This is a genomic window from Streptomyces sp. CC208A, from assembly GCF_030010625.1.
In the GTDB taxonomy this organism is placed as follows: Bacteria; Actinomycetota; Actinomycetes; order Streptomycetales; family Streptomycetaceae; genus Streptomyces.
Genome location: NZ_JASCXN010000002.1, coordinates 342,582 through 398,320 on the forward strand (window position 1 = coordinate 342,582; position 55,739 = coordinate 398,320).

Consider the following 55,739-nt stretch of genomic DNA (forward strand, 5'->3'; position numbering starts at 1 on the left):
CGGCAGCTCGACCGTCACGTCGACGACGCCGGTGCGGCCGAACAGGTTCGCCTTGGGCGTCCGGACGGTCAGCGTGCCGTTCGCGTACGAGACCTCGGTCTGGTCGGCGGTCCGCACGTCCAGGTCCTTCTTGGTGTTGCGCGGCAGCACCTGGACGGTCGTGTCCGTGCGGTCGCCGGCGATGAACTGGATGGAGCCGGCCTCGACGCGGGCCGTGGCGGAGATCGGTGCGGGGGTGTCGAAAGAAGGCATGGCTGTCCCGTCCTCTTGAGTCTCTGGAGCGTCCCCGCAGGTGGGACGTGGTGTGGGTGAACCAGTGGCGGTGCGGGTGAACCGGTGGTGCGGGCGGGGGCCGGGTTACCGCACCCAGCCCGTGATGCTCTGTCCGATGGTCCGGGGCTTCTCCGCCGTACGCGGCCGGGCGCCGCCGCCGTCGAGCGCCGCCGACACCGCCCGTACCAGCCAGGCGTTGACCGACAGTCCCTCGCGGCTCGCGGCCTCCTCGGCCCGGGCCTTGAGGTGGGCCGGAAGGCGCAGGTTGACGCGGGCGACGGCGCCTTCGTCCCCCTCGGGGACGACGGTCGGCGTCACGGGCGGCTCGGCGGGCCCCGGCGGCTCCACGGGGGCGCCGCTGTCGGCGGGCGGCCGCGTCACCACGAAGTCCGGGTCGAGACCGCGGAGCCGTACGTCGACCGATCCCGGGGCGAGTTCACGGGTGATCTCGTCCGTGGCGGCGGAGAGCACGTTGAGCATGGTCAGGCGGGCCGCCGACTCCAGGGGGGCGGTGAGCCGCTCGGCCAGCTCGCGGGCCGCGTCGCCACCGGCTTCGGCGGCCACCGCGAGTTCGCGGCGGAGGCTGTCGACATACGGGGTGAGGTCCATGACGCCATCATGGCATCATCATGGCGCCATATGCAACCCGCGGTGGCGCCATGTGGCATCAAGTGGCATCGGGTGGTGCCATCCGTGGTGCTGGATGGCGCCAGGCGGTGCCAGGTGGTGCCAGGTGGTGCCAGGTGGTGCCGGAGCGGTGCCGGAGCGGTGCCCCCGTGACGGAGTCCGGCACTCCAGGGGGTCGTACATTGCCGTGGGCCGGTAGGGCGGCCCGTGGTCCGACCTGCCTACCTTGTCCCGACTCCCCGGTACCGGGGGCGTGGGTGAGGGACAGCAGGAAAGCGGGGCGGGATGTTCGAGGTCTTCTGGGGAGTGCTCGCCACGGCCTTCGGGGTGGTCATCGCCTCGGACTTCCGGGGCGCGGCCCACCGCTTCCACGCGATCACCCAGGCGGCCACCCCCTTCGCCGGGTCGCGGACGCCGGTCCTGGGCGTCGGCTTCCTCCGGGCCGTGGCGGGTGCGTTCGCGGTGATCGGCCCCATCGTCCTGGCCCTCGGGCTTCTCGGCCTGTGGCGCGGAGAGGCGGGTCCCGTCGGTCCGCAGGGGCCGCCCATGGCGCCCGCCTGGATCGCGGTGCCCCTGGTGCTGTTCGTCGGGGTCATCCTCTGGTGGACCTGGCGGAGCTCCGGACCGCTGCGCCGCGAGTGGGACACCGGTACGCGTGTGCGGCGGGTCGCCGCCGTCGGTCTGACCCTGTCGGTCGTCGCGTTCCTCGTGCTGATGGCCGCAGGTCAGGGCGCCTGGGCGGTGACGAGTCACCTCGTCGGCGGCCTGTGCGGCCTGCTCCTGCTGGTGAGCGGCGACCGGGTCGGCCGGTGACGCCCTCCGGGCCGTCGGGGCGGCCCGCTCAGCCGGCCAGGCATTCCGCGAGCAGGAGGGCGCCGATGAGGAGCATCATGGCGCCGCTGACGCGGGTGACGGCCCGGGCGGCCGAGGGGCGGGTGCTCAGGAGCGTGCGGGCCAGGACGCCGACGGTGAGGTAGACGACGGCGCACGCGGTCAGGTGCACCGTGCTGAGCAGCCCGGTCTGAGCGGCGACCGGCCAGCCCGTGGCGGGCTCGATGAACTGCGGGAACAGTGAGAAGTACAGCAGCAGTGCCTTCGGGTTCAGGCCGCTGGTCCCGGCCCCCTTGAGCATGACCTGGACCCGGGAGGCCGCCGCGCTTCCTCCGGCGGCCGCGCTCTCGCCGGCGGCCGCCGGTACGGTCGGCTGTCGCAGGACGCCCCAGCCCAGCCACAGCAGATAGCCGGCGCCGGCGGCGGTCAGGACGGTGAGCGCCGTCGGGGAGCTCGCCATGATCACCGCCAGGCCCGCGACGGCCGCCAGGGCGTAGGCCGTGTGGCCGACGAGCAGCCCCGTGACGGCCGGGACGACGGAGCGGCCCCGCAGACCTGCGGAGATCGCGTAGGCCCAGTCCGCGCCGGGGGTGACCACCAGGAGCAGGTCCACCGCCAGGAAGGCCGCCAGCGTCGTCGTATCCATCGATCGTTCGTTCCCTCTCGCACTTTCTTGTTGCGAAGGGGAGGCTAGGCCGGATACGTCCGAAGGTGTTTGCGTATTTACCCAGTGGTCCCGCGATGTGAGGGAAAATCTTCTCCATGGACGCCCTGGACCGGAAGATTCTTACCGAACTGCAGCTCGACGGCCGTCTGACCGTCACCGAACTGGCCGCGCGTGTGCGGCTCAGCGTCTCGCCCTGCCACCGGCGGCTGCGCGACCTCGAACGCGGCGGCGCCATCCTCGGCTACCGCGCCGTGGTCGACCCGGCCGCCGTCGGCCTGAACTTCGAGGCGCTCGTCTTCGTCACCCTGCGCTGGGAGACCCCCGACACCGTCACCGCCTTCGAGGAGGCCGTGGCCGCCGTCCCGCACGTCCTCCAGGCCCAGCGCCTGTTCGGTGAGCCCGACTACCTGCTCCGGGTCGCCACCACCGACCTGGCCGCCTTCCAGCAGCTCTACGACCAGCGGCTCGCCCGGCTGCCCGGAGTCCAGCGGCTGACCTCCACCCTCGTGATGAAGAACGTCGTCCACGACCGCCCCCTGCCCGAGTAACGGCGTGGCCGGTCTCGCGTGTTACCCGCGGGTACGCCATGATGGCGGCATCCGTACACGACCGACCCGGGGGCTGAGACAGCGGTGACTTTCGAGAAGCGGACCACGGTGCACGCGTTCCGGGACGACTCCCTCGGGGAGCACGACGCCGTCGGCCTGGCCGAGGCCATCCGGCGGCGCGAGGTCAGCCCCGCCGAGGCCGCCCGGGACGCGGCCGCCCGCCTCCGGGCGGTCGAGGAGCTCCATGCGGTGCAGACCCCGCTCGACCCCCCGGCACTCGGCGGCTCCACGGGCGGGGCCTTCGCCGGCGTCCCCACCCTCGTCAAGGACAACACCGACTACGCGGGCCTGCCCACCGGCCACGGCAGCGCCGCCTTCACCCCCCGGCCCGCCCGCCGGCACGCGCCCTTCGTCCGGCAGCTCCTCAGCACCGGCGTCACCGTCCTCGGCAAGACCCGGCTGCCCGAGTTCGGCTTCAGCCCGGCCACCGAGTACGAGAACGCCGAACCGGTCCGCAACCCGTGGCACACCGGCCACTCAGCGGGCGGCTCCTCCGGCGGCGCCGCCGCGCTCGTCGCCGCCGGAGCCGTCCCCCTCGCCCACGCCAACGACGGCGGCGGCTCCATCCGGATCCCCGCCGCCTGCTGCGGACTCGTCGGCCTCAAGCCCACCCGGGGCCGGCTCGTCGGCAACGACCAGAGCCGCCGGCTGCCCGTCGACATCGTCGCCGACGGCGTCGTCACCCGCACGGTCCGGGACTCCGCCGCCTTCCTCGCCGCCGCCGAACGCCACCACCGCAACCCGAAACTGCCGCCGGTCGGCCTCGTCGAGGGCCCCTCCGACCGCCGGCTGCGCATCGGCTTCCTGCTCGACTCGCCCAACGGCGTCCGCTGCGACGACGACACCCGCGCCGCCGTCACCGGCACCGCCGACACCCTCCGCGGCCTCGGCCACACCGTCGAACCGGTCGGGATGGACCTCGACCCGCGCTTCACGGAGGACTTCCTCACCTACTGGGGCATGCTCTCCTTCCTCCTCGGCGCCACGGGCCGCACCCTCGGCGCCGACTTCGACCGCCACCGCATGGACGGCCTCAGCCGGGGGCTGCGCGAGGAGTACCTGAAGCGCTGGCGGGACACCCCGGGCGTGGTGCGCCGGCTCAAGCGGACCAAGGAGGCGTACGCGGCCGCCTTCCGCGGTCTCGACCTCGTCCTCACCCCCGTCCTCGCCCACACCACACCCCCGATCGGCCACCTCAGCCCGGTCGTCCCGTACCCCGTCCTGGTCGGGCGGATCCTGGAGTACGTCGCCTACACCCCCGTCGACAACGTGGTCGGCACCCCGTCGCTCTCGCTGCCCAGCGCCCGCACCACCGCCGACGGCCTGCCCGTCGGCGTCCTCCTCTCCGGCCGCCCCGGCAGCGAACGCACCCTCCTGGAAACCGCCTTCGCCCTGGAGGCCGAGCGGCCCTTCCGCCGCCTCCAGGACGCCTGACGGCGCCCCCGGGCTCCCCCCCCCGGGGGGACGGTCGGCCCCCCTCGGGCCGGTCAGTCCTGCTCAGGGAAGTGGCAGGCCACCTCCCGGGGTTCGCCTTCGGCGAGCGTCCGCAGGGGCGGTGCCTCGGTGCGGCAGATCGCCTGGGCCTTCGGGCAGCGCGGGTGGAAGGTGCAGCCCGGCGGGGGAGCGGCCGGGCTCGGCGGGTCACCGAGGAGGGTGATGCGCTCGCGGGCCCGCTCGGCCGCCGGGTCCGGGAGCGGCACGGCGGAGAGCAGCGCCCGGGTGTAGGGGTGGGCGGGGGACTCGTACACCTGCTGCTTGGCACCGATCTCGACGATCCGGCCGAGGTACATCACCGCGACCCGGTCGCAGACCCGCTTGACCACCGACAGGTCGTGGGCGATGAACAGGTAGGCGAGGCCCAGTTCGGCCTGGAGCCGTTCCATCAGGTTGACGATCTGCGCCTGCACGGAGACGTCGAGGGCGGAGACCGGTTCGTCGGCGACGACGAGCCGGGGGCCCGTCGCCAGCGCGCGGGCGATGCCGATGCGCTGGGCCTGGCCGCCGGAGAACTCGTGCGGGTGGCGGTCGGCGTGCTCGGGGATGAGCCCGACCAGCTCCATCAGCTCCAGCGCCCGCTTGCGGGCGTCCGCCGCCGAACTCCCCTGCACCAGCAGCGGATCGGCGATGATCCGGGCCACCGACTGCCGGGGGTTGAGCGAGGAGTGCGGGTCCTGGAAGACCATCTGGATCTCGCGGCGGAGCGGTTTGAGGGCCCGCTGGGAGAGGTGGGCGATGGACCGGCCGTCGTACTCGACGGAGCCGGCGGTCGGTTCCAGGAGCCGGACGATCATCCGGCCGGTGGTCGACTTGCCGCAGCCGGACTCGCCGACCAGACCGAGGGTCTCGCCCGCCGCCAGGTCGAAGCCGACCCCGTCGACGGCCCGCACGGGCGCCGAGCGGCGGCGCCCCGGGAAGGTCATGGCGAGGTCCCGTACCCGCAGCAGCGGCGGCGGTTCGGACTCCGTACGGGGAAGGGGGACGGTCGTGCTCACGGGGCTACCCCTTCGTGCGCGGGAGAGGTGGGAGAGGTGGGGAGGGCGGCGAAGTGGCAGGCGGCGAGATGGCCTTCGGGGCCGCCGAGGGCGGGCCGTTCGGTCGCGCACCGCTCCCGCTCCTCGGGCGTGCCGGCCGCCGCGCGGGCGCAGCGGGGCGCGAAGGCGCAGCCGGGCGCGGGGGCGAGGAGGGACGGTGGACTGCCGGGGATGGCCCGCAGCGGTACGTCGTCGGGGTCGTCGAGCCGCGGCAGCGAGTCGAGCAGCCCCCGGGTGTACGGGTGCGCGGGAGCGCCGAACAGGGTGTCCACCGGGGCCTGTTCGGCGGCCCGACCGCCGTACATCACGAGCACCTCGTGGGCGACCCGGGCCACCACGCCCAGATCGTGGGTGATCATGACGACGGAGAGGCGGCGCTCCTCCTGGAGCCGGGCGAGCAGATCGAGGATCTGGGCCTGCACGGTGACGTCGAGCGCGGTGGTCGGCTCGTCGGCGATGAGCAGGTCCGGTTCGCAGACGAGCGCCATCGCGATCATGACCCGCTGCCGCATGCCGCCGGAGAACTGGTGCGGGTACTCGCCCGCCCTGCGCTTCGGCTCGGGGATGCCGACCTCGGCCAGGGCCTCGACGGCCCGGGCGCGGGCGGCGGCCCGCCGGGTGCCGAAGTGGACCCGGTGGTGCTCGGCGATCTGCTCGCCGACCGTGTAGTACGGGTGGAGACTGGACAGCGGGTCCTGGAAGATCATCGCCATCCGCCGGCCGCGCAGCCGGTTCAGCTCCCGGTCGGGCAGGCCGACGAGTTCGCGTCCGTCGAGGACGACGGAGCCGGTGACCTCGGCGCCGGTGTGCAGGCCCATGACGGCGAGCGAGGTCACGGACTTGCCGGAGCCGGACTCGCCGACGATGCCGAGGGTGCGGCCGTGCGGCACGTCGAAGGAGAGGGAGTCCACGGCCCGGACGGGGCCGCGCGGGGTCGGGAAGGTGACGCTGAGGTCCCGGACCGTCAGGAGCGGTGCGGTGTCGGCCATCAGTACCTCACTCGCGGGTCGACGACGGCGTACAGCAGGTCCACGACCAGGTTGGCGACGACGATGAAGGTGGCGGCGAGCAGCGTCACCCCGAGGATGACGGGCTGGTCGCCGGTGGTGAGCGCCCCGTAGAAGAGGCGTCCGACGCCGGGCAGTCCGAAGAGGGACTCGGTGATGACGGCGCCGGCGAGGAGCCCGCCGAGGTCCATGCCGAAGATGGTGAGGATCGGGGTCATCCCGGCCCGCAGGCCGTGCTTGACGACGACCGTGCGGCGCGGCAGGCCCTTGGCGCGGGCGGTGCGGATGTACGGCTCCGCCATGGACTCGATCATGGCGCCGCGGCTCTGCCGGGCGTACATCGCGGCGTACAGGATCGCGAGCGCCAGCCACGGCAGCAGCAGGTTGGAGGCCCAGGCCAGCGGGTCGGAGGCGAAGGGGACGTACTGCGGGTAGGGGAGCAGTCCGGTGAGCCGGATCATCCCGTAGATGAGGAGGACGGAGGTGAAGTAGACGGGCAGGGAGGCGGCGGCGACCGCGCCGACCATGAGGGCCCGGTCGGTGAGGGTGTCCTTGCGGAGCGCCGCCGTGACCCCGGCGGTGAGGCCGAGGGCCAGCCAGAGCACGGCGGCACCGGTGGCGAGCGAGGCGGAGACCGGGAGCCGGTCGACGAGCAGGTCCCAGACGCCCTCGCTGTTCTCGTACGAGTAGCCGAGGCAGGGGAAGTCGCAGGTCAGGGTGTACTGCCCGGATCCCATGGTCCGGCCGGTGAAGACCCCGGTGACGAAGTCGGCGAACTGGCGCCACAGCGGGGCGTCGAGGCCCATGCTGGCGCGGATCGCCTCCAGACGCTCGTCGCTGCACGCCTTGCCGCAGGCGGCGGCGGCCGGGTCGGACGGCAGGACGTAGAAGATGGTGAAGGTGACGGCGGCGATGGCGAGGAGGACGCCGAGCATCCCGAGGAGCCGGCGGCCGAGGTAGAGGATCACGTACGGCTCCCCCGGGGATCGAGGACGTCGCGCAGCGCGTCGCCGAGGAGGGTGAACGCCAGCACGGTGAGGAAGAGGCAGAGGCTCGGGACGAGGAAGTACATGGGGTCCGTGTCGTAGTAGGCGACGCTCTCCGCGATCATCTGGCCCCAGGACGGGGTCGGCGGGCGGACTCCGACGCCGAGGTAGCTGAGCGCGGCCTCGGTGGCGATCATCCCGGGGATCATCAGCGTGGTGTACGCGATGACGGGCCCCGCGACGCCCGGGAGGATGTCGCGGGCGAGGATCCGCCAGGGGCCGGAGCCGCCGACGCGGGCCGCGTCGACGTACTCGCGGTGCTTGAGCGAGAGGGTCTGGCCGCGGACGACCCGGGCGACGCCGGGCCAGCCGAAGAGGCCGATGACGAGGACCATCAGGAGGATCCGGTTGACGTCCCGGGCCACCGACATCATCGCGATCATGAAGATGAGGGAGGGGAAGGACATCGTGAGGTCCATCAGCCGGGACAGCACGGTGTCGGTGCGGCCGCCGAAGTAGCCGGCGGCGATCCCGGCCGTGGTGCCGGCCAGGACGACGATCGCGGTGGCGGCGAAGGCGATGAGCAGCGAGACCTGGGCGCCGTGCACGACCCGGGCGAACAGGTCGCGGCCGGTGACGGGTTCGACGCCGAGCCAGTGCTCGGCGGAGACCCCGCCGAACGACCCGAGCGGCAGTCCGCCGAGGTACGGGTCGACGGCGGACTTGTCGAACTCCTCCGGGCCCCAGCCGCCCAGCGCGGAGATCAGCGGGGCGGCCGCGGCCATCACCGCGAAGAGGACGACGACGGCGAGCGAGACCTTGAGGGAGGCGCGGCGGCGCAGTTCGGCGAGGACGAGCCGCCAGGCCCCGCCGCCCTCACCCGCGGGCGGGGAGGCGGTGGCCGTGACGGTCGTGGTCGGGGTGGTCATGGAGGGGCGTCCTTCAGTTCGCGCTCTTCGACGGGTCCTTGAGGCCGACCGTCGCGTAGTCGAGCTGGCCGCCGTACGAGGCGTGGCCGAAGGCGCCGGCGATGTTGGTGCCGACGAGGAGGGTGCGGCGCTTCGTGGCGACGGGGACGACCGGGGCCTTGGCGAGGATCTGCCCGTCGAGCTCCTGCCACGCCTTGTTCGCCTGGGCGGCGTCGGTCATGGTGGCGATCTCGTCCATGCGCTTCATGGTGGCGTCGTCGCGGAAGAGCGAGTGGTTGCCGGAGTTGCCCTTCTCCTTGATGTAGCGGCCGTCGAAGACGAAGGGCAGGAAGGTGGAGCCGGAGGGGTAGTCCGGGCACCAGCCGGTGTAGACGAGGTCGGTGCGGTTCTTGGTGTCGCCGATGGTGTCGTAGAAGGCGGACGGGTCGACGGTCTCGATGGTCACCTTGATGCCGGCCCGGCCCAGGGACTGCTGGACGGCCTCGCCGACGGCCTTGTCGCCGGTGGAGACGATGATGCTGGTGGAGAAGCCGTCGGCCTTCCCGGCCTCCTTGAGCAGCTGCTTGGCCTTCTCGACGTCACCGGTGAGCGGGATCTTCAGGGTGTCGGGCTGCTTGCCGCCGTCGAAGAGGGAGCCGGGCATGGTGGCGGTGGAGGCGTCGTTGAGGGCCGGGCCGCCGACGGCGGTGATGACGGCCTCGCGGTCGAGGGCGTGCTGTACGGCCTGCCGGACCTTCACGTTGTCGAAGGGGGCCCGGCCGGTGTGCATCTGGAGCATGTCGGTGCAGCTGCTGGACTCGGCGAGCAGCCGGGCCTTCACGTCGGGCTTGGTGAGCACCTTCGGGGTGGACTCGGGGCGGAGGGAGGCCCACGGGACGGCGGAGGCGTCGGCGCCGGAGGAGGCGATGAGCCGGTCGTCGACCTGGCCGCCCTTCAGGCCCATGGTGACGACGATCCGGTCCGGGTACGCCTTGCGGACCTGGTCCGTCGCCGGGTCCCAGTGGGTGTTGCGGGCCAGGACGATCTGCTTGCCCCGGGAGTACGTCTCGATCTTGTACGGCCCCGAGGAGAACGGCCGGTTGTCGTACTGGGGTCCCTTGTCCTGCGCCTTGGGCACCGGCGAGAAGGTCGGCAGGGTCGCGGCGAAGGGGAACTCGGCGAAGGGCGTGCGGAGTTCGAAGACGATCGTGCGGGCGTCGGGGGTCTTCACCGAGTCGAGGTGCTTGCCCTGCGCGGGGCCCTGGTAGCCCTCGGCGCCGGCGAGGTAGCGGGCCGCGTAGTCGGGGCCGCCGGGCAGGTCGGGGGAGAAGGACCGCTCGACGTTGTACTTGACGTCCTGGGCGGTGATCGGGGTGCCGTCCTCGTACTTCAGGCCGGGCTTGAGGCGGAAGGTCCAGGTCTTCGCCCCGTTGGAGGGGGTGCCGAGGTCCTCGGCGAGGTCGGGGACGAGCTCGGTGCCCTTGGCGCCGGGCTCGGCCTTGTAGGTGACGAGGGTGCGGTAGAGCAGCCGGGTGCCGAAGTCCATGTCGGGCATGACCCAGTTGCGGGCCGGGTCGAGGTGGGTGAAGTCCTGGTTGGACAGGACGGTGAGGGTGCCGCCCTTCTGCGGGGTGCCGCCGAGGACCGCGCCGGCGTTGGCCGCGGCGGGGTTCTTCCGTTCCCGGTCACCGGTGGAGTCGCCGGACGAGCCGTCGGAGCAGGCCGAGAGGCCGAGGGCGAGGGCGGACACCAGGGCGGTGGCCAGGGTGCGGGTGCGCTTGTTCATGAAGGTCACTCCGAGGAAGAGCTGCAGGGCGTGCAGAGTGGTCGGACAGCCAGAGCGGCCGGAATGTGACCCGTAACATAGTAATGTGAAATTGTACTGACAAGCCATTGGACCGCCCCGGACCCGTCCGTTATGCATCCGTGTCCGGCGGGCCGCCCAGGGAGGAGCCCTCATGCACCCCGCGTACGCCACCACCGACCACACCTTCACCCTCCCCCTCGACCACGCCCGCCCCGACGGCCCCACCCTGGAGGTCTTCGCCCGCGAGGTCGCCGACCCCGCCCGCGCCGGCGAGGAACTGCCCTGGCTGCTCTTCCTCCAGGGCGGCCCCGGCGGCAAGTCCCCGCGCCCCACCGCCGGTTCGCCCGGCTGGCTGCCGCACGCCCTGAAGACCCACCGGGTCCTCCTGCTCGACCAGCGCGGCACCGGCCGCTCCACCCCCGTCACCGCCCGCGCCGCCGCCCGCTTCGACAGCCCGGAACGGCTCGCCGCCCACCTCGGCCACTTCCGGGCGGACGCCATCGTCGACGACGCCGAGCTGATACGCCGCCGCCTCTGCGGCGACACCCCCTGGGAGACCCTCGGCCAGAGCTACGGCGGCTTCCTCACCCTCACCTACCTCTCCCGCGCGCCCCGGGGCCTGCGCGCCTGCTACGTCGCCGGCGGCCTGCCCGGCCTCACCGCCACCGCCGACGACGTCTACGCCCGCACCTACCCGCGCGTCCGCGACCGGGTCCTCGACTTCTACGCCCGCTACCCCGAGGACGCCGGCCGCCTGCGCGGGCTGCTCGACCACCTCGCCGCCGCCGACGTCCGCCTGCCGGACGGCGACCGGCTCACCCCACACCGCCTGCGCACCCTCGGCCTCATGCTCGGCATGGGGGACGGGTTCGAGCGCCTGCACTGGCTGCTCGACGAGGCCCTGGACCCGGACGGCACCCCCACGGACACCTTCCTCCACCAGGTCATGACCCTGACCGGCTTCACCGACAACCCGCTCTTCGCCGTCCTCCAGGAGAGCCTGTACGGACAGGGCGCCGGGCCCACCGGCTGGGCCGCCCACCGCGCCCTCGCCGACCACCCCGACTTCGCCAAGGAGGAAGAGGGCGCCGGGGACGCCGAACTCCCGCTGCTCACCGGCGAGATGATGTACCCCTGGATGTTCCGGGAGATCGCCGGGCTTCGCCCCTTCGCCGAGGCCGCCGACCTGCTCGCCGCCCGCGCCGACTGGCCCCCGCTGTACGACCTCGGGCGCCTCGCCGCCAACGAGGTGCCGCTCGCCGCCGTCGTCTACCACGACGACATGTACGTGGACGCCGGTCTCTCCCTCGACACCGCCCGCCGGATCGGCGCCGCCCGCGCCTGGGTCACCAACGAGTGGGAGCACGACGGCCTCAACGCCTCAGGCGGCCGAGTGCTCGCCCGGCTCATGGACATGGCGGCCGGCCGGGTCTGACGCCCTCCCGGCGACCAGCGCGAAGGTGACGGTGATGAGGAGCGCCCAGGCGCCGAACTTGGCGACGGAGACCGGCTGCCAGCCGTCGAGCTGGTCCGGATAGCTCCAGGCGCCGACGTAGGTGGCGGCGTTCTCCGCGATCCAGAGGAAGAAGCCGATGAGGACGAAGGAGAGCGCGAGCGGCATCCGGTGGTCCTCCTCGCCGACCCGGAACCGGACCCAGGTGCCGGCGGTGGCGAGGAGCAGCAGCGCCGCCAGCACCCAGCGGGCGTCGGGCAGCCAGTGGTGGCTGAAGAAGTTGAGGTAGACCGCCCCGGCGAGGACCGCCATGACCCGGGGCCGGTAGCCGGTCAGACGCAGGTCGAACAGGCGCCAGGCGCGGCAGACGTAACTGCCGACGGCCGCGTACAGGAAGCCGCCGTAGAGCGGGACGCCGCCGAACTTGGTGACCGCGTCCTCCGGATAGCTCCAGGACCCCATGCGGACCTTGACCAGTTCGAAGAGCAGGCCGATCAGATGGCAGACCGCGATGACCGCGACGTCCCGCCCGCTGTCCCAGCCGAGCCGCCAGGCCAGGACGGTGAGCGCGATCCCGTAGCCGAGGAGCAGGTCGTAGCGGGCGACGGGCAGGTCGGGCAGGAGCGCCGACACCGCGATGCCGCCGACGAGCGCGACGGCGAAGGCGCAGCAGCGCGCTTCGAGCAGCGCGAAGCGCAGGAGCTGGCGGAGGGCGTGCGGGAGCCGGGTCCGGCGGAGGCCGTGTGCGATCGGGGCGGTCGGGGAGTCCATGGGAGAGGGGACGCGCCCGCACCCGTGTGCGGTTTCCCCGGGTCAGTGGTGGCCGTGGTGGCGGGCGCAGCGCGGGCCGGTGAGCAGGCGGCGGACCATGTCGCCGGCCGTGGCGGCGTCGCGGGCCTCGGCGGGGAAGAGGAGACGGAGGTCGCAGTGGCCCTCGCCGTACTCGCAGCGCAGCGAGACCGCGTGTCGGTCCATGGCGAGCGGGAGGGTGCGGAGGACGCCGTGCGGGAGACGGGAACCGGCGAGGACGACCAGGTCCGAGACGAGGTCGGCGTGGGCGTCGGCGAGGTGGGTGAGGAGCGCGGCCTCGTCGAGCGCGAGCGGGTCGGGGGCGGCGAGGGCGTACGCGACGGGGGAGACGTCCTCGGTCCCGGTGCCGGTGCGGAGGGTGATCCGGGCGAGGTCGAGGCGGAGCGCGCCGAGCTCGCCGGGGACGGCGGGGGCGAGTCGGCCGGTGAGCGCGACCCGGGCGCGGACCCGGTCGCGCAGCGCGGTGGGGGCGATGTCGGTGAGGTCGACACGGGCGTCGAGCGCGCCGAGCGGGGCACGGGCGAGGTGCCCGGAGAGCGGGGTGTCGGCGGGCGGGTGGAGGGTGATCCGGCCGCGGGCGCCGACGGTGTGCGCGCCGAGCAGGTCGTAGGTCTGTCCGTCGAGGGTGAGCGAGAGGGAGACGGCCCGGGCCAGGACGGAGCGGACCTGTTCCGCGGCGGTCTGCCGGGGCGGGGCGGGGGAGGGGGCGACGCTCACGGTGACTCTCCTCGATCGGATTTTAGGTAAGGCTAACCTAACCATCCCTGGGGTGGGGTGTCCAGAACCCCCGGCCCGTCGGTGAGCGGGGGTCAGGGGCCGACCGAGCGCCAGATGCGGTCGGGGAGGAGGCGGGCGGCCTCTTCGAGATCGACGTCGCCCAGAGTGAGCCAGCGGCGGGCCATGCCGACGACCGGGCCCAGGACGAGGCTCTCGATGACCGGGGTGGGCAGGTCGGCGAGCTCGCCGACCCTGCGGTGGCCGTCGAGCCAGTGCTCGATCGGGGTGAGCCGCGCCTCCTGGTTGTCGCGGATCTCGGTGGCGCGGGCCATCCCCTCCTGGTCCGCGAAGGGGGAGTGCAGCAGGCGGGCGGCGGCCGGCTGGGTGCGGACGAAGTCCAGATAGGCGTGGACGACCGCCTCGATGCCGGAACGGGCGTCCTGATGGGAGGTCAGGGCGGTGGCCAGTTCGCCGAGGAGGCGGCCGAGCCAGCGCAGGGCGAGGGCGCTGATCACCCCGTGGAGGTTGCCGAAGTGGTGGTAGACGCTGCCGGTGCTGACCCCGCTCACCCGGGTCAGGGCGGAGACGGTGAGGCCCGCCTCCCCCTCGCGCGCGTAGAGGTCGAGCGCGGCGTCGAGGACGCGTTCGACGGTGACTTCTCCGCGCTGCTGCTTCCGGCTCATCGAGCGGGGTGCCCCTTCGGTCCGTGCCGTCCCCGGCCTGCTTCTTCCGTACCTGGTCAGCATAGGAGGCGTGGGCGCGGTCGGATCCCCGCGCGTGGGGCGGCCGGATCCCCTTGCCTGGGCGCGGCCGGATCCCCGTGTGTGGGTGCTGCGCCGGTCTCGGGCCGGGGCCGGGAGTCTCAGGCCAGGGCCAGGAAGAGCTTCTCCAGCTCCTCCTCCGTCATCGGGGGTGCGTCCGCCGCGTCGTCGGCGAGGCACTGCCGCATCCCGCTCGCCACGATCTTGAACCCGGCCCGGTCCAGCGCCCGCGAGACGGCGGCCAGCTGTGTCACCACGTCCTTGCAGTCGCGGCCCGCCTCGACCATCGCGATCACCCCGGCCAGCTGCCCCTGGGCGCGCCGCAGGCGGTTCAGCACCGGCGTCACCGCCTCCTCGTCGACCTGCACGGCGATCCTCCTTCGCTCGCCCCCTCCTGTGCATGATACCCCTAGGGGTATCAATCCAGCTGATCTCGCGGATGTCGGAACCAGCCGCACGGGGCTGCGCGTGGTGCACTGCGGAAACGATCACCGTCGAAAGGACGTCCGTGCACTCCCAGAGCCCCGGCGCCTCCCGCCGGACCGCCCTCGCCCTCGGCGCCGGTACGGCGCTGACCGCCGCCCTCGGCCTCGCCGGCGCCGGAACCGCCCACGCCTCGACGGCCGGCACCCCCGCCGGCGAGCGGGTCACCGCCCGTCTCCGCGCCCTGGAGGAGCGGTACGGCGCCCGCCTCGGCGTCTACGCCCACGACGTGCGCACCGGCCGCACGATCGCCCACCGGGAGCGCGAACGCTTCCCGATGTGCTCGGTCTTCAAGACCCTCGCCGTCGCGGCCGTCCTGCGCGACCTCGACCACGACGGCACCTTCCTCGCCCGCCGCATCCGCTACACGGCGACCGACGTCGAGCGCTCCGGCTACTCGCCGCGGACCGAACTGGCGGAGAACCTCGCCCACGGCATGACCGTCGCCGAACTCTGCGACGCCGCCATCCGGTTCAGCGACAACACCGCCGCCAACCTGCTCCTGCGCGAGCTGGGCGGACCCACCGCCGTCACCCGCTTCGCCCGCTCGACCGGCGACCCCGTCACCCGGCTGGACCGCTGGGAGCCCGAGCTGAACTCCGCCGAACCCTGGCGGACCACCGACACCACCACTCCGCGCGCCATCGCCCGCACCTACGGCCGGCTCGTCCTCGGCCGCGTCCTGGAGCCCGCCGACCGCGCCCTCCTCACCGACTGGCTGCTCCGCAACACCACCAGCGACACCCGGTTCCGCAAGGGCCTCCCGCCGGAGTGGACGGTCGCCGACAAGACCGGTGGCGGTGCCCACGGCACCAACAACGACGTCGGCGTCACCTGGCCGCCGGACGGCGGCCCGATCCTCCTCGCCGTCCTCACCACCCGCCCGGACCCGGAGGCCGAGGGCCTCCCCGAACTGGTGGCCGCCGCCGCGGAGATCGTCGCCGACGAGCTGCGCTGACGGCATCCCGCCGTGAGCCGCGGGGCCGCGCGGCGGAGTGCACCGGGAGCGGGCGGGGCACGCTCCCGGTGCCGACGGAAGAAGCCGGCCCCGTCCGCCCCGGGGTCCTCCGGTCCGTCGGCCGTGCGTCCGCGCACGTCACGGACACCGAGGAACCGAGGTGAGGACCCGCGTTGGCGACCGACCGCTACGGCAACACCCTGCACGCCTGCACCCCCGAAGGGGCCGGGCATCTGGACCGGGCCGTGGAGGCCCTGCTCTTCTTCCGGCCCGAGGTGACCCCGGCCGTCGAGGACGCCCTCGCGGCGAGCCCCGACTCGCCCGACGCCCAGGCGTTCGCCGTCTACCTGGGGGTGCTGGGCACCGAGCACACCGCCGCCGCCACGGCCCGGGCGCGCTTCGCACGCTGGTCGGCCGGCCGTGACACCCGCTCGCTGCCCGCCCGCGAGCGGCTCCACCTGGCCGCCGCCGGGGCCTGTCTCGCCGGCGACCTGCACGGGGCCGGCGACCTCCTGGAGGAGCTGTCCCTCGCGTATCCGAGGGACGCGCTCGCGCTCTTCGCCGGGCACCAGCTGGACTTCCTCACCGGTGACGCCGTCCGGCTGCGGGACCGGATCGGCGGCGCCCTGTCGGCGTGGGGGAGGGCCGACGAGCACCGGGGGCCGCTGCTCGGCATGTACGCCTTCGGCCTGGAGGAGTCGGGGCACTACCGGCGCGCGGAGGAGGCCGGCGCGGCGGCCCTGGAGCGGCACCCGAGGGACGTGTGGGCCGTGCACGCCGTCACCCACACGTACGAGATGCAGGGCAGGATCGCCGAGGGCGTCGCCTTCCTCGACGCCCGCGCGGCGGACTGGACCCGCGGCAACTACCTGACCGTGCACAACTGGTGGCACTACGCCCTGTACGCCCTGGAGGCGGGCGCGGAGGAGACCGCGCTGCGCGTCTACGACGCGGCCGTCCACCACGAGGAGTCGGCGGGGCTCGCCATGGAACTCCTCGACGCCGCCGCACTGTTGTGGCGGCTCCACCTGGCCGGCCGGGAGGAGCCGGAGCGCTGGGCGCGGCTCGCCGACGCCTGGGCCGAGCGGGCCGACCCGCCGTTCTACGCCTTCAACGACGCCCACGCGGTGATGGCGTACGTGGGGGCCGGCCGGATCGCGCGAGCCGAGGCGCTGGTGGCCGACCGGCGGCGGTGGCTGGCCGACGACGGGAGCCCCCGGGACCGGTCCAACCGCGTCATGACGGCGGAGATCGGGCTCCCGGTCTGCGAGGCGCTGGTGGCGCAGGGCCGCGGCGACCACGCCACCGTGGTGGAGCTGCTGTGGCCGGTACGGCGCCGGCTCCAGGTCTTCGGCGGCAGCCACGCCCAACGGGACGCCGTCCAGCGGACCTTGCTGGAGTCGGCGCTCGCCGCGGGGGACCACGACCGGGCCCGGCTGCTGCTGAGCGAGCGGGACGGGCTGCGGCCGGACAGCCCGTACAACTGGCTGGGCCGGGCCCGGCTGGCCGACGCGATCGGCGACGCGGCCCTCGCGGCGGTGGCGCGCGAGCGGGCGGAGGACGCGAGGAAGGGGCTGAGGCCGACCGCACCCGGTCTCACCGGCGTACCGGAGGCCGATCCCGCCGGCGTACCGGAGGCCAGGCCCACCGGCGTGCCCGGGACCGGTTCCGCCGACGTGTCCGAGACCGGTCTCTGACACCGGGTCCGACCTGGGGCTTCGGCGTTCGGCCCCCCGACCGGACGCCGAAGCCCGTCAACTGGTGCGTGCACAGGGCTTGTCAGTGCAATTTCACATTACTATGTTACAGCTTGCGCGGCGGACGGATGTCTCTCCGTCAACTCGCGTTCAGATTCCTCTGATTCGGCCGCGCCAACCCCCCTCATCCCCACCTTCAGGAGACCTCGTGTCCCAGTACAGAGTCGCGCGCTCCTCCCTCCTCGCCACCGCGATAGCGGTGACCCTCGTCGCATCCGCGGGGCAGGCCGCGACCCAGGCGGCGGAGGCCCCCGCCCCCCGCGCCGCCACGTCCGCCGTTCCCGGCGCCTTCGCACCCACCGCCGCCGCCGAGCCGAACCCCTTCGACGAGGTGGAGCGTTTCGCCAAGGCCCGTACGGTCACGCCCGCCCCGGCCCCCGCCCCCGGCGGCACCGGCGACACCAGGGCCCGCGTCCCCGGTCCGGCGAAGAAGAGCGCGAAGAGCACGGCCGCGCACGAGAAGGCGCAGGCCACGGCCGCCGCCACCCTCGCGGTCGGGGTCCCCTGCACCCTCGACGGGATCACCGGCCTCTCCCCGGCGGCCTTCGCCGACTTCCTCGCCGACCCCGCCGTCACCGCCGACGGCTGTCTGCGCGGCCTGATCTGGACCTGGGACGCCCGCCTCGCCCCGGTGATGTCCGACGCCCACGTCCAGGCCGTCGCCCACCGGATATCCGGCCTGGCCGCCGCCCACGACGGCCGGAACTCCTCCCACCTGGAGGAGATGTTCACCTACCTCCACGCGGTCGCCTACCACGACTTCTCGCGCTCCGAGATCGACATCACCGACGCCCCGACCGTCGACGCGATCCGCCGCGCCATCGCCGCCTTCGGCTCCGCCGCCCGCACCTTCGACGTCACGGCGAGCAACGCCCGCACCCTCCGCGAGGCCCTCTACATCGGCAGCGCCCCCGGCCTGCGCCAGCACCAGCTCGGTCTGATCACCAAGGTCCTCGCCACCATGGACCCGGCGCACCCCGCCACGAACCAGGACCCGACCTGGGCGGGCGCCGCACTCGCCGCCCTCTCCGTCAACTACCTGGGCGTCTACCCCGGCAACCAGGACACGGCCTTCCACTCCGCCGTCGCCGCCGACCCCGCCTACCGCGCCGTCTTCAAGGCCTTCGCCGGATACACCCACCTCAAGGGCGGCGCCAACGCCTGGGTCGCCCGCGACGCGCTCAGCGAGTACGGGCGCTTCGGCCAGATCGCCGGTCTGCGCGACGGCGTCGTCGCCGACCTCGGCGCCATGATCGGCCCCGTCGAGTCCGCCTGGGGCTCCGGCAGCCAGCCCTGGGCCAAGATCGTCAACTGGCTGAACTTCTACGACGCCTGCGCCCCGTACGGCGTCTGCAAGGCAGACATCGAGGCCCGGATCCTCCCGTACACCTACACCTACGACACCGGGACCGGCGCCGCCCTCAAGGTCCGCACCGGCCTCGACCGGGCCACCGTCGACCAGCTCTACTACGCGAGCAAGCAGGTCAAGGCGCAGTTCCACCGGGTGGTCGGCAGCGAGCAGCCGCTGGCCGGCGACCCCAACACCACGCTCAACATCGTGCTGTACGGCTCGCGCGCCGACTACGAGAACTACCACCCGATCCTGACCGGGTACGACACCAACAACGGCGGCATCTACATCGAGAACGGCGCCACCTTCTACACCTACCAGCGCCGCGTCCCGCAGGACTCCTCGCTCACCCTGGAGGAGCTGTTCCGCCACGAGTACACCCACTACCTCAACGGCCGCTTCGCCGTCCCCGGCTTCTTCGGCCAGGGCCCCTGGTACCAGGGCGACCGCACCACCTTCATGGACGAGGGCACGGCCGAGTTCTTCGACGGCGCCACCCGCGACGACGGCATCGCCGTCCGCAAGTCCCTGGTGCGCGGCATCATCAACGACACCGCGGGCGGCGGCCCGCGGATGAACCTCCGGCAGATCCTGCACGCCACCTACGACGGCGACGGCTTCCGCTTCTACAACTACGCGGGCACCTTCTTCGAGTTCCTGTGGACCGAGCGCCCCTCGCTGATCCGCGAGATGTACACCCACCTCCGCAACGACGACGTCGCCGCGTACGACGCCTGGCGCGAGCGGCTCAGCTCCGACGCCGGACTCCAGCAGGGGTACGACCGCTTCCTGGACGCCCAGATCGCCAAGGTCGACCAGCTCTTCGTGCCGAACACCACCTACACGCCCAACGGGCAGCTCACGTACTCGACCGTCGCCGGGGTGAAGGCCGCCTTCGCCAACGCCACGTACAACACGCCGGACTGCGTCGAGAAGGGCGAGCCCGGCAAGCGCCGCTTCGAATGCACCGGCCGGATCACCGCCAACCTGGCGAACGCGAGCAGCGACGACCAGAACTTCAAGGACATGTCCGAGACGGTCGACTACTTCATCCTCGACCGCGCGGGCGCCGCGCTCAACAACCTGGCCGACATGAACTGCAGCTTCGGGCCGATCGAGATCTGGTCCAACAGGGTCGCGGGCACGTCGAGCTTCCGCTGCGAAGGCCCGCTGCGCAGCTGACCGGACATCCGCCGTGCCCAGGGGCCGAGAGCCCCTGGGCACCAGCTGAAGAATGTGACATATTACTGCCGTGCCCAACAGACACTCCCCAGACGTCGTGATCATCGGAGCCGGCGTCGTCGGAGCCGCCTGCGCCTACTACGCGGCCCGCTCCGGACTCACCGTCGCCGTGGTCGACCGCGGTCCCGTCGCGGGCGGCACCACCGGTGCCGGGGAAGGCAACCTGCTCGTCTCCGACAAGGAGGCGGGCCCCGAGCTCGACCTCGCGCTGCTGTCCACGAGACTCTGGCGCGGACTCTCCGGCCTACTCCCGCCGGAGACCGAGTACGAGCCCAAGGGCGGGCTCGTCGTGGCGCCCGACGAGCCCGCCCTCAAGGCCCTCCGCTCCTTCGCGGAGGGCCAGCGGGCGGCCGGCGTCACCGCCACCGAGATCCCCGCCGACCGGCTCGCCGACCTCGAACCCCACCTCGCCCCCGGCCTCGCCGGCGGCTTCCACTACCCGCAGGACGCCCAGGTCCAGCCCGCGCAGGCGGCCGCCCGGCTGCTCGCAGCCTCCGGCGCCGCGCTCCACCCCGGCGAGGAGGTCACGGAGATCCTCCGCGACCCGGCGACCGGAGCCGTACGCGGCGTACGCACCGCGCGGCGCGAACTCCTCGCCCCCGCCGTCGTCAACGCCGCAGGCACCTGGGGCGGCGAGGTCGCCCGGCTCGCCGGCGTCCCCCTCCCGGTCCTGCCCCGCCGCGGCTTCGTCCTCGTCACCGAGCCCCTGCCGCGGATCGTCCGGCACAAGGTCTACGCCGCCGACTACATCGCCGACGTGGCCAGCGGCTCCGCCGCCCTCCAGTCCTCCGCCGTCGTCGAGGGCACCCCCGCGGGGCCCGTCCTCATCGGCGCCACCCGCGAACGCGTCGGTTTCGACCGCTCGCTCTCCACCGAGGCCCTGCGCCGGCTCGCCGCCCAGGCCGCCGCCCTCTTCCCGGTCCTCGCCGACGTCCAGGTCCTCCGCGCCTACCACGGCTTCCGGCCCTACCTGCCCGACCACCTCCCGGCGATCGGACCCGACCCGCGCGTCCCCGGCCTCCACCACGCCTGTGGTCACGAAGGAGCGGGCATCGGCCTCGCCCCCGCCACCGGAGCGCTCGTCGCCGCCGCCCTCACCGGCGCCGAACCCCCGCTCGACCCCCATCCGTTCCGCCCCGAGCGCGACTTCGGCCCCGCGGACGCCCCGAGCCAGGAGCAGCAGAGTTGAGCCCCCGCACCCCGCGCGCCCTCGTCGGAGGCGCGCCCCAGGAGACCTTCACCTTCCGCTTCGACGGGCGGGAGATCCCGGCCGCCGCCGGGCAGACCGTCGCCGCCGCCCTCTGGGGCGCGGGGGTCCTCGCCTGGCGCACCACCCGGCACGGCGGCGAAGCCCGCGGCGCCTTCTGCGGGATCGGCCAGTGCTTCGACTGCCTCGTCACCGTCGACGGCACCCCCAACCGCCGCGCCTGCCTCGTCCCGGCCCGCCCCGGCGGCCTCGTCACCAGCCAGGAGGGAACCGGTCATGACGACCTCGCCGTCTGAGTCGCCCGAGGGCGTCGACCTCGCGGTCGTCGGGGCCGGACCCGCCGGGCTCGCCGCCGCCGTCACCGCCGCGTCCCTCGGCCTGACCGTCACGCTGCTCGACGCGGCCGCCCGCCCCGGAGGCCAGTACTACCGCCATCCGGACCCGGCCCTCGGCGCCGACCGCCCCCAGGCCCTGCACCACGGCTGGGCCGCCTTCGCGGGCCGAGAGGCCGAGCTGCGCGCCCACGAACGCGCGGGCCGCATCCGGTACCTGGCGAACCATCAGGTCTGGAGCGTCACCGGGTCGGGTACCGACTGGACGCTGCACGCGCGCACCGACGAGTCCGCCGACTCCGCCGCCGCCCCGGTGCGGGCTCGCGCGGTGCTGCTCGCCACGGGCGCGTACGAACGCCAACTGCCCTTCCCCGGCTGGACCCTGCCCGGGGTCGTCGGCGCCGGGGGAGCGCAGGCCATGCTCAAGAGCGGGCTCGTCCTCCCGGGACGGAGGGTCGTCGTCGCCGGCAGCGGCCCCCTGCTGCTCGCCGTCGCCGCCTCCCTCTCCGCCGCGGGCGCCCGGGTGCCCGCCGTCGTCGAGGCCGCCGGGTACACCCCGTACGCCCGCCACACCGGCACCCTGCTGCGCAACCCCGCCAAGCTCGCCGAAGCCGCCCTCTACGGAGGGGCGTTGCTGCGCCGCCGGGTCCGGCCGCTGCTCCGGCACGCCGTCGTCGAGGCGCACGGCACCGACCGGGTCGAGGCCGTCACCGTCGCCCGGCTCGACGGGGAGTGGCGGCCCGTGCCCGGCACCGGGCGGCGCATCCCCTGCGACGCCCTCGCCGTCGGCCACGGCCTCGTCCCCGAGCTCTCCCTCGCCACCGCCCTCGGCTGCGCCACCCGCACCGCCGCGGACGGCGCCGTCGCCCTCGTCCTCACCCCCGGCCTGCGCACCTCGGTCCCCGGTGTCTGGGCGGCGGGCGAGACCGGCGGCGTCGGAGGCGCCCAGCTCGCCCTCGTGGAGGGGGAGATCGCGGCCCACTCGGTGGCGGACCGGCCCGTACCCGCCCCTCTCGCCCGGAGCCGCGCACGCCTGCGCGCCTTCGCCGACGCCATGGGCGCCGCCCACGAACCCGGCTCCGGCTGGACCGGATGGCTCCGCGAGGAGACGGCGGTCTGCCGCTGCGAGGAGGTGCCCGCCGGACGGGTCCGCGAGGCGGTGACCGAGCTCGGCGCCACCGACGCGCGCACGGTCAAGCTGCTGACCCGGGCCGGGATGGGCTGGTGCCAGGGCCGGATGTGCGGCCCCGCCGTCGCCGCGCTGGCCGGGAACGGACCGGCCCCCGACCGGCGGCCGCTGGCCTGCCCCGTACCACTCCGGCAGCTCGCCGAACTGCCGCCCGACGCCGTTTCCTAGACCCCCTTTTCCGTGGCCGCCGCACTCTTGTGGCCACCGCACACCCCCTAGTAAAATGTCACACACTACAAAGGAGCACGTACGATGACCGACACTCGCATCCGCCCCTGGCACGGCATCATGGTCGCCACCACCCTGCCGCTGCGCGAGGACCTCTCCGTCGACCTCGACGCCTACGCCGCCCACGTCCGCTGGCTCCTCGACAACGGCTGTGACGGCGTCGTGCCCAACGGTTCGCTGGGCGAGTACCAGACCCTCACCGACGCCGAGCGCGCCGCGGTCGTCCGTACCGCCGTCGAGGCCGCGGGCGACGGATCCCGCGTCATGCCCGGCGTCGCCGCCTACGGCTCCGCCGAGTCCCGCCGCTGGGCCGAGCAGGCCGCCGAGGCCGGCGCCGGCTCCGTCCTCCTCCTGCCGCCCAACGCCTACCGCGCCGACGAGGAGGCCGTCCGCGCCCACTACGCCGAGGTCGCCGAGGCCGGGCTGCCGATCGTCGCGTACAACAACCCCATCGACACCAAGGTCGACCTCACCCCGGCCCTCCTCGCCCGCCTCCACGCCGACGGGCACATCGTCGCCGTCAAGGAGTTCAGCGGCGACGTCCGCCGCGCCTACGAGATCGCCGAACTCGCCCCCGGACTCGACCTCCTCGTCGGTGCCGACGACGTCCTCCTGGAACTCGCCATCGCCGGCGCCGTCGGCTGGATCGCCGGCTACCCCAACGCCCTGCCGGAGTCCTCCGCCACCCTCTACCGGGCCGCCGTCGCCGGCGACCTCACCACCGCGCTGCCGCTCTACAAGTCCCTCCACAGCCTCTACCGCTGGGACTCCAAGACCGAGTTCGTGCAGGCCATCAAACTGTCCATGGACCTCGCCGGACGCCCCGGCGGCCCCACCCGGCCGCCGCGCCTGCCGCTCACCGGCGCCGTCGAGGCCGCCGTCCGCGCCGCCACCGAGAAGGTCCTGGCCGAAGGACTCCGCTGACACCAGGGGGAAGACAGCCCATGCGCACCCGACACGTCTACCACGCGGTGGACTCCCACACCGAGGGCATGCCCACCCGGGTCATCACCGGCGGGGCGGGGGTGATCCCCGGCGCCACCATGGCCGAGAAGCGCCTCCACTTCATCGAACACCGCGACGACCTGCGCACCCTGCTCATGTACGAACCGCGCGGCCACGCCGCCATGAGCGGCGCGATCCTCCAGCCGCCGACCCGCCCCGACGCCGACTACGGGGTCCTCTTCATCGAGGTCTCGGGACTGCTCCCGATGTGCGGCCACGGCACCATCGGCGTCGCCACCGTCCTCGTCGAGACCGGCATGGTCCCGGTGACCGAACCCGTCACCACCGTCCGCCTCGACACCCCCGCCGGGCTCGTCTCCGTCGACGTCCGCGTCGAGGACGGCGCCGTCCGCTCGGTCACCCTCACCAACGTCCCCGCCTTCAGCGTCGGACTCGACCTCAAGGCCGAGGTCCCCGGGTACGGCACCGTCACCTACGACCTCGCCTACGGCGGCAACTTCTACGCCTTCGTCGAACTCGACGCCCTCGGCCTCCCCTTCGACCGCGCCCACAAGCAGGAACTGCTCACCGCCGGACTGGCGATCATGGACGCGATCAACGCGGGCGACGACCGGCCCGTCCACCCCGAGGACCCGGCCGTCGCGGGCGTCAAGCACGTCTACCTCGCCGCCCCCGGCTCCGACGCGACCCGCTCCCGGCACGCCATGGCCATCCACCCCGGCTGGTTCGACCGCTCCCCGTGCGGCACCGGCACCAGCGCCCGGATGGCCCAGCTGCACGCCCGCGGACAGCTGCCCCTCCACACCGACTTCGTCAACGAGTCCTTCATCGGCACCGAGTTCACCGGCCGGCTCGTCGCCGAGACCACCGTCGGCGGCCGGCCCGCCGTCGTCCCCACCGTCACCGGACGGGCCTGGATCACCGGCACCGCCCAGTACTTCCTCGACCCCACCGACCCCTTCCCCGCGGGATTCCTCCTGTGACCGCCCCCGACCGGACGACGCGGACCACCGAGGTCCGCGTCACCGACTACCACACCGCCGGCGAACCCTTCCGGATCGTCGCCGAAGGACTGCCGCCCGCCCCCGGCGACACCGTCGCCGAACGCTGCGCCACCGCCATCGGCCCCGGCGGTTCCGGCACCGCCCCCCGCCCAGGCCCTCTGGACGGACTGCGCCGCCTCCTCGTCCAGGAACCGCGCGGCCACGCCGGCATGTACGGCGGGTTCGTCGTCCCGCCGGACGACGACGGCGCCCATCTCGGCGTCCTCTTCTGGCACAAGGACGGCTTCTCCACCGCCTGCGGCCACGGCACCATCGCGCTGGCCGCCTGGGCCGTCGACACCGGCCGCGTCCCGGCCGGCGGGGACGACCGGGACGTGCCCGTCCGGATCGACGTGCCCTCCGGGCGGGTCACCGCCACCGTCCACCGGTCCGCCGACCGCACCACCGGCGTCACCTTCCGCAACGTGCCCGCCCGGGTCACCGCCCGCAAGGTGCCCGTCGCCACCGGCCTCGGCATCGTCGAGGTCGACCTCGCCCACGCCGGAGCCTGTTACGCCTCCCTCTCCGCCCGCGACCTCGGCCTCACCGTGGAGAAGGCCAAGCTGCCCGAACTCACCCGCGTGGGACGGGAGATCCGCACCGCGCTCGCCGGTCACCCCGCCACCTGGCACCCCGACGGGCCGCTGCTCTCCGGGGTGTACGGGGTGATCCTCCACGAGGAGCTGCCCGACACCCCCGAGGGGCCGCGCCAGCGGAACGTCACCGTCTTCGCCGACGGCCAGATCGACCGCTCCCCGTGCGGCTCCGGCACCTCCGCCCGGCTCGCCCTCCTCGCCGACGAGGGCCGCCTGAAGGAGGGGCAGGTCCTCACCCACGAGTCCGTCGTCGGCACGGTCTTCACCGGCCGCGCCGTCCCCGGCGGCGACCCCGTGGAAGGGCTCGTCACCGAGGTCACCGGCACCGCCCACCGCACCGGCGAGGCGCACTTCACGCTCGACCCGGACGACGCCCTCGGCGCGGGGTTCCTCCTGTGAGCACCCCCGCGCCGGAGAAGGACCTCCCGTACCTCGACGCCGCCGCCGTCACCCGGCTGCTCGCCCCGGCGGCGGCCGTCGAGGCCCTGGCCGGGGTCCTGCGGGCCGGGCTCGACCCCGAGACCTGCCCGCCGCGCTCCGCCGTCCCCGTCCCGGCCGGCGAGCTGCTGCTCATGCCCGCCGCCGCGGGGAACTGGGCCGGGGTGAAGATCGCCGGGGTGGCGCCCGGCAACCCCGCCCTCGGGCTGCCCCGCATCACCGGTGGCTACCTCCTCCTGGACGGGGCCACCCTCCGGCCCCGCGCCCTGCTCGACGGCGCCGCGCTCACCACCCTGCGCACCCCCGCCGTCTCCGCCCTGGCGGTCCGTCACCTCACCTCCGGGCGGCGGCCGTTGAACGTCGTGCTCTTCGGCTCGGGACCGCAGGCGTACGGGCACGTGGACGCGCTCCTCGCGGTACGGAAGCTCGGCTCCGTCACCGTCGTCGCCCGCGACCGGGGGCGGGCCGCCGCCCTCGCCGCGTACGCCCGGGGGATCGGCGTCCCCGAGGCCCGCACCGGCACCGCCGAAGAGGTGGGGGAGGCGGATCTGATCGTGTGCTGCACCACCGCGCGCGAACCCCTCTTCGACGGACGGCGGGTGGCGCCCGGGGCGGTGGTCGTCGCGGTCGGCTCGCACGAGCCGGACGCCCGCGAGACCGACACCGCCCTGGTGCGCCGCTCCGAGGTGTACGTGGAGTCACGGGCGGCGGCCCTGCGGGAGGCCGGCGACCTGCTGATCCCGGAGGCGGAGGGGGCGATCGGTCCCGGCCACATCACCGGCACCCTCGCCGACCTCGTCCGGGGCCCTGCCCTGCCCGCCCCGGGACCCGCGCCCCGCCTCTTCAAGAGCGTGGGCATGGCCTGGCAGGATCTCGCCGTGGCCGTCGCGGTCCACCAGGCGGCCCCCGGCTGGGCAACGTGACATTGTACGCTGGGAGCCTGCGGATTCTCGGAGGAACGACGTGGGTGAACGGCGTGGGTGACCTGAAGCAGCACAGCCTCATCAAGGCCCAGGAGCGGCTTCGCGACCAGGTGGGCCACGCACTGCGCGCGGCCCTCACGGCCGGGGAGCTGAAGCCCGGAACCGTCTACTCGGCACCCGGCCTCGCGGCCGAACTCGGCGTGTCGGCCACGCCGGTGCGCGAGGCCATGCTCGACCTGGCCCGCGAGGGCCTGGTCGAGCCGGTCCGCAACAAGGGCTTCCGGATCACCGAGGTCAGCGAGCGCGAGCTCGACCAGTGCACCGAACTGCGCATGCTCATCGAGGTGCCCACGGTCGGCCGGGTCACCGAGGCCGCGACGGCCGAGCAGTTGGAGGCGCTGCGCCCGCTGGCCGAGGAGATCGTCGCCAACGCCCGCGAGCACAACCTCATCGGCTACCTGGAGGCCGACCGGCAGTTCCACCTCACCCTCCTCGGCCTGTCCGGCAACGACCGGCTCGTGGAGACCGTCGGCGACCTGCGCAAGCGGTCCCGGCTCTACGGCCTGACCGGCCTCGACGAGGCGGGCAAGCTGGTCTCCTCCGCCGAGGAGCACGTCGAACTCCTCGACCTCATGATCGCCCGGGACCGGGCGGGCGCCGAGGCGTGCATGATGCGCCACCTCGGCCACGTCCGCTCGCTCTGGGCCGAGGCCAGGGACGAACCGGTCGAACCTGCGGCCGGCGCCCTGCGCTCCGTACGCAAGAGCTGATCCGCGAACGCGAACGGCGCGCCGCACTCCACGGGGGAGTGCGGCGCGCCGTTCGCGTGGGCGCGGGCGGGTCAGGCCGCCGGGGCCGGGAAGGTCGGGTACTCGACGCCCGAGACGTGCTGGACGACCCGGATGACCTGGCAGGAGTAGCCGAACTCGTTGTCGTACCACAGGTACAGGATCGCGTTGTCGCCGTCGACCTTGGTCGCGCCGGCGTCCACGATGGAGGCGTGGCGCGAGCCCACGAAGTCCATCGAGACGGCGTCGGGGGCCGTGGTGAAGTCGATCTGACGCTTCAGCGGCGAGTGCAGCGAGACGTCGCGCAGGTACTCCAGGACCTCGTCGCGGGTGGTCTCACGGCCCAGGCGCAGGCTGAGGATGGCGATCGAGACGTCCGGGACGGGGACGCGGATCGAGCTGCCCGTGATCGGGGCCTTCAGCTCCGGCAGCGCCTTGGCGACGGCCGAGGCGGCACCGGTCTCGGTGATCACCATGTTGAGCGGCGCGGAACGGCCGCGGCGGTCGGCCTTGTGGTAGTTGTCCAGCAGGTTCTGGTCGTTCGTGAACGAGTGGACGGTCTCCACGTGACCGCGCAGCACGCCGTACTCGTCGTCCATCGCCTTCAGCGGCGGGACGATGGCGTTGGTGGTGCAGGAGGCGCAGGACAGGATCTTCTCGTCCGGCTTGATGGTGTCGTGGTTGACGCCGTGCACGATGTTGGGCACGTCGCCCTTGCCGGGCGCGGTCAGGACGACCTTGTCGATGCCGGGGCGCAGGTGCTTGGAGAGGCCCTCGCGGTCCCGCCACTTGCCCGTGTTGTCGATCAGGATGGCGTTCTCGATGCCGTACGCCGTGTAGTCGACCTCGGAGGGGTCGTTGGCGTAGATCACCTTGATCGTGTTGCCGTTGGCGACGATCGTGCCGTTCGCCTCGTCGACGGTGATGGTGCCCTGGAACTGGCCGTGGATCGAGTCCCGGCGCAGCAGGGAGGCGCGCTTCACGATGTCTTCGGCGGCCCGCTCGCCGCCGCCGCGCACCACGATGGCGCGCAGGCGAAGGCCGTTGCCCGACCCGGCCTTCTCGATGAGGAGGCGGGCGACGAGGCGGCCGATGCGGCCGAAGCCGTAGAGGACGACGTCCCGGCCGTCACGGCGCTCGATCTTGTTCTCGCCCGTGGCGCCGGCGACGGCCTCCGCGGTGAACTCCTCGACCGTCAGGCCGCGCGAGTCGGCCTTGTACTCGGCGGCGAGCATGCCGATGTCGATCTGCGAGGGACCGAGGTCGAGCGTGGTGAGCGTCTGCAGGAAAGGCAGCGTCTCGGTGACCGAGAGCTCCTCGCCGGCGATCTGGCGGGCGAAGCGGTGGGTCTTGAGGATGCTGACCACCGACTTGTTCACCAGGGAGCGGCTGTGGACCAGGACGGTGACGTCCTGCTCACGGTGCAGCTTCCCGATGATCGGGATCATCGACTCCGCGATCTCCTCGCGGTTCTTCCAGCTGGTGAACGAGTCATCATTGACAGTCACAAGAGTTATCTTTCGAGCTAGACGGCGCTCATATGGTAACCCCCGGCCTCATCTGCCGGGCAAGGGGGCCCGAACGGGTGTCCGCGAACTCACACCCAGGAAGGGCGTGCGGTGGTGCGCGGTCAGGTGAAGGCGTACGCCTGGAACTCCTCCCGGACCCGGGCGAGCGGGCCCGGGTCCCGGGTCACGTACAGGCGGTTGGTCAGCAGCACCGCCCACCGGCCGCGGGCCGGCGAGACCCACAGGGCCGTGCCCGTGAAGCCGAAGTGCGCCCACACGTCGTCGGCGGGGGTGGTGCCGGGGGCCGGGTGCCAGAGCAGGCCGCGCGGCGGCACCAGACCGCCGGTCGCGATCCGCAGGGAGGCCGCCGTCCAGGCCGCGGAGAAGGTGCCGGGCGGGGGAGCGAGCACCCCGCGCAGGAAGCGGCCGGTGTCGGCGGCCGTGGTGAACACCCCGGCGATCCCGCACGCCCCGCCGAGCAGCCGGGACGAGAAGTCGTGGACGGTGCCCTTCAGATGGCGGCCGGTCTCCTCGTCGTACTCCGTCGGCGCGCAGCGGGCCGCCGCCTCCGGGGGCAGCGGCCCGTAGCGGGTGTCGCGCATGCCGAGCGGGCCCCAGACCCGCTCCTCGGCGAGCCGGGCGAGCGGCCGACCTGTGAGGTGCTCGGCCAGCCAGCCGAGGACCAGCGCCGCCCGGTCGGTGTACGCGACGGCCGCGCCCGGCCGGTGCCGCAGCGGCTCGGAGAGCACCCCGTCCCGTACGTCCTGCGGATCGGAGCCGTACAGGAAGCGCAGGTTGGCCCGGAGCGGCATCCCGGCGGTGTGGGCGAGCAGTTGGCGGGCGGTGACGTCACCGACGGGCCGCCCGGCCGCCGCCGGCCAGTACGCGCCCAGCGGCGCCGACAGGTCCAGCTTCCCGGCGTCCACCAGGGTGCCCGTCACCCCCCACACCGCGAGGATCTTCGTCAGGCTCGCCACGTCGTAGAGGGTGTCCGGACGGACCGGCTCCTCGGGCCGTGCCGGGTCCAGCACGCCGACCGCCCCCGCCGAGCGGGTCCCGGCCCCGTCCCCGACCGCCCACACCGCGCCCGGGCACACGCCGTCCCGGACCGCCCCGGCGAGCAGCCGGGCGTAGGGAGGTACTCCGCTCTGCTCCGCCACGGCGCGCCTCCCACGGGGCCGGCGGCCCGGACCGGCCGCACCCAGGCATGCATGCCCGCGCGCAGTGGGGAGGACACCGTTCCGCCCCGGCGGCGTCAGTTGCAGACGACCTCGTCGCGCGGGGTGTAGTGGGTCTTGAAGGTCTCCCGCTTGACCTCCTGGCCGCCGTTCTTGAACACCCGGTCGACGGCGATGTCGAAGCCCTCCAGCGGCGGCTGCGGCACGCACTTCTCGCCGGTGGCCTCCCGCTCGGCGGGCTTGGTCACGTTGGTGCGCGGACCGGCCACGGCCTCCACCGAGTCGTACTTCTTCGTGCCGTAGAAGGTGATGGTGACCGAGGAGTCCGTGGCGCTCGCCGCGATGTAGATCGGCTTGTCCGTGTCGTTCCGGAACCGCTGGTCCAGGCTGCCCCAGGCGACGGTCGCCTCCCGTCCGGCCGGGTAGCGCTCGATGTAGAAGGAGTGCGCGCCGTACTCGACCGGCTGCACGCCGGCGAAGAAGACCGCGTTGAAGACGGTGGTCGCCACCGCCGACACCCCGCCGCCGGGCGCCTCCTGGTAGCGGCCGTCGAGGATCATCGTGCCGTCGACGAAGCCGTTCTCCTCGGTGCGCTCGCCGACCGTCTCGTTGAAGCTCCAGATCTGGCCCGGCTGCACGAGCGAGCCGTCGATCAGCTCGGCGGCCCGGCCGATGTTGACGGTCCGGTACGGAGCCTTCGGGAAGTTCACCGTGAACGTGGACATCTGCTCGGTGATGCCCATCGAGGCGAGGCTCGCCGTGCTCACCCGCGGCTCGGTGACCTCGGTCGCCACGGACGCGGTACGGGCGGCGGCCCCGGTCCGGGTGAGCAGCGGCTCCACGGCCTCGCCGAGCGCCCGCGAGGTCACCTCGCGGCCCGCCTTGCCCTCGCGCACGACGACGACCCTGCCGTCCCGTACTCCGAGGGAGCCCTCCACCGGGGCGCCCGTCATGGCGGCGAGCGGGCGGGCGACGTCCGGGTCGCGCAGCAGCGCGGCGGAGTCGAGGGAGCCGGTCAGCCGGCCGTCGTCGTCCTTCACCGACAGGTGGTCGCCCAGGGTCTCGGGGGAGATGCTCAGCCGCTGGTCGCCGACGGAGAGCGTCACCGGACCCGAGACGGCGGGCTTCGCGTACGCGTCGAGGAAGCGCTCCACCTCGGAACCGGACAGTTTCGGCTCGGTCACCGCCACCGGCAGGACCACGGGGGCGGCGCCGGGGGCCGCCGGGTAGGCGGCCCGCAGGGCCTCGGCGGCCTTCGCGGTGTCCAGCTTCTGCCCGGCGACGGGCCGGGTGGCGACGGCCTCGCCGTCCCGGAAGGCGACCGAGCCCTCCCTGACAAGTCGGTCGCTCCGCTTCGCCAGGGCTGCGACGGCCGCGTCGGTCTTCGCCGCGTCCCGCGTGAAGACCGGCTCGACCTCGCGGTCCCCGGAGGAGAAGAGCCGGCCGATGACGGTGAAGGGGTCGCGGGACGGGTCGGCGGCCCGCTCGGCCGTCGCCTCCGCGTCGACGGTCAGCCCGGCGGCGGCCGGCGCCACGCTCTCCGTCCGCTCGCCCACCCGCACGGGGATCGGCGCGGTCCACGCCGCCGGGGCCTGCGCCCGCAGCCGCTCCGCCGCCTCGGCCCTGCTCAGGCCGCCTATGTCGACGCCGTCGACCCGGGTGCCGGCGGATATGTCGTCGCCGGTGGCCACCAGACCGGCCACGTACAGCCCGCCCGCCGCGACGGCGACGACACCCGTGGCGATCGCGGCCGTCCGCCACCGTGGTCGACGGGCGCCGGCGGGCGTCGGGACATGGTCGGTCCTGGGGCGGGGCACACGCTCTCCCGGGGCGTCGGGGACAAGGGGATCCCCACGACCGTACGCCGAAAGAGTGTTAAATGCATATAAGGGCGTTTTGACCTGCGGTGATACGCCTCGGAACCACGCCGCCACGCACGGTGCGGAACCGGCCGCGGAACCCGCCTCCGAGGACCGTCCGCGCCCTCGGCACCGGACCCTCCGGGACCCGCCCGCCTGATAGGTTCGCCGCACAGCGCGGGCGGGCGGCGGGGCCCGGGGCCGAGGGGAGAAGCGGCAGATGGCGGTGAGCGGGCGACAGACCGGCAGGCCCACCCTGGAGGAGGTCGCGGCCCGGGCCGGAGTCGGCCGCGGCACGGTCTCCCGGGTCATCAACGGCTCCCCGAAGGTGAGCGAACAGGCCAAGGCCGCCGTCGAGAAGGCCGTCACCGAACTCGGCTACGTCCCCAACCGGGCCGCCCGCGCCCTCGCCGGCAGCCGCACCGACGCCATCGCGCTCGTCGTCCCCGAGACCGAGGCCCGGCTCTTCGCCGAACCGTACTTCCTCGACATCATCCGCGGCGTCAGCGGCGAACTCGCCGCCGCCGACAAGCAGTTGCTGCTCACCCTGATCCGCAGCGACCAGGAGCGCCAGCGCTTCGAGCAGTACCTCGCCGCCCAGCGCGTCGACGGCGTCCTGCTCGTCTCCGTGCATGCCGACGACCCGCTGCCCGACCAGGTCCGCGCCCTCGGCCTGCCCGCCGTGCTCAACGGCCGCCGCCGCGAGGACGAACCCGTCGCCTTCGTCGACTCCGACAACACCGGCGCCGGTCGCACCGCCGTCGCCCACCTCGCCGCCGGCGGCCGCCGCCGCATCGCCACCATCACGGGCCCCCTCGACATGTACGGCGCCCGCTGCCGCCTCGACGGCTACCGCGAGGGCCTCGCCGACGCCGGCCTCCCCGCCGACGACGCCCTCGTCGCCACCGGCGACTTCACCGAGGAGGGCGGCCGCCGCGCCATGCGCGAACTCCTCGACCGCCGCCCCGGCCTCGACGCCGTCTTCGCCGCCTCCGACGTCATGGCGGCCGGCGCCCGGGCCGTCCTGCGCGAGGCCGGCCGCCGGGTCCCCGCCGACGTCGCCCTCGTCGGCGTCGACGACTCCGCCGTCGCCCGCCTCATGGACCCGCCGCTCACCAGCGTCCGCCAGCCCATCGAGGAGATGGGCCGCACCATGGCCCGGCTGCTCCTCGCCGAGATCGCCTCCCCCAGCGAGGCCGACGACCAGCCCCGCCGGATGCTCCCCACCCGACTCGTCGTCCGCGCCTCCTCCTGAGACCCGGCCCGAGCCCCGGCCGCGGCCGAATCCGCGTCCCGGCGTGTCGTTCGGGTGATCCCAGCAGGCGGCCCGGGCGCCCGTGGGTTCGAATCGGGGCATGGCTTCCTACGACAGGCGGACAGGCGGCTCCCCGAGACCGCCCAAGGCCGGTGACACCTGGTGGTACGCCGCCGTGGCCGGCGAGGCCGCGGACTCCTTCAGCACCCGTGTCCGCACCCGGACCCGGCGTGCCTGCCTCGGGGCCGTCCTGCTGCTCACCCTCGTCTACGCGGGCCTCGTGCTCACCGCGACCGGCCGCCGCTGGGGCGACGCCGCCGTCACCGGCCGGCGCGCCGACACCCGCGTCGCCGCCTTCGTGCGCGACCACCCCTCCCTGAGCGGGGCCGCCACCCTCTCCCTCGTGCTCGCCTGCCTCCTTCTCGTCGGCCTCGGCCTGCTGCGCAAGCGGTACGCGCTCACCGGCGCCGCCGCCGGAACCGTCGCCGTCTCCTTCGCCGCCACCGGACTGCTCCAGCGGTACGCGCCCCGACCCCGGTCCACCGACGCCGTCGGGGCGCTGCTGCCCAGCGGCTTCCCCAGCGCCACCGCCACCCTCGCCTTCGGCGTCGCCTTCGCCCTCGTCCTGGTCGTGCCCCGGCGCTCCAGGGGGCTCGCCGTCGGCGCCGCCACCCTGTGGGCCGTCGTCCTCGGCGCGTACTCCGTCGCCGCAGGAGACCACCGCCCCGGCGACGTGATCTCCGCCGCCCTGCTCGCCCTCGCCGTCCAGTGCGGCCTGATCGCCCTCCTCGCCCGCCGCGGCAAGGTCCGCCCCGGCGCCCGGCACGGCGCCCTCCTGCGCGGCCTCCCGGCCACCCTGCCGCTCGCGCTGCTCGCCGCCGGCGGACTCGCGGCCGGCTTCCTGCTCCTCGGCGACACCCTCGGACTGCCCGAGACCGCCCCGTACGACCCCGAAGAGCTGCGCCTCGCCCACCGCTGCGGCCAGGCCCTCGCCGCCGGCACCGGCGCCGCCTGCGGACTCGTCCTGCTCGCCCTGGTCCGCCACGTCGCCCTCGACGGCGGCCCCGCCTCGTACCGGCTCGGCGGCACCTTCGTGGAGGCCTCCGGCGTTCCCGATCAAGGAGAGCTCGTGGGGCCCTTTACGGAGAACCACGATCACGAGATATCTTGATGTCGAGCAATCTCGCATACGCAGACGTGGAGCGGAGCACCTGGTGACTGACTCGACCATCATCTACACCCACACCGACGAGGCGCCTGCCCTGGCGACGTACTCGTTCCTGCCCGTGATCCAGGCGTATGCCTCCACGGCCGGCGTCACGGTCGAGACGCGTGACATCTCGCTCGCGGGCCGCATCATCGCGAGCTTCCCCGAGTTCCTGGAGGAGGGCCAGCGCATCGGCGACGCCCTCGCCGAGCTGGGCGAGCTGGCCAAGACCCCCGAGGCCAACATCATCAAGCTGCCGAACATCTCGGCCTCCATCCCGCAGCTCAAGGCCGCGATCGCCGAGCTCCAGGCCCAGGGCTACGCCCTCCCGGACTACCCGGACGAGATCAGGACCGACCAGGACAAGGACGTCCGCGCCCGCTACGACAAGGTCAAGGGCTCGGCCGTCAACCCGGTCCTGCGCGAGGGCAACTCGGACCGCCGCGCCCCGGGCTCGGTCAAGAACTACGCCAAGAACCACCCGCACCGCATGGGCGCCTGGACCCCCGAGTCCAAGACCAACGTCGCCACCATGGGGCAGAACGACTTCGCGTCCACCGAGAAGTCCGCCGTCATCGCCGAGGACACCACCCTCCGCTTCGAGCACGTCGCCGCCGACGGCACCGTCACCGAGCTGCGCGAGCCGCTGAAGGTCATCGCCGGCGAGGTCGTCGACGCCGCCGTCATGCGCGCCGCCGCCCTGCGCACCTTCCTCGCGGAGCAGGTCGCCCGTGCCAAGGCCGAGGGCGTCCTCTTCTCCGTGCACCTCAAGGCCACCATGATGAAGGTCTCCGACCCGATCATCTTCGGCCACGTCGTGCGCGCCTTCTTCCCGCAGACCTTCGCCAAGTACGGCGAGGTCCTCGCGGGCGCCGGCCTCTCCCCGAACGACGGCCTCGGCACCGTCCTCAAGGGCCTGGAGGCCCTCCCGCACGGCCTCGGCGACGAGATCAAGGCCTCCTTCGACGCCGAGCTGGCCGAGGGCCCGGCCCTCGCCATGGTCGACTCCGACAAGGGCATCACCAACCTGCACGTGCCGTCCGACGTCATCGTCGACGCCTCGATGCCGGCCATGATCCGCACCTCCGGCCACATGTGGGGCCCGGACGGCCAGGAGGCCGACACCCTCGCCGTCCTCCCGGACAGCTCCTACTCCGGCGTCTACCAGGCCGTCATCGAGGACTGCCGCGCCCACGGCGCCTTCGACCCGGCCACCATGGGCTCCGTCCCGAACGTCGGCCTCATGGCGCAGAAGGCCGAGGAGTACGGCTCCCACGACAAGACCTTCGAGATCGCCGCGGCCGGCACCGTCCGCCTCGTCGACGCCGCCGGCACCACGGTCCTGGAGCAGGAGGTCGCCGAGGGCGACATCTTCCGCGCCTGCCAGACCAAGGACCTCCCGATCCAGGACTGGGTCAAGCTCGCCGTCACCCGCGCCCGCGCCACCGGCGCCCCGGCCGTCTTCTGGCTGGACGAGAACCGCGCCCACGACGCCCAGCTGATCGCCAAGGTGAAGCAGTACCTGCCGGAGCACGACACCGAGGGCCTGGAGATCAAGATCCTGTCCCCGGTCGAGGCCACCGCGTTCTCCCTGGAGCGCATCCGCCGCGGCGAGGACACCATCTCCGTCACCGGCAACGTCCTGCGCGACTACCTGACCGACCTCTTCCCCATCCTGGAGCTGGGCACCAGCGCCAAGATGCTGTCGGTCGTCCCGCTGATGGCGGGCGGCGGCCTCTTCGAGACCGGCGCCGGCGGCTCCGCCCCGAAGCACGTCCAGCAGCTCGTCAAGGAGAACTACCTCCGCTGGGACTCCCTCGGCGAGTTCTTCGCGCTGGCCGCCTCCTTCGAGCACCTGGCCACCACCACGGGCAACGCCCGCGCCCAGGTCCTCGCCGACACCCTGGACCGCGCCACCGGCACCTTCCTCAACGAGGACAAGTCGCCGACCCGTCGCCTCGGCGGCATCGACAACCGCGGCAGCCACTTCTACCTGGCCCTCTACTGGGCCCAGGAGCTCGCCACGCAGACCGACGACGCGGACCTGGCCAAGGCCTTCGCCCCGCTCGCCGAGACCCTCGCGGCCAACGAGCAGAAGATCGTCGACGAGCTGATCGCCGTCCAGGGCTCCCCGGCCGAGATCGGCGGCTACTACCAGCCCGACCCGGCCAAGGCCGCGGCCGTGATGCGCCCGTCCGCCACCTTCAACGAGGCCGTCGCGTCCCTCGCCTGATCCGGCACCCGACGCGTACCGCCCCGGCCGGAAACCGTTCCCGGCCGGGGCGGCCCCGTCGGTGGCGCGTACGCCATCCGGGTGTGACCCTGGAGGGCATGAGCTGGGCATCTTGGACGACCGCCGGTGTCTACACCGGGCGTGGTGGGGTGCTGACCGTCGAGGGCGGAATCGTCACGGGCGACCTGACCGTGCACACGACCTTCGCCGACGGTGAGGCACGCGTGGCCGTGCAGTACAGCGGCGCCTCCGACTGGTTCACCATGTCGGGAAGTCCCGTCCCCTGTTCCACGGAGGAGGAGAGCCGGGATCTCCACGACGCCGTCGTGGAGGCCGTACGGGAGGGCGCCGGGGCCACGGTCCCCCGCCTGCCCGCCGTCTGAATCATCCGGTACCGTCGGCCGGCCGGTCCTGGTGGTCCTGCCGGTCCTTTCGGTCCTGTCGGCCGTGATCCGGCCGGAGAGAAAGTGTTATCCCCGCCCCGCCCCAGGGGTCTCCACACACGACGGGGACTCGGGCCGGGGACAAGGGAGCACCATCCATGCACAGCGACGAGCAGCGCACCACCGCCCTGGTGGAGGCGGCGCGCACGGGCGATCCGCACGCCAGGGACGCACTGGTACGGGCCTGCCTGCCGCTCGTCCACAACGTGGTGGGGCGCGCCCTCGACGGGCACGCCGACACCGACGACATCGTCCAGGAGACCCTGGTCCGCGCCCTCGACGGGCTGCCCGGGCTGCGGGACCCGGCCCGCTTCCGGTCCTGGCTGGTCGCCATCGCCATGAACGGGGTGCGCCGCCGCTGGCGGGAACGCCGGCAGGCCCCCGTGCCCGGCCTCGACCGGGCCGTCGACCTCGCCGACCCGGCGGGCGACTTCACCGACCTCACGATCCTCCGCCTCGGCCTGACCGGACAGCGCCGCGACGTCGCCCGCGCCACCCGCTGGCTCGACGAGGACGACCGCGAACTCCTCTCCCTGTGGTGGCTGGAGGCCGCGGGCGAACTCACCCGCGCCGAACTCGCCGAGGGCCTCGGCGTCTCCCGGACCCACGCGGCCGTCCGCGTCCAGCGGATGAGGGAACGCCTTGAGACCGGCCGGGCCGTCGTCGGCGCCCTCGACGCCGACCCCCGCTGCCCCGGCCTGGCGGAGCTCCTCGGCCCCTGGGACGGCCGGCCCTCCCCGCTGTGGCGCAAACGCGTGGCCCGGCACCTGCGCGACTGCCGCACCTGCGCCGCGGGCGGCGCCCGCCGCGGACTCGCCCCCGTCGAGGGCCTGCTCGTCGGCATCGGCCTGGTCCCGCCCGTCGCCGGTGCCCTCCTCGACACCGGTACGACTCCGGCTCCGGTGGAACTCGTGGGCGCGGCGGAGCCGCTGGGCGCGTGTGAACCCGCGGGGGACGCCCTCACAGGCGGCGGGCCGATATCCGGCCATGCCGCGCCGTACTGGTCGCCCGCGCGCCGCGCCGGTGCCGCCGGTGTCGCGGCCGTCGCCGTCCTCGGCGCCCTCGTGCTCACGCTTCCCGAACCGCCCGGACCTCGGCCCGAGCCCCGGCGGCCCGCCGCCGCACCCCCGGCCACCACCCCCGCGCCGACGCCCCCGCCCACCCCCGCGCCGAGCACCGCCACCGCGGCGGCCACCCGCCCGGCGCCCACCCGCACGCCCGCCACCACCGCGCCCACCCCGGCCCGCACCGCCACCACGCCCCCGGCCGACCCCGGCGAGCGGGTGACGGAGCTGGTCAACCGGCTGCGGGCGGCGGCCGGTTGCGGCCCGCTGCGCACCGATACCCGGCTGACGGCCGCCGCCCGCGCCTACGCCCGGGACATGACGGCCCGCGGCTACTACGGTCACGCCGACCCCGAGGGCGAGTTCGCGGACACCCGGATCACCGGGGCCGGCTACCGCTGGTCGGCCTGGGCGGAGAACCTGGCCCAGGGCCAGGAGGACCCCGAGGCCGTCGTCGACGGCTGGATGGACGGCGCCGGGCACGAGCGCAACCTGCTCGACTGCGCCTACCGGGACACCGGCGTGGCCGCCGTCCCCGGCCCGCGCGGCACGGTCTGGGTCCAGGAACTGGCCGCGCCCGCGCACTGAGCGGGCGTCAGCCCTTGGTGCCGAAGTCCTGCACCCACCACGGCCCGTCGGCGGTGAGCGCCACCCCGGCCCCGATGTCGTGGAACGCGCAGTTGAGGATGTTCGCCCGGTGCGCCGGGCTGGCCATCCACCCCTGCATCGCCCGCTCCGGCGTCTTCGGCCCCCGGTGGATGTTCTCGCCCCACGCCCGCCAGCTGTAGCCGGCGGCGCTGATCCGGTCGCCGCCGTCCCGCCCCTCGGGGTTGTCGTGGGCGTAGTAGTCGCGCGCCGCCATGTCGTCGGCGTGGGCCTGCGCGGCTCTGGCGAGCCGGGCCTCGGTGCGCAGCGGGCCGCAACCCGCCCGGTTCCGTTCGGCGTTGACGAGGGCGATGACGTCCCGCACGTACTGGGCGGTGCGGGCCGACACCGTCACGGGGGCGGAGAGGACGGCCCCGGTCTGCGGGGCCAGTCCTTCGGCCGCCGCGCCGGTGCCGTCGCCCCGGTGGGCGGGCGTGTCCTCCGGGGCCCCGGCGCGGGCCTGGGGCGAGGCGGGGGCGGGGGGCTGAGGGGTGGGGGGTGGGGCTTGGGGGACGGGGGGCGTGGCCGCGCGGGGGGCGGGGGAGGAGGGCGGGGTGGCCGCGTACAGACCGAGGAGGACGGTGAGCGCGGCCGCGGCGGTGCCGGTGGCGAGGACGGCGCCGCGGAAGCCCGGGCGGGGGAGCGCGCGGCGGCGGACGGGGCCGCCGCGGCGGTGACGGCCGGACGCGGGGACACCGGGGCGGGGGTGTCCGAGGGGGCCGGAAGGGTCGGGACCGTCGTACCGCATGGAGCTCCGCTCTCTCGCCTGTGCCGCCCTCGGGTCCGGCGCTCGGGCGAGCCACCGGGGCGACGGGGTCAAGACTTTCCGCGCTCCGCCGCCCCGACACCCCGCGTCAACCGGGAGAGTCAACTCCGTGTGTCAACGTGCCGCGCCGACTTGACGTGACCGCCGAACGGGTGCGGTTGCCCTTTCCGGTGCTCTTCTCCGGCGCCTTCTCCGGCGCTCAACCCTGCGGGACCACCGCCACCGGGCAGGGTGCCAGGTGGAGGGCCGCGTGGGCCACCGAACCGATCCGCTGCCCCAGCGCCCCGCGCTTGGCGCGGCGGCCCACCACCAGGAGCTGCGCGGCGCCGGAGTTGCTGAGCAGCACCTGCCCGGCGCTGCCGAGCTCGACGTGCTCGACGACCTGCACCCGCGGGTACCGCTCGCGCCAGGGCGCGAGGGCCGCGCGGAGCGCCTTCTCCTCGAAGGGCACGAGCCCGCCGGCCTCGTCGGCGAGCCGCAGCGACGCCGGGCTGTACGCGAAGAGCGGCGGCAGGCTCCAGGCCCGCACGGCCCGGACGGAGGCGCCCCGCGCGGCGGCCGTCTCGAAGGCGAAGCGCAGCACGTCCTCGCTGTCCTCCGGCGTGCCGTGCTGGCCCACCACGATCTCGCCCGCGGACGGTTCGGCGGCCTGCTCCTCGCGGGCACGGACCGCGACCACCGGCCGGGTCGCGGCCGCGATGATCTGCTGGCCGTACGAGCCCAGCAGGAACCCGGCCACCGCCCCGTACCCGCGCGAGCCGATGACCAGCATCCCGGCCCCGGTCTGGGCGTCGAGCAGCGCGGCGACCGGCGTGTCGGGGAGGACGTCGGCGGTGACCTTCAGCTCCGGGTGGCGGCCCGCGATCTCGGTCTCCGCCGCGTGGACCACCTCCTCGGCGACCCGCTCCTGCGACTCCCGGTCCTGGACGAGCGGCAGGTCGAGGGGCTCCCAGCGCCAGGCGTGCACGAGCCGCAGCGGAACGGCCCGGTGCTCCGCCTCCCGCGCCGCCCACTCGGCGGCGGCGAGGCTCTCCGGCGAGCCGTCCACTCCGGCCACGATCCCCCGGCTCGCGGTGTCGCCTTCTCCGGTCCGGTGAGCCTCGCGAGTCATCCGACTGCCTCCCTGCGCGTGTCTGTTGGTGACGGACGGACCGGCTGGCGGCCCCTCCCCAGCTTGGGCCCCGCCGACCGTTCGGAAGGAGGGCCGGAAGTCCCGACACACGGGTCCGTCCGCCCCGCCCGGAGAGGAGTTCAGGCGACCCGGCGCCCGGCCAGGGGTGCCGTGTCGTCGCCCGCGCCGGAGCGCACACCGCGCAGGAACGCCTCCAGGGCCTCCACCGAGGAGGCCGTGGGCTCCCAGTCGAGATCCTCGCGCGCCCGCTCCGTGGACATGACCGGGATGTGCCGCAGGAGGTCGAAGAGGCCGGGGGAGGCGGGCGCGAGCCGCAGGTGCCAGGCCGCGGCGAGGGCGCCCCGCACGGCGCCCGCGGGGACCCGCACCGGGCGGGCACCGAACAGTTCGCCGAGCAGCGCCGCGTCCACCACCGGCTCCGCCGCCAGGTTGAACGCGCCCCGCACGTCCCGCAGCACCGCCCGCACGTAGGCGTCGGCGGCGTCGTCGGTGTGCAGGACCTGGAAGCGCAGGCCCGAGAGCTCCGGCAGCACCGGCAGCAGATCGGGCCGCACCAGCTGCCCGGGCAGGAAGCGGCCGGCGAAGATCCGGCGCTGCTCGCTAGCCGCCTCCTCCTTGAACAGGAACGCCGGGCGCATCCGCACCACCCGGGTCTGCGGATGGTCGCGCTCGAAGGTGTCGAGGACCCGTTCCACGTACGCCTTCTCCCGGCTGTAGGCGGCGTCCGGCCAGCCGTGCGTCGGCCACGCCTCGGAGACGGGCGCGCCGCCCTCGGGCCCCGGCGAGTACGCCCCCACCGAGGAGGCGCACACCAGGACCGGCACCCGCGCCGCGGCCACCGCGTCGCACACCCGCAGCGAGCCCAGCACGTTGGTCGCCCAGGTCTTCACGGGATCGTGCGTCGGGTTGAACCGCCACGCCAGGTGCACCACCGCGTCGGCGTCCGCCACGTACCGGTCGAGCCGGGGCTCGTCGCCGTCCTTGGACAGGTCGGCGGTCGCCCACTCGACGCCCGGCAGTTCGAGGCCGGGCAGCCGGCGGGCCACCCCGAGGACGGAACCGACCTCCGGTTCGCGCGCCAGCGCCCGCACCACGCTCGTCCCCACGTTCCCGGTGGCGCCGGTGACGACCACCCTCAGTCCTGTACTCGGATTCATGTCTTCGACCTTCCTCCGTCCGGGCGACCCTCGCACCTCGGCCCCGCCCCGGCCCCGCCCCGGTGACGGACCGTGACCGGACGGGTCGCGCGGACGGCCCCGCGCGAGCACCATGGAGCGACCGCACGAGAAGGGGGCCGTCACGGAGGAACCCATGCTGCTGCCCGACCGGAACACCGTCGAACGCCTCCTGCGCCACTACCGCGCCCAGGAGCGGACCGTCCTGGCCGGCTCCTGCGACCTCTCCGTCCGCCGCAGCTTCGAGGACACCGCCTACACCCTCTGCGTCCTCATGGGCGTCCGCTCCACCCCCGAAGCCCTCCGCGCCGCCGAACGCTACGTGGGCCTCCGGGCACCCCTGTGAGGGGGCGGCCGGCGGGGGGAGTCCTGTGACGGTGCCCGGTGCGGGGACCCTGCCCGGCCCCGAGGGAGCTTCGTCCGCGTGTACGTGTAGGGGAGCGCCGACACGGCGCACACCCCCGCCGCGAGCAGCAGCGCCGCCGGGAGGGACCGGGCCGCCACCGGCCCCGCGGCCGCCGAGCCCACCGCGAAACCGGTGATCTTCAGACTGGCGCCGGTGGTGAACACCCGGCCCCGCAGCCGCCGCGGCGTCTCCTCGTGCCGGACGGCGAACAGGGCGGTCAGCTGCGGGCCCTCGGCGGCGCCCGACACGGCGAACGCCGCCACCAGCGCCACCGGCCCGCCCGCCGCGGCCGCCGCCCACGCGCCCGCCTGCACCAGCGCCCCGCCCCACAGCACCGTCCCCGGTGCCGGCGCGCGGGGGAGCCGGGCGTGCAGCGCCGTCGCCGCCAGAGCGGCGGCCGCCGCGACGGAGAGCAGCAGCGCGCCCCGGCCGGAACCGCCCAGCACCCCTGCCCCGAGCGCCGGAACGCAGGCGGCGACCACGCCCTGCCCGGTGGCGCAGCCGACCGAGGTGACCGTCGCCCGGAACAGCGGCCTCCGCCGGAAGACGGCCCGCACGCCTTGCGACGCCGGCCCGCCCGGGCTCTTCTCGGGCGACGGCCCGGCCGGGGGCAGCGACCAGGCCACGGGCACCGCCGTCGCGACCAGGGCCGCCGCGAGGACCACCGCCGCCGGCGCGCCGAGGAGCAGGGCGGTGCCGCCCGCGAGGCCGGGGCCGGCCAGCGCCGCGAAGGAGAAGGTGAGCGCGTCGAGGCCGTGCAGGCGGGGCATCCGGTCGGCGGGCGCGATCCGGGGCAGCTGCGCGGTCCAGCCGCCCGAGAGCGCCGGGCCCATCAGCCCCGTGACCACCGCGAGCAGCGCCGTCACGCCGAACGGCAGCCGGCCGAGGCCGAGGAGCACGGCGCCGAGCCCCGCCGCGTACAGCGCGAGCGCCCCGGCCAGCAGCCGCCCCGGTCGCCGGGCCCGGTCGAGGAACGCGCCGAGGACCGGGCCGCCGACCGCCGCCGACACCGTGACGCACGCGAGGAGCGCGGCGGCCCCCGACGTCGAGCCGGCGACGGCGAACCCGGCGAGGGCCAGGGCGGGTCCGGCCGTCTCGTCCCCGGTCCGGGCCGCGAGCGCCCCCGCCAGATGAGCGGCGACGGAGGGACGGCGGGGGCTTCCCTTGCTGGTGCGCATGGCGCCCGAGAGTAGGGAGGTAACTCAAAACCTCGCAATATGCGTTACATTCGGCCGATGCCCGTCCTCCCCGACCACGCCGCCCGCCATTCCACCCTCGCCATGGCCCTGCGCACCGCCGCCCTCGTCAACGCCCTGGCCGGCCCGGCGGCCGGGCCGGGCGAGATCGCCGCCGTCCTCCTCGCCCACGGCGAGCCCGCCCCCGTGGACGTGACCGCCGAGGACGTCGCCCCGATGCGGGCCGCCGCGGCGCGCCTCCGGGAGGTGTTCGCCGCCGCCTCCGCCGACGAGGCCGCCGCCCTCCTCAACGGTCTGCTCGGCGCCCACACGGGTCCCCTCCGGCTCACCTCGCACGGCGGCACCGCCCCCTGGCACCCCCACGCGGACACCGACGACGACGCGCCGTGGACGGCGTGGTTCCTCGCCTCCGGCTGCCTGGCGCTGACCGTCCTCCTCTGGGACCGGCAGGCCCCGCCCGGCCGGACCTGCGCGTCCGGCGCGTGCGGGAACGTGTTCGTCGCCCACGGCAGCGGGCCCGAGCGCCGGTACTGCTCGCGCCGGTGCGCCACCCGGGAACGGGTCGCCGCCCACCGGCGCTCCCGCACGCCGTCGGCCCCCGGCACGGACTGAAGACCCGCCCGGGCCGTCCGGAAGCGGTTCAGGTGCGGGGTGCCCGGCGGCGCCAGGCCCAGAGGGTCAGGGCGGCGGCGCAGGCGGAGGCGACGAGGGAGAGGGGGAGGGCCACCGAGGGGGTCGGGGCGGCGGAGGCGTCGGCGGGGGTGTCGGGGGGAGTGCCGGTGGTTCTGCCGGGGCGGCTTCCGGGGGCGTTCGGGGCGGCCGCCGGGGCGGGGGCGCTGCCGCGGGCCGAGACCGGCCGGGTGTCCGCGGGGGCGCGTTCCGGTGACTTCGGGGGGAGCAGTGAGCCGACCGGCTGGACCTTGCCCGCCGCCGCGAAGCCCCAGTCCAGGAGGGAGCGGGCCTCCTCGTAGACGGCGAGGCCGCCGCCCGACTGGGGGTTCATCACCGACACGACCAGGGTGCGGTCTCCCCGGCGGGCGGCGGCGATGAGCGTGTTGCCGGCCTTGCTGGTGTAGCCGTTCTTGACGCCGATCAGGCCCGGGTAGCGGCCCACGCCGTCCGCACCGGTGAGGAGCCGGTTGGTGTTGGCGATGCCGTACGACCAGGAGCCCGCCGGGAAGTCGGCGTACGCGGTCGAGCAGTAGCGGGTGAACTCCGGGTCCTGGATCCCGGCCCGGCCGAAGACCGCCAGATCGTACGCGGACGAGACCTGGCCCGGCGCGTCGTACCCGTCAGGGGACACCACGTGCGTGTCCCGGGCCCCCAGCGAGCGGGCCTTCTCCTGCATCTGACGGGCCATCGACTTCCAGCCGCCGCTCATCGCCGCGAGGACGTGCACGGCGTCGTTGCCCGAGCTGAGGAAGACGCCGTTCCACAGGTCGGACACCCGGTACGTGTACCCCTCCTTCACCCCGACGAGGCTGCTGCCCTCGCCGATCCCCTGCAGCTCCTCGTCGGCCACCGTGTGCCGCGCGGACGCCTCGTGCTGCGGGAGCGCCGTCAGTGCGAAGAGCGTCTTCAGCGTGCTGGCCGGCGGCAGCTTCCGGTGCGCGGAGCGGGCGGCGAGCACCTCGCCCGTCCCGGCGTCGGCCACCACCCAGGACAGCGCCGAAGGGGTGGGGAGGTCCGGCGCGCCGGCCAGCGGCTGCACCTGGGTGCCGGACCGGTCGAGCCGTGCCGGGTCCACGAACCGCCGTGCGGGAGGGGTCGGTTCGGTGGCGGCGCCCGGTACGAGGGCGGGGGCGGCGGTCGTGGTACGGGGCGGGGTCGCGGCGCCGGCCACGGGGGCGGAGAGCACGAGCAGCATCGCGGCGGAGCCCGCGGCGGCATGGCGAAGGGCTGACGTGACGATCATTCAGCCACCGTAGGAAGGAGGGGTGGAGCGCGCAGGGCGGAGTGCGCCACCCGGCCTACAGAACGCGGCGCGGGGCGGCGCGTCGTGCCGCCGGGCGGGTGGTCGTGGGCCGCCGAGTGGGGTGGTGTGCCTCAGGTGTGGCGGTCCCGGTCCGTCGTGCCGGGGGAGGTCCGCAGGGAGGAGACGAGGCGCAGCAGCCGGTCCTCGTTCCCCGCGAGGCCCGCCGCGCGCAGCGCCTCGTCGGCCTCCGCCATCGGGTTCGTCAGCATCACCCCCGCGTACGGCGCGAGGCGCGGATCCGTCAGCACGGCCTGGGTGGATTCCAGGAGGCGCAGATACGCCTGGGCCGCGGCGCGCTCGGTGGCGGTGATGGTGGTCATGTCGGGCTCCCTCTCGACGGCTGGACGCCCTCCACCCTCTCGCACGGGTCTGACAACGACGCTCAGGCCCGCCCGCGCACCCGCGTGAGAAGCCGCTCAAGGAAGACCCGCTGCCCCGCGACGAGCAGCGGGGCGGCGGCCTCCGGCGTGAACCAGCCCACCCGGTCGAGCTCCGGGAACTCGGCCCGGACACCCGAGCGGGGCGGCCACTCCATCGCGAACGTGCCCGGCACGACGGCCGCGGGATCGAGGTCGCCCTCCACCGCCCACACGGTGACGGTCTTGCCGCCCGCCTGCCGCACCTCCCCGAGGGCGGTCCAGTCGCCCTCCGGCGCGTCGAGCCCCAGCTCCTCCCGGAACTCGCGGCGGGCCGCCTCCTCCGGGGCCTCCCCCTCCCCGTACTCGCCCTTGGGCACCGTCCACGCCGCCTCCTCGCGGCGCGCCCAGAACGGTCCGCCCATGTGCCCGATGAGCACCTCGATCCCGTCGTTCTTCGTGCGTCGGAAGACGAGCAGACCCGCACTGCGTGTGACCGGCATGCCGTCAGTCTGGCCGGGATCGGGGAGCGGCGCAGGGGCCCGGCCGGGCCCCGTGGCGCATCAGAGGCTGTACTCGTACGTCCAGGCCGCCTCCCGGGCCGAGAAGTCGATGTCCGTGACCTCCAGGACGTGTCCGTGCTGGTCGCTCACCACCCGGTGGACGCTCAGCCGGGCCGCGCCGCCGGTCCCCACGGGGCCCGGGGGGACCCGTACGGACTCCCGGTGGGTGGCCCGCAGTCCCGCCTGGCGCATCCAGTGGTAGAGCAGCCGCAGGTCCGGCTGGTGCACGCAGGAGCGGGTCCGCCGGTAGCGGCCGAGCTGCGGGATCTCGTCCAGTGCCGGGCGGGAGAACCACGAGACCGCGCGCTGGAGTTCGGGCCCCTGCGGGGCCAGCACCGTGTGGCGGTGCACCAGCGTCGGCTCGCCCGGCGCGAGGTGGAGCCGCCCCGCCAGCGCCGTCGGCGGCGGCTCCCAGCCGAGCGTCGCCCGCACCAGCGCCTCCGCCGCCCGGGGCCCGCCGGGGAAGACCGGCCGGGCGGCGGACGCCACCGCGGGCGGGGTGGCGGGCGGGGCCTCGCCGCCGTCCGGCCCGGCCGCGGCGAAGGTGCCGCGCCGGTCGGTGACCACGAGCCTTTCCTCGCGCAGGAGTTGGAGCGCGCTGCGGACGGTCTGCCGGTTGACGTGGTACCGCTGTGCCAGGGAACGCTCCGAGGGGAGGCGGCTGCCGGGCTCCAGGGCACGGCGGACGAGGTCGTCCCGCAGGGCGGCGGCGACCCGCAGATAGCGCGGGACCTCTCCCCGGAACGGCTCGGAGGCAGGCCCGGAAGCGGGCCGGGAATCGGGTACGGCCATGATCAACCCCTTCTTCGCACAGTGTGATCGCGCAGGCCGGATGAGTGATCAATTCCTATCATTGGTCTAAACCATTCCGCTAGGGCGACCGTGCAGAGTGGCCGAAACCCGTGCGGCGTCCTGTAATGGGGAGCAGGCGACAGGACCCGGCCCGTGCCGGTGGTGGAACAGGGGTGAGGCCGGATGACGACGCCCTCGGAGCACGCCGGACGGGGCCGCGCGGCCCGCAAGAGGGTCCCGCGCTCCTCGCACGGGCGCTGGATACCGAGCTCCCAGCGCCCCGACCCGCTGGCCGTCCTGGAGCGCCAGGCCGCCGACCGGCTGCCCGACCTCGCCCCCGTCCGGTACGGGAGGATGGCGGCCTCCCCCTTCGCGTTCCTGCGCGGCGCCGCCGCCGTCATGGCCGCCGACCTCGCCGCCACCCGCAACACCGGACTCACCGTCCAGCTCTGCGGCGACGCCCATCTGATGAACTTCGGCGTCTACGCCTCACCCGAACGGACGCTCCTCTTCGACGTCAACGACTTCGACGAGACGCTGCCAGGACCCTTCGAATGGGACGTCAAGCGGCTCGCCGCCAGCGTCGCCGTCGCCGCCCTCCAGAACGGCAGCCCCCGCGCCAAGGCCCACCGCGCCGCGCTCGCCGCCGCCGAGTCGTACCGCACCACCATGCGCCGCCTCGCCGGGCTCGGAGAGCTCGCCGTCTGGTACGAGCGGATCGACGCCGCCGAACTCGCCGCGCTCGCCCGCCCCCGCGAACGCGACCGGCTGGACCGCGCCCTCGCCAAGGCCCGCCGCCGCACCAGCCTCCAGGCCCTCGACAAGCTCACCGTCCGGGACGGCGACGGCGGCCGCCGCTTCGCCGACGACCCGCCGCTCCTGGAGCGCGTCGCCGACCTCGACCGGGTCACCCTCGGCAAGATCTTCAGCGACTACCGCAGCTCGCTCCCCGAGGAGCGCCGCCTCCTCCTCGACCGCTACCGCTTCCGTGACGCCGCCCGCAAGGTCGTCGGCGTCGGCAGTGTCGGCACCCGCTGCTTCGTCGTCCTCCTCGAAGGCCGGGACGACACCGACCCGCTCATCCTCCAGGTCAAGGAGGCCGGCCGCTCGGTCCTGGAGGCGTATCTGCCGCCCACCGTCTACCCGCACCAGGGCCGGCGCGTCGTCTGCGGCCAGCGGCTCACCCAGGCGGCCGGCGACATCTTCCTGGGCTGGATGACCGGTCCCGAGCAACGGCACTTCTACTGGCGCCAGTTGCGCGACATGAAGGGATCCGCCGAGGTCGAGACGATGACCCCCTCGACGCTGCGCGACTACGCCCGGCTGTGCGGCCGCGCCCTGGCCCGGGCGCACGCCCGCTCCGGCGACCGCATCGCCATCGCCGCCTACCTCGGCTCCTCCGCCGTCTTCGACCGCGCGATCGCCGACTTCTCCCTCGCCTACGCCGGACAGAACGCCGACGACTACGCGACCCTCGGCGCCGGCATCGCCGCCGGCATGGTCACGGCGGCCCCGGGCGTCTGATCCCCCGGAGCCGCCGTCCCCGCTCAGGAATCCAGGCGCAGCGGCGGACCCGCCGGCGTCTCCGGGACCGGCGAGAAGAGCGCCGCGCGGACCAGCGACGGGGCGAAGAGGCTGGTGAGCGGGGCCGTCAGGACCAGCACCGCCCGGAAGGGCACCCCCACCACCGGGTCGCCCGCCGCGCGCTCCTGGATGCGGGCCAGGTACCAGCCGGTGACCTCGTCGAACGGCTTCGAACGGGCCGCGTCGCCCGTCGCGCCCGGCATCTTCCTGTCCGCGCCCGCCGAGATGTCCCACGCCTGCCGGGACGCGTCGAAGAGCGCCCGCTGCACCCGCCGGGTGGTCGGGACCCGCCGGGTGTCCGCAAGGGCCCGGCGCAGCGCGACGGCGGACAGCGCCGCGACCGCCATGCCCTGCCCGTAGATCGGGTTGAACGCGCACAGCGCGTCGCCGGTGGCGAGGAAGCCCGCGGGGCGGCGGCCCGGGCGGTCGTACCGGCGGCGGACGTTGGCGGTCTGCCGGAAGCCGTGCACCGGCGTGACCGGCTCCGCTCCGGTCACCCACTCGCTCAGCACCGGATGCGGCAGCCGCTTCGCGTACTCCTCGAACGCCCCTTCCTCGGTGGGCGGTTCGTCTCCCCGCAGCCCCGAGAAGGTGACGATGTGGTGGCCGTCGCCCAGCGGCACGATGACTCCGCCGTACGGCTGCTCCGGCCCCGGCACGATGTAGTAGCCCTGCGCGTCCGTGACGGGCACCGCGTCCGTCGCCCGGTACACCCGCGAGGCGTAGGCGAGACCGGTGTCGAGGGTCTCCTCGTGCGGTGCCTCGGCGCCGATCGCGGCCAGCCAGTCCGCCGCCTTCGTCGACCGGCCGGAGGCGTCCACCACCAGGTCCGCCGCGAGAGTACGGGACTCGCGCCCGCCGCCCGCGCCGCGCTCCCGCAGCCGCACGCCCGTCACCCGCGCGGCGGTGCCGGTCAGGCCCACCGTCTCGGTGTTCTCGACGAGTTCGACGCGCGGATCGGCGAGCACCCGCTGCCGCACCAGCCACTCCAGCTGGGGCCGCGGACCGCTGTAGAAGTGCGCGGACGCCGGCAGCCGGGTGAACCACTGGCCGGACTGCCACTGGACCATGTCCGTCGGCATGGCCACCTTCGGCGCGCCCAGTCCCCGCAGTTCGTCCATGAAGCCGGGCAGCAGTTCGTCGAGGGCCCGCTGGCCGCCCTCGATGAGCACGTGCAGATGCCGGCCCTGCGGCACCCCGGACCGGGCCTCAGGACCCTCCGGCAGCCGGTCGCGCTCGACGACCGTGACCTTCTCCGCGTGTTCCGCGAGGACCCGCGCGGCGAGGAGTCCGGCGATACTTCCCCCGATGACCACCGCGTGACGTGCCCCCCGGTGCCCCAAGTCGTCGGCCATACCCGCCCCTTCATGTGGTGGACCCGAACCTGAACACCCCTCAGTATCCACGCTGGGGGAGAAGGGCAGACCCGCGCGCGGTGGGGTGGAAGGGGGCGGAGGGGGGCGCGGGTCAGTCCTCAGGGCCCAGGTCGTCGAGCGCGGCGGTGAGCCATTCCACCCAGAAGCGTTCCAGGTCGATGCCGCCGCGCAGCACGAGGTGGCGCAGCCGGTCGGGCTCGGTGCCGCGCCGCTCGGCCGGGAAGTCCCGCTCCTCGATGGCCAGGTACTCGTCGAGCTGGTCCCGGTGCAGGACGAGGTGGCGCTCCAGCTCGGCGCGCAGCCCAGCCGAGCCGACCACGGCCGCGGCCCGCATCCGCAGCAGCAGCGCGGACCGCAGCGGCTTCGGGTCCTCGGCCGCGCCGACCCACTCCCGCAGGAACTCCCGCCCGGCGGGCAGCACTTCGTACTCCTTGCGCTGACCCCGCACCGGCACGGGAGAGGGCAGGGCACGGATGTGCCCCGCCTCCTCCAGGCGTCCCAGCTCGCGGTAGATCTGCTGGTGCGTGGCCGACCAGAAGTAGCCGATCGACTTGTCGAAGCGGCGCGTCAGTTCGAGGCCGGAGGACGGCTTCTCGAGCAGCGCGGTGAGGATCGCGTGCGGGAGGGACATGCTCGCATCCTAGGTTCGGCGGCCCGCCGCGATCACGGTGGTCACGCGGTCATCGCGGTCACAGGGCGGCGGCGAGCCGCGTGCCCTGGTCGATCGCCCGCTTGGCGTCCAGCTCGGCGGCGACGTCCGCCCCGCCGATGAGGTGCGCCGTGCGGCCGGCGGCGACCAGCTCCTCGTACAGGTCCCGTCGCGGCTCCTGGCCGGAGCAGAGGACGATCGTGTCGACCGGCAGCAGCCGCGGCTCGCCGTCGACGGTGAGGTGCAGGCCCTCGTCGTCGATCCGGTCGTAGGAGACGCCCGCGACCATGGCGACGCCGCGGTGCTTGAGCTTGGTGCGGTGGATCCAGCCGGTGGTCTTGCCGAGACCGGCGCCGACCTTGGTGGTCTTGCGCTGGAGCAGGTGGACCTGGCGCGGCGGCGCGTTCCGCTCGGGCTCGCGCAGCCCGCCGCGGTTCTCGTAGGAGGTGTCGACGCCCCACTGGCGGAAGTACGTCTCGGGGTCCTGGCTCGCGCCCTCGCCGCCGTCGGTCAGGAACTCGGCGACGTCGAAGCCGATGCCGCCGGCGCCGATGACCGCGACCCGCTCGCCGACCGGGGCGCCGTCGCGGAGGACGTCGAGGTAGCCGAGGACGCTCGGGTGGTCCTGGCCCTCGATGCCGGGGCTGCGGGGGGTGACGCCGGTGGCGACCACGACCTCGTCGAAGCCGTCCAGGTCGGCGGCGGAGACGTACGTGCCGAGGCGGACGTCGACGCCCTGCTCGGCGAGCCGGACGCGGAAGTAGCGCAGGGTCTCCTCGAACTCCTCCTTGCCGGGCACCCGCTTGGCGACGTTCAGCTGGCCGCCGATCTCGGAGGCGGCGTCGAAGAGGGTGACGGAGTGGCCGCGTTCGGCCGCGGAGACGGCGCAGGAGAGGCCGGCCGGTCCGGCGCCGACGACGGCGATCCGCTTGGCGAGGCGGGTGGGGGAGAGGACGAGCTCGGTCTCGTGGCAGGCGCGCGGGTTGACCAGACAGGAGGTGATCTTGAGGCTGAAGGTGTGGTCCAGGCACGCCTGGTTGCAGCCGATGCAGGTGTTGATGGTCTCGGAGCGGCCGGCGGCGGCCTTGTTCACGAAGGCGGGGTCGGCGAGGAAGGGGCGGGCGAGCGAGACGAGGTCGGCGCGGCCGTCGGCGAGGATCTCCTCGGCGACCTCCGGGGTGTTGATGCGGTTGGAGGTGACCAGCGGCACCGACACCGCGCCCATCAGCTTCTTCGTCACCCAGGTGTAGGCGCCGCGCGGCACGGAGGTGGCGATGGTGGGGATGCGGGCCTCGTGCCAGCCGATGCCGGTGTTGATGATGGTGGCGCCGGCCGCCTCGATCTCCTTGGCGAGCCGGACGACCTCCTCCAGGGTGGAGCCGCCGGGGACGAGGTCCAGCATGGAGAGCCGGTAGACGATGATGAAGTCGGTGCCGACGCGCTCGCGGATCCGGCGGACGATGGCCAGAGGGAAGCGGACCCGGTTCTCGTAGGAGCCGCCCCAGCGGTCGGTGCGGTGGTTGGTGGCGGCGGCGATGAACTCGTTGATGAGGTAGCCCTCGGAGCCCATCACCTCGACGCCGTCGTACCCGGCCTCCTTGGCCAGCTCGGCGCAGCGGGCGTAGTCCTCGACGGTCTGCTCGACCTCGGCGTCGGTCAGCTCGTTCGGTACGAAGGGGCTGATCGGCGCCTGGATCGGGCTCGGTCCCACCAGGCCGGGGTGGTAGGCGTACCGGCCGAAGTGCAGGATCTGCATCGCGATCCGGCCGCCCTCGGCGTGCACGGCGTCGGTGATCAGCCGGTGCTCGGCGACCTCCTCGGCGGTGGTGAGCTTGGCGCCGCCGTCCCACGGCCGGCCGGCCTCGTTGGGGGCGATGCCGCCGGTGACGATGAGTCCCGCGCCGCCGCGGGCCCGCTCGGCGTAGAAGGCGGCCATGCGCTCGAAGCCGTGCTCGGCCTCCTCGAGACCGACGTGCATCGAGCCCATGATCACCCGGTTGGGCAGGGTGGTGAAGCCGAGGTCGAGCGGGCTGAGCAGATGCGGGTACGGGGTCGTCGCGGTCACGGGGCGCCTCCTCGCGCAGGGATCGTCGCACCCTGTTGTAGGCGACGCGCCCGTGATTCTGCAACTAGTTGCAGAAGAATCGGGGTGTGATGGTTACTACTCGGTAGGAGGGTGGGTCCCGGTGACCGGGGCCCACCTTGGTGATCGTCCGCTCACCCCACCCGGCTCAGCAGCGCGTCCAGCTCCTCCGGTGTCCGGGGATCCGGTACGCCCTCCGGCAGCAGCCCCTGCCCGCGCAGCAGCCGCGCGACCGAGGCCGCCCACGGGCGCCGCAGCCGGGCCGCGTCGAGCAGCTCCGCGTCCGCGAGGAGCTCGGCGACCGGGCCCGTGCGCAGCCCGGAGGGGGTGAGCACGGCGGCCTCGTCGGCCCACCGCAGCGCCAGGTCCACGTCATGGGTGGCCATGACCACCGTGGTGCCCGCCGCCCGCAGCCGCCCCAGGGTCTCCAGGAGCCGCTCCTGGCCGTCCGGGTCCAGGCCCGCCGTCGGCTCGTCCATGATCAGGATTCGGGGGCGCATCGCCACCGCGCCCGCGATCGCCGCCCGCTTCCGCTGCCCGTAGGACAGCAGGTGCGTCGGCCGGTCGGCGAGCGCCGTGATGTCCAGCGCCTCCAGCGCCTCCGCCACCCGGAGTCGTACCTCCTCCTCCGGGAGCCCCAGGTTCATCGGCCCGAAGGACACGTCCTGCGCCACCGAGGCGGCGAAGAGCTGGTCGTCCGGGTCCTGCACCACCAGCTGCACCGAGGTCCGCAGCCGGGTCAGCCCCTTCCGGTCGTACGTCACCTCCGTACCGTCCAGGAGCAGCGCCCCGCTCCCGACCCGCAGCCCGCCGCTCAGCAGCCGCAGCAGCGTCGTCTTCCCGCCGCCGTTCCGGCCGAGCAGCGCGACCGCCCGGCCCTCCCGCACGGCGAAGCCGACCTCGGTCAGGACGGGCGGCCCGTCCTCGTACGCGAAACCCGCGCGCACCAGTTCCACGACCGGTTCCACGGCCGGGGTGGGGGTCGTCATGGAAGGAACCTTTCCAGTACGAGGGTGAGGGCGACGAGCCCCGCGAGGAGGCCGCCCGTCGCCGCGAGGAACGGGCGGGAGACCGAGGCCTCGGGCAGCAGGACCCGCAGCGTCCCGTCGTACCCGCGGCCGGCCAGACCGGTCTGGAGCCGCTGCGCCCGGTCGAAGGCCCGCACGAACGAGGTCGCCCCGAGCCCGGCCAGCGAACGCCACACGGCCGCCCGGGTGGTCGCCCCGAGCCGCGCCGCCTGCGCCTGGCGCACCTTGGCCTGCGCGTCGAGGAGCAGGAACACGATCCGGTACATCACCAGGGCCACGTCCACCACCGGTGCCGGCACCCCGGCCCGCGCCAGGCGCGGCAGCACGTCCGACACCGGCGTGGTGAAGGCGAACAGCAGCACCCCCAGGGAGGCCGACGCCGTCCGCAGCAGCAGCTCCCCGGCGTGGACCGGACCGTCCGGCGCCCAGGCCACGGGCCCGTCGGGACCTCCCACCGCGAACAGCAGCGGCACCGCGCCCGTCACACAGAAACCGAGCGGGATCCGGAAGGCCCGCCACAGCTGCCGGCCCGGCACACCGGCCGGGCCGAGCAGCACCGAGAGCGTGGCCGCCGCGACCAGGACGGCCCCCGGCCACGGCGGCAGACACACCGCGCAGAGCGTCAGACCGAACCCGAGGAGGGCCTTCTCCGCCGGATGGCGGCGGCGCCAGCGACTGCCGTGCGCCGCCACGTCGATCGGCAGCATCGGCGGCTACGCCTCCGCGTCCGGCACGGACGGGCCGGCCTTCGACCGGGCCGCGGCCCGCTCCTCGCCCTGCCGCCGGCCGCGCCGCAGCCCGAAGTAGTAGGCGAGGACACCGGCGCCCAGCGCCGCCTGGAGCGAGAACAGCGCCGACTCGATCTCGCCGGACGGCGGCTCGTACAGCGGGGAGAACCACGGCTCGTAGTCCGGCTCGATCTCCGTGATCGCCGTCTCCGCCTCGCCGTCGGCGCCGGCGAACGGCTCCTCCTTGTGGTCGCCGAGGCCGAGCGCCAGCGGCAGCACCGCCAGCGCCGCCACGAGCGCCAGCAGCAGAATGTTGATCCTCGCGTTCCGGCTCATCACGCCGCCGCCTCCTCGTGCCGCTTCTTCTCCGGCCGGGCGAGCACGCCGAGCCGCAGCAGGTCCCCCTTGCTGGACTGCGTGAGCAGCCGCATCACCAGGACGGTCAGCAGCCCCTCGCTGACGGCGAGCGGGAGCTGCGTCACCGCGAAGATGCCGCCGAACTTGGCGAGCGACCCCAGCACACCGCTGCCCGGGTCGGGGAAGGCGAGGGCCAGCTGGACGCTGGTCACGCAGTACGTGGAGAGGTCGGCGACGAACGCGCCGAAGAAGACGCTCACCATCAGCGGCGCCCCGGACCGCTTCAGCAGGACGTACGTCCCGTATCCCGCCCAGGGGCCGACGATCGCCATCGAGAAGGCGTTCGCGCCCAGGGTCGTCAGCCCGCCGTGGGCGAGCAGCAGCGCCTGGAACAGCAGGGTGATCGTGCCGAGCACCGCCATGATCGGCGGCCGGAACAGGATGGCACCGAGCCCCGTTCCCGTCGGATGGGAGCAACTCCCGGTCACCGACGGCAGCTTGAGCGCGGACAGGACGAAGGTGAAGGCGCCGGAGGCGCCGAGCAGCAGCGTGGACTCGGGGTTGGTACGCACCTCGCGGGTGAGCGCGCGGACGCCGTGGACGATGAACGGAGCCGATGCGACGCCCCAGGCGGCCGCATGGACGGGGGGCAGATACCCCTCGGCTATATGCATGATCGGGAGACCCTCTCCAG

The 55,739-nt window shown here is 74.3% G+C and carries 53 protein-coding genes (1 of these 53 only partly in view); 23 read left to right on the forward strand and 30 right to left on the reverse strand.

Annotation, left to right across the window (positions count from 1 at the left end):
- Both QK442_RS03820 and QK442_RS03825 read right to left on the reverse strand, forming a co-directional pair.
- Positions 1-252, reverse strand: the beginning of a protein-coding gene (locus tag QK442_RS03820) for a DUF4097 family beta strand repeat-containing protein (protein ID WP_282692342.1). The gene continues 591 nt to the left of window position 1, outside the view; the window shows 252 of its 843 coding nt (coding positions 1-252); its start codon is at positions 250-252; the stop codon falls past the left edge of the window.
- 105 nt (positions 253-357) lie between these two features.
- Positions 358-882, reverse strand: a complete 525-nt coding sequence (locus QK442_RS03825) for a toxin-antitoxin system HicB family antitoxin (protein ID WP_282692343.1) — start codon at positions 880-882, stop codon at positions 358-360.
- Positions 883-1,185: 303 nt separating this feature from the next.
- Here QK442_RS03825 and QK442_RS03830 point away from each other — a divergent pair, with 303 nt between their 5' ends.
- On the forward strand, positions 1,186-1,713 hold the full coding sequence (locus QK442_RS03830) for a hypothetical protein (protein ID WP_282692344.1): 528 nt from the start codon (positions 1,186-1,188) through the stop codon (positions 1,711-1,713).
- A 28-nt stretch (positions 1,714-1,741) separates the two neighbouring features.
- Here the strand turns inward: QK442_RS03830 and QK442_RS03835 are convergent, their stop codons facing one another.
- Entirely contained in the window at positions 1,742-2,377 is a 636-nt protein-coding gene (locus tag QK442_RS03835) for a LysE family translocator (RefSeq protein ID WP_282692345.1), read from the reverse strand.
- A 116-nt stretch (positions 2,378-2,493) separates the two neighbouring features.
- On the opposite strand from QK442_RS03835, the gene QK442_RS03840 reads away from it, so the two are divergent.
- Together QK442_RS03840 and QK442_RS03845 are read left to right on the forward strand one after the other, a co-directional pair.
- A complete protein-coding gene (locus QK442_RS03840; RefSeq protein ID WP_282692346.1) occupies positions 2,494-2,946 on the forward strand; it encodes an Lrp/AsnC family transcriptional regulator in 453 nt (150 codons plus the stop codon).
- A gap of 84 nt (positions 2,947-3,030) precedes the next feature.
- Entirely contained in the window at positions 3,031-4,440 is a 1,410-nt protein-coding gene (locus QK442_RS03845; protein WP_282692347.1) for an amidase, read from the forward strand.
- A 53-nt stretch (positions 4,441-4,493) separates the two neighbouring features.
- Here QK442_RS03845 and QK442_RS03850 read toward each other — a convergent pair whose 3' ends face one another.
- The 5 genes from QK442_RS03850 to QK442_RS03870 form a co-directional block, all read right to left on the reverse strand.
- Positions 4,494-5,426 (reverse strand): oligopeptide/dipeptide ABC transporter ATP-binding protein, encoded by a 933-nt coding sequence (locus QK442_RS03850; RefSeq protein ID WP_282692461.1) that lies wholly within the window; start codon positions 5,424-5,426, stop codon positions 4,494-4,496.
- A gap of 68 nt (positions 5,427-5,494) precedes the next feature.
- Complete coding sequence (locus QK442_RS03855; protein WP_282692348.1) at positions 5,495-6,526, reverse strand: ABC transporter ATP-binding protein; 1,032 nt, start codon at positions 6,524-6,526, stop codon at positions 5,495-5,497.
- Positions 6,526-7,512 (reverse strand): ABC transporter permease, encoded by a 987-nt coding sequence (locus tag QK442_RS03860; RefSeq protein WP_282692349.1) that lies wholly within the window; start codon positions 7,510-7,512, stop codon positions 6,526-6,528. Before QK442_RS03860 ends, QK442_RS03855 begins: the two co-directional genes overlap by 1 nt.
- Positions 7,509-8,459, reverse strand: coding sequence for an ABC transporter permease (locus QK442_RS03865; protein WP_282692350.1), 951 nt, complete (start codon positions 8,457-8,459; stop codon positions 7,509-7,511). Before QK442_RS03865 ends, QK442_RS03860 begins: the two co-directional genes overlap by 4 nt.
- 13 nt (positions 8,460-8,472) lie before the next feature.
- Positions 8,473-10,224 (reverse strand): ABC transporter substrate-binding protein, encoded by a 1,752-nt coding sequence (locus QK442_RS03870; protein WP_282692351.1) that lies wholly within the window; start codon positions 10,222-10,224, stop codon positions 8,473-8,475.
- A gap of 172 nt (positions 10,225-10,396) precedes the next feature.
- On the opposite strand from QK442_RS03870, the gene QK442_RS03875 reads away from it, so the two are divergent.
- Positions 10,397-11,680, forward strand: coding sequence for an alpha/beta fold hydrolase (locus QK442_RS03875; RefSeq protein ID WP_282692352.1), 1,284 nt, complete (start codon positions 10,397-10,399; stop codon positions 11,678-11,680).
- Here QK442_RS03875 and QK442_RS03880 read toward each other — a convergent pair.
- The 4 genes from QK442_RS03880 to QK442_RS03895 form a co-directional block, all read right to left on the reverse strand.
- Positions 11,627-12,469, reverse strand: a complete 843-nt coding sequence (locus tag QK442_RS03880) for a DUF817 domain-containing protein (RefSeq protein WP_282692353.1) — start codon at positions 12,467-12,469, stop codon at positions 11,627-11,629. The two genes, QK442_RS03875 and QK442_RS03880, sit on opposite strands and share 54 nt — an antisense overlap.
- Positions 12,470-12,511: 42 nt before the next feature.
- The gene (locus QK442_RS03885) at positions 12,512-13,225 is read right to left on the reverse strand and encodes a DUF2470 domain-containing protein (protein WP_282692354.1); all 714 of its coding nucleotides are present in this window, start codon (positions 13,223-13,225) and stop codon (positions 12,512-12,514) included.
- A 92-nt stretch (positions 13,226-13,317) separates the two neighbouring features.
- On the reverse strand, positions 13,318-13,908 hold the full coding sequence (locus QK442_RS03890) for a TetR/AcrR family transcriptional regulator (RefSeq protein WP_282692355.1): 591 nt from the start codon (positions 13,906-13,908) through the stop codon (positions 13,318-13,320).
- A 179-nt stretch (positions 13,909-14,087) separates the two neighbouring features.
- Positions 14,088-14,354 carry a metal-sensitive transcriptional regulator gene (locus QK442_RS03895; RefSeq protein ID WP_282692356.1) on the reverse strand — a complete coding sequence of 89 codons (267 nt, stop codon included), beginning with the start codon at positions 14,352-14,354 and terminating at the stop codon, positions 14,088-14,090.
- 140 nt (positions 14,355-14,494) lie between these two features.
- Between QK442_RS03895 and bla the strand changes: the two genes are divergently transcribed.
- From bla to QK442_RS03950, 11 genes are all read left to right on the forward strand, one after another.
- Entirely contained in the window at positions 14,495-15,427 is a 933-nt protein-coding gene (gene bla / locus QK442_RS03900) for a class A beta-lactamase (protein ID WP_282692357.1), read from the forward strand.
- A gap of 173 nt (positions 15,428-15,600) precedes the next feature.
- Positions 15,601-17,124, forward strand: a complete 1,524-nt coding sequence (locus QK442_RS03905; RefSeq protein ID WP_282692358.1) for a tetratricopeptide repeat protein — start codon at positions 15,601-15,603, stop codon at positions 17,122-17,124.
- 208 nt (positions 17,125-17,332) lie between these two features.
- Positions 17,333-19,717: a collagenase gene (locus tag QK442_RS03910; protein ID WP_282692359.1), complete on the forward strand. Its 2,385-nt coding sequence runs from the start codon at positions 17,333-17,335 to the stop codon at positions 19,715-19,717.
- A gap of 70 nt (positions 19,718-19,787) precedes the next feature.
- Positions 19,788-20,966, forward strand: a complete 1,179-nt coding sequence (locus QK442_RS03915; protein ID WP_282692360.1) for an FAD-binding oxidoreductase — start codon at positions 19,788-19,790, stop codon at positions 20,964-20,966.
- Complete coding sequence (locus QK442_RS03920) at positions 20,963-21,280, forward strand: (2Fe-2S)-binding protein (protein WP_282692361.1); 318 nt, start codon at positions 20,963-20,965, stop codon at positions 21,278-21,280. The genes QK442_RS03915 and QK442_RS03920 overlap by 4 nt, the downstream gene beginning before the upstream one ends.
- Entirely contained in the window at positions 21,261-22,673 is a 1,413-nt protein-coding gene (locus QK442_RS03925) for an NAD(P)/FAD-dependent oxidoreductase (protein WP_282692362.1), read from the forward strand. Before QK442_RS03920 ends, QK442_RS03925 begins: the two co-directional genes overlap by 20 nt.
- Positions 22,674-22,757: 84 nt before the next feature.
- Positions 22,758-23,657, forward strand: a complete 900-nt coding sequence (locus QK442_RS03930; RefSeq protein ID WP_282692363.1) for a dihydrodipicolinate synthase family protein — start codon at positions 22,758-22,760, stop codon at positions 23,655-23,657.
- Positions 23,658-23,677: 20 nt separating this feature from the next.
- Entirely contained in the window at positions 23,678-24,682 is a 1,005-nt protein-coding gene (locus QK442_RS03935; protein WP_282692364.1) for a proline racemase family protein, read from the forward strand.
- The gene (locus QK442_RS03940; protein WP_282692462.1) at positions 24,670-25,737 is read left to right on the forward strand and encodes a proline racemase family protein; all 1,068 of its coding nucleotides are present in this window, start codon (positions 24,670-24,672) and stop codon (positions 25,735-25,737) included. The genes QK442_RS03935 and QK442_RS03940 overlap by 13 nt, the downstream gene beginning before the upstream one ends.
- Positions 25,734-26,699, forward strand: a complete 966-nt coding sequence (locus QK442_RS03945) for an ornithine cyclodeaminase family protein (protein WP_282692365.1) — start codon at positions 25,734-25,736, stop codon at positions 26,697-26,699. Before QK442_RS03940 ends, QK442_RS03945 begins: the two co-directional genes overlap by 4 nt.
- Before the next feature lie 53 nt (positions 26,700-26,752).
- Complete coding sequence (locus QK442_RS03950; protein ID WP_282692463.1) at positions 26,753-27,469, forward strand: GntR family transcriptional regulator; 717 nt, start codon at positions 26,753-26,755, stop codon at positions 27,467-27,469.
- Between the two features lie 71 nt (positions 27,470-27,540).
- Here the strand turns inward: QK442_RS03950 and QK442_RS03955 are convergent, their stop codons facing one another.
- The 3 genes from QK442_RS03955 to QK442_RS03965 form a co-directional block, all read right to left on the reverse strand.
- Positions 27,541-28,995 carry a glyceraldehyde-3-phosphate dehydrogenase gene (locus QK442_RS03955; protein WP_282692366.1) on the reverse strand — a complete coding sequence of 485 codons (1,455 nt, stop codon included), beginning with the start codon at positions 28,993-28,995 and terminating at the stop codon, positions 27,541-27,543.
- Positions 28,996-29,117: 122 nt separating this feature from the next.
- Positions 29,118-30,155 carry a serine hydrolase domain-containing protein gene (locus QK442_RS03960; protein WP_282692367.1) on the reverse strand — a complete coding sequence of 346 codons (1,038 nt, stop codon included), beginning with the start codon at positions 30,153-30,155 and terminating at the stop codon, positions 29,118-29,120.
- A 95-nt stretch (positions 30,156-30,250) separates the two neighbouring features.
- Positions 30,251-31,990, reverse strand: a complete 1,740-nt coding sequence (locus QK442_RS03965; RefSeq protein ID WP_282692368.1) for a VanW family protein — start codon at positions 31,988-31,990, stop codon at positions 30,251-30,253.
- Positions 31,991-32,252: 262 nt separating this feature from the next.
- Here QK442_RS03965 and QK442_RS03970 point away from each other — a divergent pair, with 262 nt between their 5' ends.
- The 5 genes from QK442_RS03970 (at position 32,253) to QK442_RS03990 (ending at position 38,822) form a co-directional block, all read left to right on the forward strand.
- Positions 32,253-33,287, forward strand: a complete 1,035-nt coding sequence (locus tag QK442_RS03970) for a LacI family DNA-binding transcriptional regulator (RefSeq protein ID WP_282692369.1) — start codon at positions 32,253-32,255, stop codon at positions 33,285-33,287.
- A gap of 100 nt (positions 33,288-33,387) precedes the next feature.
- Positions 33,388-34,458 (forward strand): phosphatase PAP2 family protein, encoded by a 1,071-nt coding sequence (locus QK442_RS03975; protein WP_282692370.1) that lies wholly within the window; start codon positions 33,388-33,390, stop codon positions 34,456-34,458.
- Positions 34,459-34,501: 43 nt separating this feature from the next.
- A complete protein-coding gene (locus QK442_RS03980) occupies positions 34,502-36,727 on the forward strand; it encodes an NADP-dependent isocitrate dehydrogenase (RefSeq protein ID WP_282692371.1) in 2,226 nt (741 codons plus the stop codon).
- A 98-nt stretch (positions 36,728-36,825) separates the two neighbouring features.
- Positions 36,826-37,110 (forward strand): hypothetical protein, encoded by a 285-nt coding sequence (locus QK442_RS03985; protein WP_282692372.1) that lies wholly within the window; start codon positions 36,826-36,828, stop codon positions 37,108-37,110.
- A 158-nt stretch (positions 37,111-37,268) separates the two neighbouring features.
- A complete protein-coding gene (locus tag QK442_RS03990) occupies positions 37,269-38,822 on the forward strand; it encodes a sigma-70 family RNA polymerase sigma factor (protein WP_282692373.1) in 1,554 nt (517 codons plus the stop codon).
- 7 nt (positions 38,823-38,829) lie between these two features.
- Here QK442_RS03990 and QK442_RS03995 read toward each other — a convergent pair whose 3' ends face one another.
- The 3 genes from QK442_RS03995 to QK442_RS04005 form a co-directional block, all read right to left on the reverse strand.
- Positions 38,830-39,627, reverse strand: a complete 798-nt coding sequence (locus QK442_RS03995) for a CAP domain-containing protein (protein WP_282692374.1) — start codon at positions 39,625-39,627, stop codon at positions 38,830-38,832.
- 217 nt (positions 39,628-39,844) lie between these two features.
- Positions 39,845-40,756 carry a universal stress protein gene (locus tag QK442_RS04000; RefSeq protein ID WP_282692375.1) on the reverse strand — a complete coding sequence of 304 codons (912 nt, stop codon included), beginning with the start codon at positions 40,754-40,756 and terminating at the stop codon, positions 39,845-39,847.
- A gap of 140 nt (positions 40,757-40,896) precedes the next feature.
- Positions 40,897-41,934, reverse strand: a complete 1,038-nt coding sequence (locus QK442_RS04005; protein ID WP_282692376.1) for an NAD-dependent epimerase/dehydratase family protein — start codon at positions 41,932-41,934, stop codon at positions 40,897-40,899.
- A 154-nt stretch (positions 41,935-42,088) separates the two neighbouring features.
- On the opposite strand from QK442_RS04005, the gene QK442_RS04010 reads away from it, so the two are divergent.
- Complete coding sequence (locus QK442_RS04010; RefSeq protein WP_282692377.1) at positions 42,089-42,298, forward strand: DUF5133 domain-containing protein; 210 nt, start codon at positions 42,089-42,091, stop codon at positions 42,296-42,298.
- On the opposite strand, the gene QK442_RS04015 is transcribed toward QK442_RS04010, so the two are convergent.
- Positions 42,271-43,536: an MFS transporter gene (locus QK442_RS04015; RefSeq protein ID WP_282692378.1), complete on the reverse strand. Its 1,266-nt coding sequence runs from the start codon at positions 43,534-43,536 to the stop codon at positions 42,271-42,273. The two genes, QK442_RS04010 and QK442_RS04015, sit on opposite strands and share 28 nt — an antisense overlap.
- Before the next feature lie 57 nt (positions 43,537-43,593).
- Between QK442_RS04015 and QK442_RS04020 the strand changes: the two genes are divergently transcribed.
- Positions 43,594-44,166: a CGNR zinc finger domain-containing protein gene (locus QK442_RS04020; protein WP_282692379.1), complete on the forward strand. Its 573-nt coding sequence runs from the start codon at positions 43,594-43,596 to the stop codon at positions 44,164-44,166.
- 28 nt (positions 44,167-44,194) lie between these two features.
- Here the strand turns inward: QK442_RS04020 and QK442_RS04025 are convergent, their stop codons facing one another.
- The 4 genes from QK442_RS04025 to QK442_RS04040 all read right to left on the reverse strand — a co-directional run bounded on the left by QK442_RS04025 (position 44,195) and on the right by QK442_RS04040 (position 47,240).
- On the reverse strand, positions 44,195-45,469 hold the full coding sequence (locus QK442_RS04025; RefSeq protein WP_282692380.1) for a serine hydrolase: 1,275 nt from the start codon (positions 45,467-45,469) through the stop codon (positions 44,195-44,197).
- 131 nt (positions 45,470-45,600) lie between these two features.
- Positions 45,601-45,849 carry a hypothetical protein gene (locus QK442_RS04030; protein WP_282692381.1) on the reverse strand — a complete coding sequence of 83 codons (249 nt, stop codon included), beginning with the start codon at positions 45,847-45,849 and terminating at the stop codon, positions 45,601-45,603.
- A 62-nt stretch (positions 45,850-45,911) separates the two neighbouring features.
- Complete coding sequence (locus tag QK442_RS04035; RefSeq protein ID WP_282692382.1) at positions 45,912-46,388, reverse strand: NUDIX domain-containing protein; 477 nt, start codon at positions 46,386-46,388, stop codon at positions 45,912-45,914.
- Between the two features lie 60 nt (positions 46,389-46,448).
- On the reverse strand, positions 46,449-47,240 hold the full coding sequence (locus QK442_RS04040; RefSeq protein WP_282692383.1) for a GntR family transcriptional regulator: 792 nt from the start codon (positions 47,238-47,240) through the stop codon (positions 46,449-46,451).
- Between the two features lie 183 nt (positions 47,241-47,423).
- Between QK442_RS04040 and QK442_RS04045 the strand changes: the two genes are divergently transcribed.
- Complete coding sequence (locus QK442_RS04045; protein WP_282692384.1) at positions 47,424-48,764, forward strand: DUF2252 domain-containing protein; 1,341 nt, start codon at positions 47,424-47,426, stop codon at positions 48,762-48,764.
- A gap of 23 nt (positions 48,765-48,787) precedes the next feature.
- On the opposite strand, the gene QK442_RS04050 is transcribed toward QK442_RS04045, so the two are convergent.
- The 7 genes from QK442_RS04050 to QK442_RS04080 form a co-directional block, all read right to left on the reverse strand.
- Positions 48,788-50,179, reverse strand: a complete 1,392-nt coding sequence (locus QK442_RS04050; protein ID WP_282692385.1) for an FAD-dependent monooxygenase — start codon at positions 50,177-50,179, stop codon at positions 48,788-48,790.
- 112 nt (positions 50,180-50,291) lie between these two features.
- Positions 50,292-50,831, reverse strand: a complete 540-nt coding sequence (locus QK442_RS04055; RefSeq protein WP_282692386.1) for a helix-turn-helix transcriptional regulator — start codon at positions 50,829-50,831, stop codon at positions 50,292-50,294.
- Positions 50,832-50,889: 58 nt separating this feature from the next.
- On the reverse strand, positions 50,890-52,914 hold the full coding sequence (locus QK442_RS04060; RefSeq protein ID WP_282692387.1) for an NADPH-dependent 2,4-dienoyl-CoA reductase: 2,025 nt from the start codon (positions 52,912-52,914) through the stop codon (positions 50,890-50,892).
- Between the two features lie 152 nt (positions 52,915-53,066).
- Positions 53,067-53,921 carry an ATP-binding cassette domain-containing protein gene (locus QK442_RS04065; RefSeq protein ID WP_282692388.1) on the reverse strand — a complete coding sequence of 285 codons (855 nt, stop codon included), beginning with the start codon at positions 53,919-53,921 and terminating at the stop codon, positions 53,067-53,069.
- Complete coding sequence (cbiQ, locus tag QK442_RS04070; RefSeq protein WP_282692389.1) at positions 53,918-54,667, reverse strand: cobalt ECF transporter T component CbiQ; 750 nt, start codon at positions 54,665-54,667, stop codon at positions 53,918-53,920. Before cbiQ ends, QK442_RS04065 begins: the two co-directional genes overlap by 4 nt.
- A gap of 6 nt (positions 54,668-54,673) precedes the next feature.
- Positions 54,674-55,024 (reverse strand): energy-coupling factor ABC transporter substrate-binding protein, encoded by a 351-nt coding sequence (locus QK442_RS04075; RefSeq protein ID WP_282692390.1) that lies wholly within the window; start codon positions 55,022-55,024, stop codon positions 54,674-54,676.
- Complete coding sequence (locus QK442_RS04080; RefSeq protein WP_282692391.1) at positions 55,024-55,719, reverse strand: energy-coupling factor ABC transporter permease; 696 nt, start codon at positions 55,717-55,719, stop codon at positions 55,024-55,026. Before QK442_RS04080 ends, QK442_RS04075 begins: the two co-directional genes overlap by 1 nt.
- Positions 55,720-55,739: the final 20 nt, after the last annotated feature.

What these genes read in the sequence shown, in the direction of transcription:
- QK442_RS03825 (WP_282692343.1), bottom strand. Translation starts at nt 882, where the DNA reads ATGGACCTCACCCCGTATGTCGACAGCCTCCGCCGCGAACTCGCGGTG.
- QK442_RS03830 (WP_282692344.1), top strand. Translation starts at nt 1,186, where the DNA reads ATGTTCGAGGTCTTCTGGGGAGTGCTCGCCACGGCCTTCGGGGTGGTC.
- QK442_RS03835 (WP_282692345.1), bottom strand. Translation starts at nt 2,377, where the DNA reads ATGGATACGACGACGCTGGCGGCCTTCCTGGCGGTGGACCTGCTCCTG.
- QK442_RS03840 (WP_282692346.1), top strand. Translation starts at nt 2,494, where the DNA reads ATGGACGCCCTGGACCGGAAGATTCTTACCGAACTGCAGCTCGACGGC.
- QK442_RS03850 (WP_282692461.1), bottom strand. Translation starts at nt 5,426, where the DNA reads ATGACCTTCCCGGGGCGCCGCCGCTCGGCGCCCGTGCGGGCCGTCGAC.
- QK442_RS03855 (WP_282692348.1), bottom strand. Translation starts at nt 6,526, where the DNA reads ATGGCCGACACCGCACCGCTCCTGACGGTCCGGGACCTCAGCGTCACC.
- QK442_RS03865 (WP_282692350.1), bottom strand. Translation starts at nt 8,459, where the DNA reads ATGACCACCCCGACCACGACCGTCACGGCCACCGCCTCCCCGCCCGCG.
- QK442_RS03870 (WP_282692351.1), bottom strand. Translation starts at nt 10,224, where the DNA reads ATGAACAAGCGCACCCGCACCCTGGCCACCGCCCTGGTGTCCGCCCTC.
- QK442_RS03875 (WP_282692352.1), top strand. Translation starts at nt 10,397, where the DNA reads ATGCACCCCGCGTACGCCACCACCGACCACACCTTCACCCTCCCCCTC.
- QK442_RS03880 (WP_282692353.1), bottom strand. Translation starts at nt 12,469, where the DNA reads ATGGACTCCCCGACCGCCCCGATCGCACACGGCCTCCGCCGGACCCGG.
- QK442_RS03890 (WP_282692355.1), bottom strand. Translation starts at nt 13,908, where the DNA reads ATGAGCCGGAAGCAGCAGCGCGGAGAAGTCACCGTCGAACGCGTCCTC.
- QK442_RS03925 (WP_282692362.1), top strand. Translation starts at nt 21,261, where the DNA reads ATGACGACCTCGCCGTCTGAGTCGCCCGAGGGCGTCGACCTCGCGGTC.
- QK442_RS03930 (WP_282692363.1), top strand. Translation starts at nt 22,758, where the DNA reads ATGACCGACACTCGCATCCGCCCCTGGCACGGCATCATGGTCGCCACC.
- QK442_RS03935 (WP_282692364.1), top strand. Translation starts at nt 23,678, where the DNA reads ATGCGCACCCGACACGTCTACCACGCGGTGGACTCCCACACCGAGGGC.
- QK442_RS03970 (WP_282692369.1), top strand. Translation starts at nt 32,253, where the DNA reads ATGGCGGTGAGCGGGCGACAGACCGGCAGGCCCACCCTGGAGGAGGTC.
- QK442_RS03975 (WP_282692370.1), top strand. Translation starts at nt 33,388, where the DNA reads ATGGCTTCCTACGACAGGCGGACAGGCGGCTCCCCGAGACCGCCCAAG.
- QK442_RS03985 (WP_282692372.1), top strand. Translation starts at nt 36,826, where the DNA reads ATGAGCTGGGCATCTTGGACGACCGCCGGTGTCTACACCGGGCGTGGT.
- QK442_RS03990 (WP_282692373.1), top strand. Translation starts at nt 37,269, where the DNA reads ATGCACAGCGACGAGCAGCGCACCACCGCCCTGGTGGAGGCGGCGCGC.
- QK442_RS03995 (WP_282692374.1), bottom strand. Translation starts at nt 39,627, where the DNA reads ATGCGGTACGACGGTCCCGACCCTTCCGGCCCCCTCGGACACCCCCGC.
- QK442_RS04000 (WP_282692375.1), bottom strand. Translation starts at nt 40,756, where the DNA reads ATGACTCGCGAGGCTCACCGGACCGGAGAAGGCGACACCGCGAGCCGG.
- QK442_RS04005 (WP_282692376.1), bottom strand. Translation starts at nt 41,934, where the DNA reads ATGAATCCGAGTACAGGACTGAGGGTGGTCGTCACCGGCGCCACCGGG.
- QK442_RS04010 (WP_282692377.1), top strand. Translation starts at nt 42,089, where the DNA reads ATGCTGCTGCCCGACCGGAACACCGTCGAACGCCTCCTGCGCCACTAC.
- QK442_RS04015 (WP_282692378.1), bottom strand. Translation starts at nt 43,536, where the DNA reads ATGCGCACCAGCAAGGGAAGCCCCCGCCGTCCCTCCGTCGCCGCTCAT.
- QK442_RS04020 (WP_282692379.1), top strand. Translation starts at nt 43,594, where the DNA reads ATGCCCGTCCTCCCCGACCACGCCGCCCGCCATTCCACCCTCGCCATG.
- QK442_RS04025 (WP_282692380.1), bottom strand. Translation starts at nt 45,469, where the DNA reads ATGATCGTCACGTCAGCCCTTCGCCATGCCGCCGCGGGCTCCGCCGCG.
- QK442_RS04030 (WP_282692381.1), bottom strand. Translation starts at nt 45,849, where the DNA reads ATGACCACCATCACCGCCACCGAGCGCGCCGCGGCCCAGGCGTATCTG.
- QK442_RS04035 (WP_282692382.1), bottom strand. Translation starts at nt 46,388, where the DNA reads ATGCCGGTCACACGCAGTGCGGGTCTGCTCGTCTTCCGACGCACGAAG.
- QK442_RS04040 (WP_282692383.1), bottom strand. Translation starts at nt 47,240, where the DNA reads ATGGCCGTACCCGATTCCCGGCCCGCTTCCGGGCCTGCCTCCGAGCCG.
- QK442_RS04045 (WP_282692384.1), top strand. Translation starts at nt 47,424, where the DNA reads ATGACGACGCCCTCGGAGCACGCCGGACGGGGCCGCGCGGCCCGCAAG.
- QK442_RS04050 (WP_282692385.1), bottom strand. Translation starts at nt 50,179, where the DNA reads ATGGCCGACGACTTGGGGCACCGGGGGGCACGTCACGCGGTGGTCATC.
- QK442_RS04055 (WP_282692386.1), bottom strand. Translation starts at nt 50,831, where the DNA reads ATGTCCCTCCCGCACGCGATCCTCACCGCGCTGCTCGAGAAGCCGTCC.
- QK442_RS04065 (WP_282692388.1), bottom strand. Translation starts at nt 53,921, where the DNA reads ATGACGACCCCCACCCCGGCCGTGGAACCGGTCGTGGAACTGGTGCGC.
- cbiQ (WP_282692389.1), bottom strand. Translation starts at nt 54,667, where the DNA reads ATGCTGCCGATCGACGTGGCGGCGCACGGCAGTCGCTGGCGCCGCCGC.
- QK442_RS04075 (WP_282692390.1), bottom strand. Translation starts at nt 55,024, where the DNA reads ATGAGCCGGAACGCGAGGATCAACATTCTGCTGCTGGCGCTCGTGGCG.
- QK442_RS04080 (WP_282692391.1), bottom strand. Translation starts at nt 55,719, where the DNA reads ATGCATATAGCCGAGGGGTATCTGCCCCCCGTCCATGCGGCCGCCTGG.